The 43,596-nt window shown below is 44.6% G+C and carries 35 protein-coding genes and 1 pseudogene; 25 read left to right on the top strand and 11 right to left on the bottom strand.

Translation table 11 applies throughout. From position 1 onward, the window contains the following. Positions 1-209 precede the first annotated feature (209 nt). Positions 210-746, top strand: a complete 537-nt coding sequence (locus ACFI6L_RS18085) for a redoxin domain-containing protein (RefSeq protein WP_014975770.1) — start codon at positions 210-212, stop codon at positions 744-746. 130 nt (positions 747-876) lie between these two features. On the opposite strand, the gene ACFI6L_RS18080 is transcribed toward ACFI6L_RS18085, so the two are convergent. Continuing rightward, positions 877-1,479 carry a YigZ family protein gene (locus ACFI6L_RS18080; RefSeq protein ID WP_110288437.1) on the bottom strand — a complete coding sequence of 201 codons (603 nt, stop codon included), beginning with the start codon at positions 1,477-1,479 and terminating at the stop codon, positions 877-879. Between the two features lie 322 nt (positions 1,480-1,801). Between ACFI6L_RS18080 and ACFI6L_RS18075 the strand changes: the two genes are divergently transcribed. After that, positions 1,802-2,125 (top strand): DUF3718 domain-containing protein, encoded by a 324-nt coding sequence (locus tag ACFI6L_RS18075; RefSeq protein WP_014975772.1) that lies wholly within the window; start codon positions 1,802-1,804, stop codon positions 2,123-2,125. A gap of 130 nt (positions 2,126-2,255) precedes the next feature. On the opposite strand, the gene ACFI6L_RS18070 is transcribed toward ACFI6L_RS18075, so the two are convergent. The 3 genes and pseudogenes from ACFI6L_RS18070 to ACFI6L_RS18060 all read right to left on the bottom strand — a co-directional run bounded on the left by ACFI6L_RS18070 (position 2,256) and on the right by ACFI6L_RS18060 (position 3,554). After that, the gene (locus ACFI6L_RS18070) at positions 2,256-2,663 is read right to left on the bottom strand and encodes a methyl-accepting chemotaxis protein (protein ID WP_462574561.1); all 408 of its coding nucleotides are present in this window, start codon (positions 2,661-2,663) and stop codon (positions 2,256-2,258) included. Positions 2,664-2,786: 123 nt separating this feature from the next. Next, positions 2,787-3,098 (bottom strand): annotated as a pseudogene (locus ACFI6L_RS18065) (PAS domain-containing protein); the annotation flags it as partial. A gap of 129 nt (positions 3,099-3,227) precedes the next feature. Next, entirely contained in the window at positions 3,228-3,554 is a 327-nt protein-coding gene (locus ACFI6L_RS18060; RefSeq protein ID WP_462574559.1) for a hypothetical protein, read from the bottom strand. Positions 3,555-3,763: 209 nt separating this feature from the next. Here ACFI6L_RS18060 and ACFI6L_RS18055 point away from each other — a divergent pair, with 209 nt between their 5' ends. After that, positions 3,764-5,056, top strand: a complete 1,293-nt coding sequence (locus ACFI6L_RS18055; protein ID WP_039230753.1) for a TMEM143 family protein — start codon at positions 3,764-3,766, stop codon at positions 5,054-5,056. A gap of 122 nt (positions 5,057-5,178) precedes the next feature. Here ACFI6L_RS18055 and ACFI6L_RS18050 read toward each other — a convergent pair whose 3' ends face one another. Next, positions 5,179-6,096, bottom strand: coding sequence for a LysR family transcriptional regulator (locus tag ACFI6L_RS18050; protein ID WP_462574558.1), 918 nt, complete (start codon positions 6,094-6,096; stop codon positions 5,179-5,181). 238 nt (positions 6,097-6,334) lie between these two features. Between ACFI6L_RS18050 and ACFI6L_RS18045 the strand changes: the two genes are divergently transcribed. The 6 genes from ACFI6L_RS18045 to ACFI6L_RS18020 all read left to right on the top strand — a co-directional run bounded on the left by ACFI6L_RS18045 (position 6,335) and on the right by ACFI6L_RS18020 (position 16,494). After that, positions 6,335-7,303, top strand: coding sequence for an aldo/keto reductase (locus tag ACFI6L_RS18045; protein ID WP_039224623.1), 969 nt, complete (start codon positions 6,335-6,337; stop codon positions 7,301-7,303). Continuing rightward, complete coding sequence (locus ACFI6L_RS18040) at positions 7,300-7,701, top strand: GlcG/HbpS family heme-binding protein (protein WP_462574557.1); 402 nt, start codon at positions 7,300-7,302, stop codon at positions 7,699-7,701. The genes ACFI6L_RS18045 and ACFI6L_RS18040 overlap by 4 nt, the downstream gene beginning before the upstream one ends. A 19-nt stretch (positions 7,702-7,720) precedes the next feature. Further along, on the top strand, positions 7,721-9,538 hold the full coding sequence (locus ACFI6L_RS18035; protein WP_462574556.1) for an alpha-amylase family glycosyl hydrolase: 1,818 nt from the start codon (positions 7,721-7,723) through the stop codon (positions 9,536-9,538). Between the two features lie 216 nt (positions 9,539-9,754). Further along, on the top strand, positions 9,755-11,206 hold the full coding sequence (sbcD, locus tag ACFI6L_RS18030; protein ID WP_462574554.1) for an exonuclease subunit SbcD: 1,452 nt from the start codon (positions 9,755-9,757) through the stop codon (positions 11,204-11,206). A 4-nt stretch (positions 11,207-11,210) separates the two neighbouring features. Next, the gene (locus ACFI6L_RS18025; protein WP_462574553.1) at positions 11,211-14,948 is read left to right on the top strand and encodes an AAA family ATPase; all 3,738 of its coding nucleotides are present in this window, start codon (positions 11,211-11,213) and stop codon (positions 14,946-14,948) included. 124 nt (positions 14,949-15,072) lie between these two features. Then, complete coding sequence (locus tag ACFI6L_RS18020; protein ID WP_462574552.1) at positions 15,073-16,494, top strand: S41 family peptidase; 1,422 nt, start codon at positions 15,073-15,075, stop codon at positions 16,492-16,494. Between the two features lie 111 nt (positions 16,495-16,605). Here the strand turns inward: ACFI6L_RS18020 and ACFI6L_RS18015 are convergent, their stop codons facing one another. Then, positions 16,606-17,364, bottom strand: coding sequence for a DNA/RNA non-specific endonuclease (locus ACFI6L_RS18015; protein ID WP_462574551.1), 759 nt, complete (start codon positions 17,362-17,364; stop codon positions 16,606-16,608). 255 nt (positions 17,365-17,619) lie between these two features. Here ACFI6L_RS18015 and sstT point away from each other — a divergent pair, with 255 nt between their 5' ends. Beyond that, complete coding sequence (sstT, locus tag ACFI6L_RS18010; RefSeq protein ID WP_462574550.1) at positions 17,620-18,840, top strand: serine/threonine transporter SstT; 1,221 nt, start codon at positions 17,620-17,622, stop codon at positions 18,838-18,840. 35 nt (positions 18,841-18,875) lie between these two features. Here the strand turns inward: sstT and hutG are convergent, their stop codons facing one another. Both hutG and hutI read right to left on the bottom strand, forming a co-directional pair. Continuing rightward, positions 18,876-19,844 (bottom strand): formimidoylglutamase, encoded by a 969-nt coding sequence (gene hutG / locus ACFI6L_RS18005; protein ID WP_462574549.1) that lies wholly within the window; start codon positions 19,842-19,844, stop codon positions 18,876-18,878. Further along, positions 19,837-21,096, bottom strand: coding sequence for an imidazolonepropionase (gene hutI, locus ACFI6L_RS18000; protein ID WP_462574547.1), 1,260 nt, complete (start codon positions 21,094-21,096; stop codon positions 19,837-19,839). The genes hutG and hutI overlap by 8 nt, the downstream gene beginning before the upstream one ends. A gap of 192 nt (positions 21,097-21,288) precedes the next feature. Between hutI and ACFI6L_RS17995 the strand changes: the two genes are divergently transcribed. The 4 genes from ACFI6L_RS17995 (at position 21,289) to ACFI6L_RS17980 (ending at position 26,152) form a co-directional block, all read left to right on the top strand. Next, entirely contained in the window at positions 21,289-22,113 is an 825-nt protein-coding gene (locus ACFI6L_RS17995; RefSeq protein WP_370136101.1) for a UTRA domain-containing protein, read from the top strand. A 105-nt stretch (positions 22,114-22,218) separates the two neighbouring features. After that, positions 22,219-23,958 carry a urocanate hydratase gene (hutU, locus tag ACFI6L_RS17990; protein ID WP_462574546.1) on the top strand — a complete coding sequence of 580 codons (1,740 nt, stop codon included), beginning with the start codon at positions 22,219-22,221 and terminating at the stop codon, positions 23,956-23,958. Positions 23,959-23,960: 2 nt separating this feature from the next. Beyond that, a complete protein-coding gene (gene hutH / locus ACFI6L_RS17985; RefSeq protein ID WP_462574545.1) occupies positions 23,961-25,541 on the top strand; it encodes a histidine ammonia-lyase in 1,581 nt (526 codons plus the stop codon). A 68-nt stretch (positions 25,542-25,609) separates the two neighbouring features. Beyond that, entirely contained in the window at positions 25,610-26,152 is a 543-nt protein-coding gene (locus ACFI6L_RS17980; RefSeq protein WP_014948438.1) for a CreA family protein, read from the top strand. Between the two features lie 176 nt (positions 26,153-26,328). On the opposite strand, the gene ACFI6L_RS17975 is transcribed toward ACFI6L_RS17980, so the two are convergent. After that, positions 26,329-27,093, bottom strand: a complete 765-nt coding sequence (locus tag ACFI6L_RS17975) for a MipA/OmpV family protein (RefSeq protein WP_462574544.1) — start codon at positions 27,091-27,093, stop codon at positions 26,329-26,331. Between the two features lie 252 nt (positions 27,094-27,345). Between ACFI6L_RS17975 and ACFI6L_RS17970 the strand changes: the two genes are divergently transcribed. The 3 genes from ACFI6L_RS17970 to ACFI6L_RS17960 are packed head-to-tail and all read left to right on the top strand — an operon-like array spanning position 27,346 to position 30,331. After that, positions 27,346-28,221 (top strand): glucosamine kinase nucleotide-binding domain-containing protein, encoded by an 876-nt coding sequence (locus ACFI6L_RS17970; RefSeq protein WP_462574543.1) that lies wholly within the window; start codon positions 27,346-27,348, stop codon positions 28,219-28,221. Then, positions 28,218-29,360, top strand: coding sequence for an N-acetylglucosamine-6-phosphate deacetylase (gene nagA, locus ACFI6L_RS17965; protein ID WP_462574542.1), 1,143 nt, complete (start codon positions 28,218-28,220; stop codon positions 29,358-29,360). Before ACFI6L_RS17970 ends, nagA begins: the two co-directional genes overlap by 4 nt. A gap of 47 nt (positions 29,361-29,407) precedes the next feature. Further along, a complete protein-coding gene (locus tag ACFI6L_RS17960) occupies positions 29,408-30,331 on the top strand; it encodes a hypothetical protein (protein WP_462574540.1) in 924 nt (307 codons plus the stop codon). Between the two features lie 96 nt (positions 30,332-30,427). On the opposite strand, the gene ACFI6L_RS17955 is transcribed toward ACFI6L_RS17960, so the two are convergent. Beyond that, positions 30,428-32,020: an ABC-F family ATPase gene (locus ACFI6L_RS17955; protein WP_076011472.1), complete on the bottom strand. Its 1,593-nt coding sequence runs from the start codon at positions 32,018-32,020 to the stop codon at positions 30,428-30,430. A 515-nt stretch (positions 32,021-32,535) separates the two neighbouring features. Between ACFI6L_RS17955 and ACFI6L_RS17950 the strand changes: the two genes are divergently transcribed. The 5 genes from ACFI6L_RS17950 to ACFI6L_RS17930 all read left to right on the top strand — a co-directional run bounded on the left by ACFI6L_RS17950 (position 32,536) and on the right by ACFI6L_RS17930 (position 40,740). After that, complete coding sequence (locus ACFI6L_RS17950) at positions 32,536-32,916, top strand: PA2779 family protein (protein ID WP_014997475.1); 381 nt, start codon at positions 32,536-32,538, stop codon at positions 32,914-32,916. A 4-nt stretch (positions 32,917-32,920) separates the two neighbouring features. Continuing rightward, positions 32,921-33,847 carry a PA2778 family cysteine peptidase gene (locus ACFI6L_RS17945; RefSeq protein ID WP_462574539.1) on the top strand — a complete coding sequence of 309 codons (927 nt, stop codon included), beginning with the start codon at positions 32,921-32,923 and terminating at the stop codon, positions 33,845-33,847. A 232-nt stretch (positions 33,848-34,079) separates the two neighbouring features. Beyond that, positions 34,080-37,508: a M36 family metallopeptidase gene (locus ACFI6L_RS17940; RefSeq protein WP_462574538.1), complete on the top strand. Its 3,429-nt coding sequence runs from the start codon at positions 34,080-34,082 to the stop codon at positions 37,506-37,508. A 265-nt stretch (positions 37,509-37,773) separates the two neighbouring features. Next, positions 37,774-38,868, top strand: coding sequence for a mechanosensitive ion channel family protein (locus tag ACFI6L_RS17935; RefSeq protein ID WP_462574537.1), 1,095 nt, complete (start codon positions 37,774-37,776; stop codon positions 38,866-38,868). A 327-nt stretch (positions 38,869-39,195) separates the two neighbouring features. Further along, positions 39,196-40,740: a pectate lyase family protein gene (locus ACFI6L_RS17930; protein ID WP_462574536.1), complete on the top strand. Its 1,545-nt coding sequence runs from the start codon at positions 39,196-39,198 to the stop codon at positions 40,738-40,740. Positions 40,741-40,860: 120 nt separating this feature from the next. On the opposite strand, the gene ACFI6L_RS17925 is transcribed toward ACFI6L_RS17930, so the two are convergent. Beyond that, the gene (locus ACFI6L_RS17925; protein WP_462574535.1) at positions 40,861-41,436 is read right to left on the bottom strand and encodes an outer membrane beta-barrel protein; all 576 of its coding nucleotides are present in this window, start codon (positions 41,434-41,436) and stop codon (positions 40,861-40,863) included. Between the two features lie 374 nt (positions 41,437-41,810). Here ACFI6L_RS17925 and ACFI6L_RS17920 point away from each other — a divergent pair, with 374 nt between their 5' ends. The 3 genes from ACFI6L_RS17920 to ACFI6L_RS17910 all read left to right on the top strand — a co-directional run bounded on the left by ACFI6L_RS17920 (position 41,811) and on the right by ACFI6L_RS17910 (position 43,505). After that, the gene (locus tag ACFI6L_RS17920) at positions 41,811-42,341 is read left to right on the top strand and encodes a DUF305 domain-containing protein (RefSeq protein ID WP_462574534.1); all 531 of its coding nucleotides are present in this window, start codon (positions 41,811-41,813) and stop codon (positions 42,339-42,341) included. A 632-nt stretch (positions 42,342-42,973) separates the two neighbouring features. After that, positions 42,974-43,231, top strand: coding sequence for a type II toxin-antitoxin system ParD family antitoxin (locus ACFI6L_RS17915; protein ID WP_462574533.1), 258 nt, complete (start codon positions 42,974-42,976; stop codon positions 43,229-43,231). After that, a complete protein-coding gene (locus ACFI6L_RS17910; RefSeq protein WP_462574532.1) occupies positions 43,218-43,505 on the top strand; it encodes a type II toxin-antitoxin system RelE/ParE family toxin in 288 nt (95 codons plus the stop codon). Before ACFI6L_RS17915 ends, ACFI6L_RS17910 begins: the two co-directional genes overlap by 14 nt. The last annotated feature ends 91 nt before the right edge of the window (positions 43,506-43,596 follow it).

Raw genomic sequence — 43,596 nt, 5'->3', positions numbered from 1 at the left:
GCAGCTCAATTGAGCTGCTTTTTTTGTGTCTGTTACTGGTATAGAAAACGCGAGAGGAAAAACAATAATAATTTGAACAATTGTTCAAATAAACGATCTGAAAGTTGGGTACAACGTATAGAATTTTACTTTGATGTGTATCTGTACAAAGCAGCTTATCGCGATCTTGCTTGTACTTTGAAGGATTAAACCGACTTTAAGGAGTTTTTATGTATACGCAAAAAATGCATCCAGCAACGACATTTCCCGATGTCTCAGCAACCCTATCCACAGGGGAAACGGTGTCGCTTACCAATAAAGAAGAGGGATGTGATTGGAAAATGGTGGTTGTTTATCGCGGTAAACACTGCCCAATATGTACTAAATTCCTGAACAAATTAGAAGATTATAAAGGTCGTCTACGCGAGCTCAATATTGATTTGGTGGCTGTAAGTGGTGACAGCAAAGCACAGCTCGATGAGCATCTAGACGACCTGTCGATTACGTTCCCTATCGCTTACGGTCTTTCGCAAGAAGATATGGAAAAACTTGGGCTATACATCTCCAAGCCGCGCTCAGATAAAGAAACCGACCACAATTTTGCTGAACCTGCGCTATTTGTAGTGAATGAAAAAAACGACATTCATATTGCTGAAATAGCAAACGCGCCGTTTGTGCGCCCTGACTTAGAGCAACTCGTATCAGGCTTGGAGTTTATACGTAACCCAGATAACAACTACCCCATTCGAGGCACCTTTAAAGGATAAGGTTAACAGGCCCTAGTTATGTGTGATTAAAAGGTAAGGCTCTGGTGGTTTTCAGAGCCTTTTTTATTTACATATAGAAACCGTCAAAAGCTAGTCTTAATTTTATCGCTTGCTTGTTGTTTTCTATTGCTTACTCGTTTTCAACTGACACTGAAAAAGCAATGGGGGCCATCTGCTTTTTAAAGTCTTCCAGTGCATCTAAAGGTAGCTCAACATTTATTACCACACTGCTTCCATAGTTACAGTTCGCAATTTTACCTTGAGCTTGCTCTACCAAGTGACGTACAAACTGCTCGTGTTTGAAATCGATGTCTACGCTAAGCGGTTCCAGCTTTATCTCTTGTCTTACCTCAAGAGCATCTACGGCTTGCTGTGCTGCAGCCGAGTAAGCCCTTACCAATCCCCCCGCACCTAATTTAATTCCGCCAAAATAACGCGTGACAATAATCATTATGTCGCCGATATCTTTGTGCTGGAGTACATTTAATATGGGTTTACCGGCAGTGCCGCTAGGCTCGCCGTCATCAGCCATCGCCGCGCTACTTGGCGAGTTAGGGTTGCCAAAAACATAAGCCCAACAATGGTGTCTGGCGTCGGGATACCGTTGTTTCACACTATCTAAAAGCGCCATTGCACTTTCACGAGAATTTGCAAAGCCGGCACAAGCAATGAATTTGCTTTTCTTAATTTCGTACAGGGTTTCAACCTGTTTAGCTGGAACGGGATAAGTCATCAGCGCATTGTAAGCTAAGACAATTTTTTATTTAAGCCAAATAAGGTAAGCAGTGTGTTTTATCGCTTAATAAAACGAAATTTTAGACGACGATAGGCTCAGATAGAACGCAGTGGTCAAAAATACTACTATTTGGCGAATTATCTTGAAAGGTCGTATTTCGTTTACCGTTCTAGCGGGGGCTTATTTCTTAATTTGAAGTTAAGTTTATGAATTTAAATAGTTTTATAAAGTTGGCGCAGTGATTGTAATAGTGAATATGAGTGTGGCCAAGGCGTAACGCCACAACAACGTAACTTCGTCCCAATAAGGAAATCATGCTATGAAATCACGTATTACTGCTATCGCTATTGTTGCTCTTACTACTGTGTTCACCGGAAGTGCTTTAGCTTCTGTAGAATTTAAGCCTACCGACGATTCGGTCACCTCTAACCTTTGCGTTGCTGCCGCTACCGGGAACAAGTGGAAGCTACATGAACAAATTAAAGAATCTGCGCTAGATAAAAAGTACGTAGCACAGGACATGACGTGTAACGGACTATCTGTCGCTGCGTTTGTTGATCAATATGGCAAGAACGGGGAAAGCATCAAGAAGTACCTGAATATTCAACAGCAGCAGATTGCTAGCGTGGTGCACGCAAAATAACCCCCCCACAATTAAACGGTGCTAGGCTTGTACGTATGCGTACGCGAAAAATCGGCTGTGTGAAAAAGCGGGTTTAAAAAAAAGGGCTGTTGATGATACAACAGCCCTTTTTACTAATTTAACATGACTGCTAGCGTAGAATACCTGATACAGTTTCAGATACATTCAATGCGTCTTTTTGAATTTCATCAATAATGCTTTGCACTTGCGCAATCTGTTGACTATTTTGGTCAACACTGTCTTTAACGCCTGCCATTTTCTTCGTGGATTTGTCAGCAAGCTTTCTGTTCTCTGCCACTACACTTTCAATTTCCACAGTCGAATCGCTGGTACGTTGCGCTAGCTGCCTCACTTCATCTGCTACTACAGCAAATCCTCTACCTTGATCGCCTGCACGTGCAGCTTCAATAGCGGCATTTAGTGCTAAAAGGTTGGTTTGCTCAGCAATGCCACTAATCGTTGTCACAATGGTTTCAATTTTTAGCGATTGCTCACTCAGTTCGTGCATAAGTTGATTGGTTTGCTCAACTTCTAACATGGCTGTATTGAAAATCTCAACGCTTCGTTGAAGTGACGAGGCTCCTTCATGGGCAATTTGAGACGTCTCTTCTGCCGTTGATACTGCGAGTTCCGCCGCCTGTGCGATTGCATTCTTTTCGTTAATTGCATCGGTAATGTTAGATGCAAATTTAATAACTTTTACCACTCGGCCCGAAGCGTCAAACACGGGGTTGTACGTTGCTTCCAACCACAATGCGTTACCGTGCGCATCTACGCGCTCAAACTGGCCTGAAGAGAAATTACCGCGGGCAAGGTTATCCCAAAAATTAGGATTTTCTTGATAAAACTTATCGCGACAGAACATGCGATGGTGTTTACCTTGAATGTTGGCCAAACTGTATTTCACTGTTGCAGTAAAATTCTCATTTGCCGTGATAATTGTTCCATCAGGATGAAACTCAATCACCGCCATCGACTTGTTTAGTGCGTCAGTCACTGCTTTACCGGCAAAATAGGCGTTTTCATGTTCAGTGATATCGTGGTAAATGGCATGAATTTCTGTAACGCCATGCTTATTCACCGCTACGTAGCTTGCCTTAAGTCACTTCGTTTCACCTAACGCCGATTTTCTTGCAACCGTGTCGCTAAAGCTGCCGCCATTGACCAAGTGTTGCCAAAACGATTTGTACTGTGACTCAGGTTCAACACCTTCAACGCGCATTGCCGCATGGGAAAACGACGTTGCGGTTGAATTTGGGTAATCCAAAATGGAAAGTAATACGGGAGAGGCAAATGTGCACTGTCCATCGGTACTATAAATGGCATAGGCCATTGTGTTTTTGAACGCATCCAGCGTACCAAGCAAGCCTTGGCTCTCGTCCCTAAGAGCCGAAATGTCATTATTGTATCGAGAACTTGATACGAACATAACGTCTCCGAAAATTACAAGTATAATTAAGAATTAGTGTAGTCTATGTTAACTATATTTAACATTTATGTCGTTTAGACATTAGGCGAAGCCTATGTCTAAGGCATTATCAATTAGGCTTAATTTATTTATAAGTGGTTGTTTTCATTGTTACAGTACGGTAACTATTTCCATCTAACAAGAAACACTCGAACTAATAAGACCACTCGATGCCATTAGAACGCTTTATCCCATTTCGCAAACATGATGTTAGTAGATTGTGTGAAAACGTAATTGTGCAAGAGAGGACTCTTTTTCGCACGTTCTCAACGTTGCTCGTTAATCGCATACACTATCAATATCATGAGCAACTTGAGGGTCTAAAAGATAGCTATAACGATTTTGACCCAAACAAAGACACCCGCGATCTTACACCTTCAAGTGGAGCTACTAGGAAGCAAAGCCAAAAGGCGTTTTCGAGTGCGTTTGCCAATCTATTAAACGCGGCCAATTTTGAAAAAGTCACAAACGAAGATTTAGAAGCAGCATTAAACGAAGAGTCGCTGTTTAAAGTGCGCCTTGCGGTTAGCTTCGAAGACTTTGAAGATGTGGTGTTTTATCGACGGGGCGAGTCGGTAAAAACTGAAACGCTGCGTACTTTTTTCGGGTTGCGAAAAAAGCAGGTGTCATTTACCAACTACGACAAAGTGGCTGTTTATATCACTTTTAAAGATGAAGCCTACTTCAAAGAGAAAGGGCAAACGCCAGTTACCTTTAAACCTGGTTCCACCATAGTAAAGCTTTTCCAAAACGTACCTAAAGCAGACTTGGAGATGCTGTTTCCCAATAGCGAAGTCAAAATGCGTCCGCTAGATAAGTTGATCATTAGTGCATCGGCGGCAATAGGTGGCACCGTGGTACTAGTGACTAAGTTAGGCGCGTCGTTACTTCTCATGGCATCTTTTCTGGCCTTTTGGCTAGGCTTTAAAGACGATGAAGTGGAATTGACTAAGCAAAGCCTAATCACTTTTGGTATTGGCATGGGTGTATTCGGCAGCTTTATCTTTAAGGAATGGACAAAGTTTAAAAACAGAAAAATCAGGTTTATGAAAGCCTTGTCTGACAACCTCTATTTTAAAAATTTAGACAATAATGCAGGCGTGTTTCATACGTTAATTGATGCAGCAGAGGAAGAGGACTGCAAAGAAGCTTTGTTGGCTTATACATTTTTGCTGAAATGTAGTGAAGTGTCTGTAGAAGGTGGTGCTGCATTCTGCGCGGTGCGTGCAGAGCGCGAGATTGCCGCTGGTGGAATGACATTAGCAACGCTCGATAGTGTAATAGAAAGTTACTTTTCAGAAGAGCTTGATTGTGCGCTCGATTTCGACGTTACTGACGCTATTAATAAGCTGGTGGACATGGAGCTAGTCGAACAATATGGCGATATTTTTGTGGCGCGGGCGCTTAACGATGCTGTGAAGATACTTGATGACTACTGGGATAATATTTATCAGCCTGTTTGATTTACCCTTTAACGTCGATAATAGTACGCCAAGGAATGAAAAGCCTAAGCGAAGCTTTCAAGTCTTATTGCTACTCACTACGCACGTGAATAGCGGCAGGTAAGCGCTGACAGTTTGAGTACTTATCCGCTAAAATAACCTTCGTGTTGTGCTTGTTTAACTGTGTCTAAAAAGGCTTTTATTCTTAGCGATTGATGGGGACGCTGTGGGTGCACAACAAACAGCTGACTGGGGCTTTTTATTGGAGGCTCACTCGGTGTCGACCCCAGCTTAATTTCTTCAAAAAGTGCGACCAGTTCACCCGCCTTACTATGCTTTTTCGCCACATAGCTTGGCAGTCTTGCAATGCCGCGGCCTTCCAGCACATGCTGAATGAGCGCCAGATTATCATTAAGTTTTAACCAGCCTTTAACCGCTGTGCGCTTACCGTTTATGAGCCAGTTATCTTGGTCGGGGCCGCAAAAGCACTGGTGCGCATCTAAATCGCTCAACACTTTGGGTGTGCCGGCTTGCTTAAGGTATTGCGGTGCTGCAACTATTGTGTGGCTATAAGTAAATAATGGCTTGGCCACCATATCTTGCGGCGGGTTGTTAGTAGAGCGAAACGCCAAGTCGAAATGACCTCGGTTTAAGTCGTGCCTTTGATAGCTGGTATCTAAATGGAACGAAACATCAGGATGCTGCTGCGAGAAGGAAAAACACAGTTCGCTTAACAAGTAGTGCGCAAACATATTCGGCGCCGTAATGGCGATAATTCCTTCTAGCTGCGTTTGCTCACGTACTAAATTTTGCTCTAGCTCTACCACGCTGCGATTAATCTTCTGTGTATCGGCGTACACTTGTTTACCTTCGTTGGTAAGACTTACTTGGCGTGTTGAGCGCTGCAGCAACTTTACGCCTAACGCAAGTTCAAGCTCCCTTATTTGCTCCGACAGGTAGCCCCTCGATATCTGCATTTTCTCTGCCGCAGCACCAAAGCTTAAGGTTTCTGCTACCGCACTAAACAGCATCAATCGCTCGACTTTTTTATGTGGTTTCATTGGCTTGTTACTTTTTACACGAGATTAAATCGGAGATAAATATTCACAACATGCTCGAAAAACTGCGTCTTGAGCAACGTCACATCAGAAAATGTAGAGTTAGTGATTATATATGGAATACAGCTATTCGCTATAAAGAATAATGATTTCGCTATTGTGCGCTGAAAGGTGGTAACTGCAAGCGTAAACTTGAGCTATCCGAAAGGCCTTTATTAATTCTTTTTTGCGAGCGGTGTATATGAAAAACCTTCCTCTAAATCAGTACATTTCACACGCCAGTCAGCTGGTTTACGGCTGTATGGCTATTGGTGGAGAGTGGGACTTTAACCCATTAACCAAAGATCAAACCCAGCATGCGTTTGCGGCGGTCGATGCTGCGCTAGAAGCCGGTATTACCGTGTTCGATCATGCTGATATATACCGAATGGGTAAAGCAGAACAAGCATTTGGTGAAGTGTTAAAAGCACGCCCTAACTTACGGGAAGAGATAGTGCTTCAGTCTAAATGTGGGATTCGTTTTGAAGATGAACACGGGCCCAAACGTTACGATTTTTCGAAAGACTGGATTGTCACTTCTGTTGAAAACACGCTTTCGCGATTAAATACGGAATATCTCGACCTGCTTTTGCTGCACCGCCCAGACCCATTGATGGAAGAAGAGGAGGTTGCCGCTGCATTTGATGCCTTGTTTGATAGCGGTAAGGTTAAGCACTTTGGCGTGTCGAATATGAGCGGCGTACAAATGCAGCATCTTAATCACTATATTAATCAGCCGCTTATTGCGAATCAGGTTGAGATGAGTCTTACTAACTTAGGCTTTGTGGATGAAGGTATTTATGTCGGTAACCCAGATGGGCAGCATGTGAACTTTACAGCGGGCACACTTCAATACGCAAAGCAAAACAACATTCAAATGCAGTCGTGGGGGCCAGCAAGCCAGGGTAAATATACCGGAGCACCCGCCACGCTAACTGCGCAAGAAGAAGCGACTAAAAAACTCGTTGCGACCTTAGCGCAAAAATATGGTGTATCGCCCGACGCAATCGTGTTGGCTTGGTTAATGCGCCACCCCAGCAACATTCAGCCAATTGTTGGTTCGGCAAACCCCAAGCGTATTAAAGCAAGTGCAGAAGCCGTTACAGTGACGCTTACTCGGGAAGACTGGTACGCATTGTACGTAAGTGCAAAAGGGGTGGAGTTACCATGATGGGTTCTATTTCTTTAGCGCAAGCTCAATCAATGATTACAGATAGCATTCATTGGGCGCAAGAAAACAATCAACACATTGCCGTTGCTGTTGTAGACAGCGTGGGTGAACTTATCGCGTTTTCTCGTATGGATGAAACTAGCCCGCAAACCTGTCTACTAGCGCAGAACAAGGCTTATACGGCAGCCAGAGACAGGCAAAAAACCAGTCAGCTTGCTGCGTGGGCAAAAGAAACGAGCAAAACCATTAACTTTTGGACCGACCCTCGCATCACAGGTATGGCGGGTGGTGTATCTGTAAAAGATAAGGCAGGCAAAGTAGTGGGTGCAATAGGAATTAGCGGTATGGCCGAGTTTGATGACGAAGCGCTAGCTCAAAATATTATTGCTCAGTTTTAACCTACTAAGGAGCAGGTTAATGATTCAAAAAACATCTAAAATGACAATGTCCTTTACCGCAATATTGCTTGCGTTAACTGCTTGCAGCCCATCTCTTAACAATAGAGACCCTAACAGCGGTGCGACGAACAGTGGCGAGAGCAACAATGCGGCACAGCCACAAAGTAGTTACCTAAAGCGCGACGTGCGCGAAGACGTCTTCTATTTCGTTATGCCAGACAGATTTAACAATGGCGATGTAAGTAACGACAGCGGGGCACCAAAAGGATCGATCTCTCACGGAGGTCTCGACACAACGTCTAAATGGGCGTTTCATGGTGGCGACATGGCGGGCATCGAACAAAAACTGGATTACCTAAAATCTATGGGGATCACCGCTATCTGGATGACACCTATTTTGCGTAATAAAGCTGTGCAGAAAGGTGGTTTTGCCCACCATGGATATTGGATAGTCGACTTCACCGAAATTGACCCTCACTTTGGCAGTAACGCCGATTTAAAGCGCTTGATTGACACTGCGCATAAAAAAGATATTAAAGTATTTTTCGATATCATTACTAACCATACGGCAGACGTGATTAAGTATGAAGAGTGTCACAACGCCGACGGTTCGTTTAAAAGTGGACTAGACCAGTGCACTTATCGCAGCTTGCAGGAAGTGAAAGAGCAAGGGACTTACCGTGCTTTTGTTCCAGAAAAAGAGCAGGGTGAGAAATTTCCAGAATGGCTAAACGACCCGCGCTTTTACCACAATCAAGGTGATACAACTTTTGAAGGTGAAAATAGTTTATATGGCGATTTTAATGGGTTAGATGATTTCAATACTTCAGACCCTGAAGTGGTTAAAGGGATGATTGATATTTACACCAAGCTTATCAGTGAATTTAAACCTGACGGCTTTAGAATTGATACGGTAAGGCACGTCCAGTTGCCATTTTGGCAAGCATTCTCACCGGCAATTATGGCGCACGCTAAAGCTGAGGGAATTAAGAACTTTCATGTATTTGGTGAAGTGTATGACCCAAACCCTGAAGCGCTAAGTTCATTCACTACCGAGGGTAAACTTCCTGCCGTGCTTGATTTTGGATTTCAAAGTGCGGTGGGAGGCGTGTTCTTTGAAGACAAGCCAGTGTCGACCATTGAAACTCTGATAGCACAAGATCACCTTTACAATGACGAAGACAGCAACGTTAATCAACTGCTTACTTTTTTAGGCAATCACGATATGGGTCGCCCGGGCTTCTTCTTAAATAAGCATTTACCCAATGCGTCTAACGAAGAAAAGCTGCAGCGCAGTATGCTGGCACATGCCATGATGTTTTTCTCTCGCGGCGTACCCGTCGTTTACTATGGCGATGAGCAAGGCTTTACCGGTGATGGTAACGATGTGGATGCCAGAGAAGATATGATGCCATCTAAGGTAGCTAGCTATAACGACAATACGTTGTTAGGTACTGAGCAAACCACCAAAAATGACAACTTCAACCCTCAGCACCCGCTGTACAAATCAATTGCAGAGTACGCTGCCATTCGCAAGCAGCAGGCGTTACTTCAATATGGAGTGCAAGAAAATAAGTTCTTTGATGATAATAAGCAGGTGTTTGCCTTCGCCCGCGTAGCGAATGACACAATGCCAAACGGGGGCGTGGCGCAACAAAATGACGAAGCACTTTTAGTTGTGTTTAACGTGTCAGCCGAGCAGCAAACGGTAACGGTTTCTCAGCAGTATGAAAGCTACTTAGTTGTTTCAGGAGCCGCTAAAATTTCCGCTTCTGACAACGGTGAAACACAGATTACTGTGCCAGCTTTTAGCTTTGGGTTGTTTTCATCAAAATAATATCCTGAGCACCAGACGTTTATTAAAGCGTGTGGTGCCTCTTTTTTTACCTGCTCCCTGTGAACATGCATCACAGACAAACCATTGTCATAAAACCACAAAATCTCTATAGTTGCTGTACGGTGCGTTGATCAACATCGACACTCCATAGCAGCAGCGCCATTGCGCCGAATGCGTTTCTCTATCTCCAATGCAACAAGCCTGGTTCACTTCTACATGAAAATATTGCATACGTCTGACTGGCATTTAGGTCAGAGTTTTTTTACGAAAAGTCGAAAAAATGAACATGCCGCTTTCCTTAAATGGCTTCTTCAACAAGTAGAAGTGCATCAAATAGATGCGATTATTGTCGCGGGCGATGTGTTCGACACGGGCACGCCGCCTAGCTACGCCAGAGAGCTCTACCATGCGTTTATCGGTGAACTTCAGGGGATGCAGTGTACATTGGTGGTGCTGGGGGGAAATCACGATTCAGTATCGGTATTGAACGAAAGTAAGGCGCTACTTAAATACTTAAATAGCCACGTAATTGCCAGTACATACGGCGAATTGCGTGAACAAGTCATTACGCTTAACGATCGCAAGGGGCAGCCCAGTGCCGTACTGTGTGCCGTACCCTTTATTCGCCCGCGTGATGTGCTTGTCAGTGAGGCAGGGCAAAGCGGCACTGACAAGCGTCAAGCGCTGGGCGATGCGATAAAGCAGCATTATGGGGCGCTTTATAATGAAGCCTTGTCACTGCGCGCTTCAATTGAAGAAAAACAAGGAGAGGAGGGCAGTAAAAATAGCGCTGCCATTCCTATTATTGCTACAGGGCACTTAACCGCTTTAGGCGTGAGTCAGTCAGAAAGTGTACGCGATATCTACATAGGCACCCTTGAAGGCTTTGACGCCAAAGGGTTTCCGCCCGCCGATTACATTGCACTTGGGCATATTCACAGGCCACAAAAAGTGGCTAAAACCGAACACATTCGCTACTCAGGCTCGCCCATACCGCTAAGTTTTGATGAACTAAACACACAAAAGCAAGTAGTGTTGATAACGTTTGAATCTGAAAGCACAACGCCTACTATCTCAACGCTTCCGGTACCGTGCTTTCAGGTCATGGAAGTAATAAAAGGAGACTTAAAAGCGATTGAGGCGGCCATTAATAAGAGCGATGCCATCACGTTAGCTTCTCAAACAGATGATGCCGTTAGCGAAGTGGATAAAGCCATTAGCTCTAAAGACCCAGTGTGGTTATGCATTGAAGTTGAAACAGAAGACTATCTGACTGATCTACAGCAGCGTATTCAGGGCTTGTTAGAAGGGAAAAACGCTGAGATTTTACAGTTGAAACGCAAGCGTAAGCGCACAATAAATAGCTTAACGGAAAAGCAAAACGTCCAGCTTAGCGAACTATCGGTAAACGATGTATTTGAAGCGCGTTTGGCATTGGAGAGCATAGAAGATAATTCAACAACTGAGTCGGCACAAGAAACCCTGCTAGATGACGACCAAAGCGCCAGAGAAACAAAAGAAGCAGGTTCAGAGAAAAGCGCTTCACGCATAAACCGGATAAGGCGGTTGTTTAATGAAGCAGTAGAGCAAGTGCATACCAATGATGAAGATGCTGAAGTATCAGTAGAGGCAACATTGGCAAACACAACAGAAAACAAAGGCGAGTAATACAATGAGAATATTGACCTTACGCCTTAAAAACTTAAACGCCCTAAAAGGGGAGTGGAAGATAGATTTCACCCATTCGCCGTTTATCGACAATGGCCTGTTTGCCATAACTGGCCCAACAGGGGCAGGTAAAACCACGCTACTTGATGCTATTTGTTTAGCGCTTTATCACCAAACCCCTCGCTTGGGACCAATTTCAACGTCTAACAACGACATCATGACCCGCGGCACGGCGGAGTGTTTGGCGGAGGTTGAGTTTGATATTAAGGGAAAAGCATACCGTGCGTTTTGGAGTATGCGTCGGGCCAGAGGGAAAGTTGACGGTAACCTGCAAAGTGCTGATGTTGAGCTGGCCGAAGTTGAAAGCGGCGAGGTATTGGCTACCCAAGTTAGGCCGAAAAGCGAAGAGATTGAAAAGCTGACTGGCCTTAATTTTGCCCGTTTCACCAAGTCTATGATGTTGTCGCAAGGGGATTTTGCTGCGTTTTTAAATGCTAACGAGGCCGACCGAGCCGAACTGCTTGAAGAGTTAACTGGCACCGAAATTTACGGGCAGATATCACAGGCAGTACATCAGCAATTTAGTGACGCTAAACAAAAGAAAAAAGAGTTTGCGATAAAGCTAGACGGCGTAACCTTACTTAGCGACGAACAAATCACCCAGCTTGAAGAAGAGCAAGCACAAACCAAGAGCCAAGTCGCCGCGTTTAATCAAACACTCGTTGAGCTACAAAAGCAACAGCAGTGGCAACATGCGTTTAACGCTAACGAACTCGCCATTAAAGAAGCCAGTGAAGCACAGCAGAGCGCGAATAACGCCATCAATGAGGCGAAACAAAAACTTGATCTTCTCGCTCAAAGTGAGCCAGCTGAAAAGCTTCGCCTGCCATTTTTGCAAAGAAACGGGCTTCAGCAAGACGTAACCCGTTATAAAGAAAGGCTTGAAGAGAAAGCAGCTCAGTTGCCAGACTTAAAATCGCAAAAGGCACAGCTCAGTTTGGAAGTGACCAACGCTGAACAAGCGCTAGCGCTTACAAAGCAACAAAGCAGTGAGCTTGAAAAGCGCATAAATGAGCAGGTGATTCCGTTAGATAACCAAATAGCGCAGCTCACTACTGAACAGCAAAAAGCAAACGAAAACAAGGCACGTTTAAGGCAATCAATAAACGCGTTAACACTAAAGCGCACAGAAATCGAAAACGCTTCGGCAGATAACAAAACAAAGCTAGGTGAACTGGAAGCTTACTTGAGTGAACACCACACACTTAGCGGCATAGCGGAATTTATAAGTGGTTGGAGTGAAACGGCGCGCCATATTGAACATGATAAAAAGCAGTTAGAAACACTGACACAAAGCGTAAATAATCATCGTCAGGCGCTTTCATCCCTAGATGACGCTATCGCAAAAACAAATGAGTCGTTAAGCGCGTTAAGGCAGACCTTCGATGACAAAAACGCGCAAGTAGCCAAGTGCGAAAAGGCACTTCAGGCCGCGCTATCTGACAAACCAAGTGATACTAATAGTGCTAATGCAACCAGTAAAGCAAGTCTTCAGCAAGAGCGTGATACCAAGCTTCATCATTGGGATAACGTATTACAGATAGGGCATATTCAACAGCAATATTTGGCACTAGAACAAGAGAAAGTATCGCTGGGTGCGCAAAAGGAAGACTTAGCGAAGCAACTAGCTCAGCAGCAATCTGACCGCCAAGCCTTGGTTGATGCTTACAAGCAAACTCGTAGTAATTTAAAAGACATAGAGGCGCTTATCGCCCTGGATGCTGAAGTGGCGCACCTTCGCGCACGGTTAAAAAGTGGCGAGCCATGCCCTGTTTGTGGAGCTAACGAACACACCACGTCTAGCGTGGTTATTGATGTACCTGAAACTATCCAAAAGCGAGATAGTTTAAAGCAGCAGTTAGATGATATTGAGCAGCAAGGGGCGCGGGCAAAAGAAAGCGTTACACACACTGAATTCACTCTTGCTCAGGTTAATAAGAAGCTAGAACAGGCAAGCGGGCAACGAGATACGCTGCTAGAAAAGTGGCAGCAGATTTCAAGCGTACTTAGTGCTGATATACCGAGCTTTGAAAAGATCGACATTAATACTTCGCAAAGCGTCGCTCAATTTACCCAGCAGTTTAAAACTCGTCTCGATGATATTAGTGCCCAATTAACCCGTTTAGAAGAGTGCGAGCAAGCTCTAAATGCTGCATTGCAGGCTAAAAATGAAGCGCAACAGTTGCTACAAGCCAAACAGTCAGAACTTGCAGTTTCTCTGCAGCAGCGCGAAACCTTTGAAAAGCAATTTAACGAACGCAATGTAGAGCTAGAGAACAAAACACAAGGGATTAATAATAGTATTTTAGCGCTTAGCGAAACTATGACGGCGCACGGTGCTGATATTCACAACTTGGCTATTGATGGAATTGCCACGTGGTTAAATGAAAAAGCCGAAGCGCTTAAAACCTATAAACACAATCATCAGCTACACGCCAAACTTAAAGATGAGTTGCAAGGGGTAAGTAGCGCCTTGCTTGTGGTTAATCGTGATATCGAGAGCGCCGAGAATCAGCTAAAGGATGTATCTGAAGAGCTTGTGCAGCTAGATAATAGTTTAAAGGCGCTGCGAGACTCGCGCACAACCGTATTCCCTGAAGGGAATATTGCTGAAACAAGGAATAAGGCAAACGCCGCCCAAGAAATGGCTGAGCGAAATGTAAATGAATGCAAATCTCGTCTACAACAAACGGACACTATATTGTCTCGTTTAGAAGCCGAAATTGCCCAGCTTAATGAGCAAATGCGCGAAAAAGAGCAGGCACTTACAGAGGCAACAGAGCACTTTAGTCGTCAGTTGGCGAGCAGCCCATTTGACGATGAGCAAGCGTTTAGTAATGCGCTTTTAGACGAAGATACCCGCAACACCTTGCTTGAACTGCAAAAGCGATTAACCCAGCAAAAACAACAAGCGGACTTAAAGCTAGAAAACGCGATAGCTACCGAACAATCGCTAAAAGCTCATGCTAACGCAGCACAGTGGCAGAGCGAGTTAGAAGAGCACGGTGCACAGTGGCTCGATACGAAAATTACCCAGCAAGCTCAGCATCGTGACACGCTGTTATCTTCCTTAGGGCAAATTGAACAGCAGCTAAGCGCTAACAATCAAGCCCGTGAAAAGCAGCAGCAGCTTGTGGATGAGATGGCCGCGTTTGAAGCCTATTACGACGATATTACTTACCTGCACTCGTTAATTGGTTCGGCCAGCGGCGACAAATTCAGACGTTTTGCCCAAGGACTTACTTTGGACAACTTGGTGCAGCTTGCAAATCAGCAGCTTGATAAATTACACGGTCGCTACCAGCTAATTCGAAAAGAAAACGAAGGGTTGGGTTTAAGTGTATTAGACACCTGGCAAGGTGATGTGGTGCGAGACACCAAAACCCTGTCTGGCGGAGAAAGTTTCTTAGTGAGCCTTGCACTGGCATTGGCTTTATCTGACTTGGTCAGTCACAAGACCAGTATCGATTCGCTGTTTTTAGATGAAGGCTTTGGCACCCTTGATGCTGAAACTTTGGATGTGGCGCTTGATGCACTAGACAACTTAAATGCCAGCGGAAAAATGATTGGTGTAATAAGCCATATTGAAGCCATGAAAGAGCGTATTCCTACTCAGCTTAAAGTGATCAAACGCAACGGTGTGGGGTTAAGTGCACTAGAAAAACCTTATGCGGTGAGGTGAACTCACCGCTTAGGGATTAGTAGCTAAAACGTTTGCTTACAAGTATGTGCGAGGTAAATGCTCGCAAGATCATAGTTTTATGATACTTTATCGTTATTAAAAGTAGATATGGACATCATAAACAGTGAAACGATTTGCGATACTCCCTCTTTTTGCCTCTTTCTGTTCGTTTGGTAGTACCTTTCAATGTGAAAGTGAGTTTGAATGGCTAAAGAGCACGTTTGAAAACAACGATGCCGGTTTTCAATATAGCGTAGAGAAAAAAGGGCAGGACCTTTATTCCGCCCACAATAATGCCATCTTGGCTCGGGTGCAAAGCGCGAAGAACGAAGCGCAATGCCAAACTGTGCTTAGCGACTGGCTCGCGTTTTTTCGCAAGGGGCATATTGGTCTTGCGCTAAATACAAATAATTCAAACGAAACGGTAACCGAATCGAAAGTACATGATTTCGACTTATCAGCATTTAAACAGCATTTAGAAACTAAAAGTGATGAGTCTCTTGAGGGGATTTGGCAATTTTCCAGCTATACGGTTGCGTTAAAAAAAGAAGGCAATGTCCATAAAGGCTATATCGTTGAAAGTACCAATCCGTCATGGAAGGCAGGGCAAGTAAAGTTCATTGTTAACGACCCTGAAGACGACAATGCCGCAAAAGTAACGTTTTTTATGGGCGATCACTCCGCCCGACAAATAAATAACATGATGTTCTTGGGTAACAATCATGTGGTACTGGGAAACAGCTTTATCGTTATGTCCCGTCAGGAACCGCGACAAGAATCATCGCCTGAAGTAAAGCGTTATGTACGCCTACTTAGTGCAAAAGCCCCGCTATTTGAGAAAATTTCTGAGAACACAGTGCTAGTTCGCATACCGTCTTTCAACCATGCCTTCAAAAAAGATATCGACGCGCTAATTGCTAAGCACCTGGACAAGATTTTAAAAACCGAAAACCTCATTATCGACATCCGAGGAAACGGTGGTGGTAGTGATGCAAGCTATGCTTCTTTGCTACCAATTTTATACACCAACCCTATTCGCACTGTAGGCGTGGAATACTTATCAACCGAGCTTAACAACTCTAGAATGCTCGGCTTTTTGCAAAACCCTCATTTCAGTGAAGAAGAAAAGCAGTGGGCTAAAGACGGATATGACATTCTTCAGCAACACATTGGTAGCTACATCAATATTGGTGAAGATGTAACGGTAGAGAAATTTGATAAAATTGAACCCTTGCCAAAAAGTATAGGCGTATTTGTTGATTCAAGTAATGGCAGCACCGCGGAGCAGTTTTTGCTGGCGGCTAAACAAAGCAAGAAAGTAAAGTTGTTTGGGCAAACCACCGCAGGTGTACTCGACATCTCAAACATGTATCAAACTGATTCGCCGAGCGGTACTTTTACCTTGCATTACAGTTTAACCAAAAGTTTGCGTATTCCCCACATGGCCATCGATGGGGTAGGCATTCAGCCAGACTATTATATTGACGAAGAGATCCCTATTTACGCGTGGACCTCGTTCACTAGAAATGTTTTGGAGACGCTTTAGAACAGTAGGATGAAATGACTAAAGTTGAAAGTTACTTGCAAATTCAATAACCAGTTACAAACTTACATAAAATGATAGGGTAGGCGTCCCTGCCTAAGTGCTAATCGCTCTTTAGCAACCAAGGTCGCTAGATAAGCCGCCTAACTGACCTTCGACAGCGCTTTCTTTATAGCTTGGTAATGAAGGCATAATATTTAACCCCGTGCGGCTTTCTACTTCGTTCACGGTTACTTCAGTAGAGCAAAAGTTATCGCTACGGGACGCATTTTGCTCCATGATAAATGCTGACGCTTCTACCCATCCGTTAACGTCAGTTATAACCACTTTAAAATAGCCGCTCGGGATAGTATGAGATTCGTCGGCTTCAGGTAGGGACCCAAAATACCACTCATATAGAGGTCCTGAGACCACGTATACATCTCGTCCAGAACGCACAACGTTACGAACAGCGTTTTCTAAATCAACCCATGGGCCTTGGTTCAAATCTGAGTCTTGGGGAGTAATGTTTGATAAGTAGTTCAAAGTACTCCAGTCAGCAGTATTACTAAATGATGCAAGAGGAACTTGGTGTCCACGATCCGTACCAATAGTGGCCCATGCACTTGTATAATCGTTTGGCTCCAAAGTATTTGCAGAGTTTAACGAGGGATCAGCCTTCCAGTTTCTACTACGAGATGGCCCGTCAATAGTACTTGGGGTAACGTGATAAGCAACCCAGTTGGCGAATTTAGTTTGAGAGTTATTGTGAAGCGTGTAAATAGAGCGAGTAATTGTTTGGCCCGACACACCCGTCGGGCAGTTGTAAACACAGTTATCTGCAGCTGAACTAAAAGCTACAAAAGCCATTATCGATATAAAGTATTTTTTCATTTTATTTCCTTTGTAAGTGTTTCCTGCTTTAGGGCAGGCTGTACCAAAGTACAGGTATAAGATGTCAGGAAATAGAAATAAATATGACATTACTCAGTGACTTAGTTGAATAGAGCTAAGGCTGCAGTTGTAAAGTGGAAATGTTGGTAAACGGCAAGCATACGGTAATTTGCGAGTAACTAAGGCTAAACAGGTTCATTTGTGTGACGTTATCCTTTATGGTGCGTCGTCAAAAATAATAATGGACCAACATTTATGGATTCAACGTCACGCCCTAGCCTGTTTCAGCGCTACATCAATGGCAGTTTGGTACTGCAAATTATCATTGGTATTGTATGTGGTATTGCGGTAGCGAGTTTTTCACCTTCAGCTGCTCAATCAGCAGGGCTATTGGGCAACTTATTTGTAAAAGCCCTAAAAGCAATTGCTCCTTTATTAGTTTTTGTTTTGGTCATGGCATCCATTGCCAACCATAAGCAAAACGAGCAAACCTTTATCAAACCCGTGCTTGTGCTTTATTTGTTGGGCACACTACTGGCCGCGCTCACCGCCGTGTTGGCAAGCTTTGCTTTTCCTACCAGCTTAAGCTTAGTGACTTCAGAAGTTAGCCAAGCTGCGCCGAAAGGTGTATCGGAAGTCCTTACTACTTTGCTTTATAACATGGTAGATAATCCGGTAAATGCATTAGTAAATGGAAATTACATTGGTATTCTCACGTGGGCTGTAGGTCTAGGTTTAGGTCTACGTCATGCTAGCGAGGCAACGAAAGCGCTACTTCAAAATATGGCAGATAGCGTAACAACCGTGGTGGGTTTTGTTATTAAACTCGCGCCCTTCGGTATTTTCGGCTTGGTAGCTAATACCATTGCTACAACGGGCTTTGAAGCATTGCTTGGCTACTCTCATTTATTAACGGTACTGATTGGCGCGATGCTATTTATCGCACTAGTGACCAACCCCTTGTTAGTATTTCTGGCAACCAAAAAGAACCCTTATCCTTTGGTATTCAAATGCCTTAAAGAAAGTGGCATTACGGCATTCTTCACTCGTAGTTCGGCGGCGAATATCCCGGTAAACATGGCGCTGTGTAAACGTTTAAAGCTTGATGAGGACACCTATTCGGTATCTATTCCGTTAGGTGCCACCATTAATATGGCTGGGGCTGCGATCACAATAACCGTGTTGACGCTAGCTGCGGTTAATACCTTGGGAATTTCTGTAGATTTCCCTACTGCTGTATTGTTAAGCGTTATCGCTGCGGTATCAGCATGTGGAAGTTCAGGTGTTGCAGGCGGTTCGCTACTGCTTATTCCGCTGGCCTGTAGCCTGTTTAATATACCCAATGAAGTCGCTATGCAGGTGGTTGCGGTGGGCTTTATTGTTGGCGTACTGCAAGACTCTGCTGAAACAGCATTAAATAGCTCTACCGATGTCTTGTTTACCGCCGCTGCGTGTGAAAGGGCAGGCGGCCAGTAAACATAAAAGCGTCAAACATAAAAGCGTTAAACAGTTTAAGTGTGCGAACTTACTGCATCTACCGCTTCAAAAATTAGCCGTGCAGCCAGCTTTGCTGTGCGGCTATCAATATCATAATTGGGGTTCATTTCCGCAACGTCACACAATCTCCATTGATACCCGTAAGTACTTTGGTGCTGTGCTAAAAAGTGTAGCGTGTTGATAACAAGTGTGGGGGATATTCCCAATGCACTGGGCGCGCTAACGCCAGGTGCTTGTGCTGCTGGAAATGCATCTAAACATACGGTGACGTAAAGCTCATCGGTGTCTTTTAGCATCGGAGATAGCAGCTCATCTATTCGTTGCATGCACAGCGATTCATCATTTAATGCCACGTCGGTTAAATAACGGGTCTTGGACGTATTCGCAAAGTTAAACAGCGCTGGTGTATTGGCCGCTTTCGATACGCCCAAACAAGCATAATGAAACGGTGTGTCGTGTAACTGGCAGTGATCATACACTTGCCTGAACGGCGTACCTGAACTGGTGTTTGGTGAAGGCTTTCTTAAATCAAAATGGGCGTCGAAATTAATAATTCCAATGCGGGACGTTTTCGACTTAGCATTGAAAACCCCTTGATAGCTACCCCATGCAATTTCATGTCCCCCTCCCAGCCCAATGACCAATCCATCATTTTGCTTGAGCGCATAACAAATGGCGTCGGCATATTGGGTTTGCGCTTGGGCTAAGTTCTCTTTAGCGGTAACATTCCCTAAATCAGCCAATGCTGCGCTTGGCCAGTGCCAAGGTAAGTTTGCAAGTGCTTGGCGAATAGCGTTTGGACCAGCAGCTGCACCTACGCGGCCTTTGTTAAATGCCACACCTAAATCACTCTCAAAACCAACAAGGGTAACTGAGTTGGCTAATGAATTATTATCGCCCACTTCAAGTTCGTTAACTTTTTGATGCCAACGTAGGCCCTCAATCCCGTCTTCACTGTCTATTCTGCCTTGCCACTTAAACATGTTTACCTTCCTTAAACACCGCAACGGGGCGGTGGCCATTAATACTATAGGCAAGCTCTGCCGGCGTTTCGATATCCCACAGCGTTAAGTCAGCAAGCTTGCCTGCTTCAATAACACCTCGGTCGTGCAGCCCGAGTGCGCTAGCCGCGTGAGCAGTAGCACCGCGTAGCGCTTCTTCTGGCGTAAGTTGAAACAGCACACACCCCATATTTAACGCGGTAAGGATTGAGGCTAACGGCGAACTACCTGGATTAAAGTCTGTCGCTAATGCCATGGGCACATTGTGCGCCCTTAGGGCGTCTACTGGCGGCTTTTGAACTTCACTTAAGTAATAAAATGCGCCTGGTAAAAGCACGGCAACGGTGCCACTTTGGGCAAGTAATGGAATATCGCTGTCAGCTAAATATTCAATGTGATCTACCGACAGTGCGCCGTACTTAGCTGCTAGCACTGCGCCTTTGCTGTCGCTAAGCTGTTCTACATGAGCTTTAATGGGTAAACCGTGCTGCTGTGCGCTGCTAAACACCCGTTCTGTTTGTGAAGTTGAAAAGCCGATGGTTTCACAAAATACATCAACGGCGTCGGCTAAGTTTTGCGAAGCAATGTGAGGAAGTGCCTCGTTGCAAATGAAATCGATATATCCTTCTGAGTCGTCAGCAAATTCATTGGGCAGGGCGTGAGCGCCTAAATAGGTAGTTTGAATACTCACAGGAAGATGCTGCTCAAGAGATTTAGCCACGCGTAACATGCGCACTTCAGTGTCTAAATCCAGCCCGTAACCTGATTTGACTTCAATGGTGGTAACACCTTCTTCGCACAGTCGCTTTGCGCGTTTTATCGCAGTGTGAAGAAGGGTGTTTTCGTCAGAGCGTCGAGTTTTTTCAACCGTTCCTTTAATGCCACCGCCGCGCTGCGCAATGTCTACATAACTTGCGCCCTGCAATCGCATTTCAAATTCTTCGGCGCGATTGCCGCCATACACCAGATGCGTATGACAATCGATGAAACCAGGCAATAGCCACGGGTGTTTGGGCGCTGAACCTTCATTTTGCGGAATTAGGGTAGTGGCATCTATTACGCTTTTGGCCTGCTTATACACGTCGTCTAGTGAGTCATCGCAAGGAATTAACGCAGCAATTTTGCCGTCTTTTACGGCAATGGCGTGTGGCGGTAATTCGCCATAAGGCAACTCGTTGTCTTGCATAGACGCAATGCGAACATTGTAAATAAGCGTGTCGTACTGATAACCCATAACGTGCTCCACTCTAAGCCACCTCTTGTCTGGTTTTTTCGTCTAACTGGTCGTCTTGTTCTTTGTCTGGCTTTGACCAGAATCTTTACTGAAACGCAGTGTAAATTTTGAGTTCAGTGTACTTGTGCATACTTGTATATACAAGTATGCTGTTAGCATATTATTAACAATTTAGTTGTGAATGGCCACGATATGCAACCTCGGTACAGAGTAATTAAGACAGCAATTTTGGATGCCATCGAAAGTGGTGAGATGAAGCCGGGTAGCCAAGTGCCTTCAGAAAACCAACTTGCCCAGCAGCACGGTGTAAGCCGGATGACTGCGCGAAGAGCGTTAAGTGAAATGGTGGACGAGGGCATTTTAATGCGCAGCCAGGGGATAGGCACCTTTGTGTCAGATAGTCGCCCTATGAGCTCAATGCTTGAGATCAAAAGCATTCGCGATGAAATAGAGCAGCGGGGGCATAGATACACTAACGAGATATTGGTGTTGGAAACCTCGCCAGCCAGTGACGCTATTGCTCAACGACTGGGTATCGATGTGGGAGAACCAGTATTTCATAGCATTATCGTACACTGCGAGAACAATCTACCTGTGCAGTATGAAGACAGGTGGGTTAACCCAGCGTGGATTAACGACTATTTAGATAAAGATTTTAAAGCTCAAACTGCAAACTTTTATTTGAATCAGGTCGCGCCCCTTTCACAAGCCGACCACAGCGTAGAAGCTGTAGTTGTTGAAAAAGATATTGCACAAGCACTTTTGATTAAGCCTAAAGAGCCGTGCCTGAAAATTACTCGACGAACCTTTTCTCGAGTGCCCAGCGCAATAACCAGCGATGAGAGCAATATTGGCGAGTCGTCAAAGGCGAATGCCAAGTTAAAGAACGGTTTAAAGGCTACGTCAGATACATCCTTAAATAATAGTCCAAAAGCGAGTTCAAGCGCAGTGGTAAGCCACGCGGTGCTGTATCACCCAGGCAGTCGATACCGCTTGGGAGGACACTTGGAGTTCTAAGTGTCATCGCGCCAAAGGCGCTAGCAACTCACTACTTTCTAAAAAGATGACACTTCCTAATAAAAAACAAATCGGCAAACGTAAGAATATGCCTAGGAGAAGCTTATGAAACGCCTCGACCCTACAAGAGAAATACGTGCCCCAAGAGGCAGTACACTAAATGCTAAGAGCTGGCAAACCGAAGCGCCGCTTCGCATGTTGATGAATAACCTGGATCCAGACGTGGCGGAACATCCGCAAAACTTGGTAGTTTACGGCGGCATTGGGCGCGCGGCCCGTGACTGGGCGTCTTACGACAAAATAGTAGAAGTACTCAAGCGTTTAAATACTGATGAGACGTTGCTGGTTCAATCAGGCAAACCTGTTGGGGTATTTCCCACTCACGAAAATGCACCTCGTGTGTTAATTGCTAACTCTAACCTTGTACCGCATTGGGCAAACTGGGAGCACTTTAATGCTCTGGATAAAGAAGGTTTGATGATGTACGGGCAAATGACGGCAGGGTCATGGATATACATAGGCTCGCAAGGCATTGTTCAGGGGACTTATGAAACGTTTGTGAGCGTGGCTAAAACGCATTTTGAAGGCAGTGCTGAAGGGCGCTGGATTTTAACTGGTGGCTTGGGCGGTATGGGCGGAGCACAGCCTTTAGCTGCAACCATGGCTGGTTTTTCAATGGTAGCTGTGGAGGTGGATGAAACCCGCATAGATTTCAGAATTCGCACGGGCTATTTGGACAAAAAAGCGCAATCGTTAGAAGAAGCCATGCAACTCCTAGAAGAAGCCAAAAAAGCTGGGAAGCCTGTATCAATTGGCCTATTAGGCAATGCTGCTGAAGTCTTTCCCGATATGCTAGCGAAAGGGATTATTCCCGACGTTGTGACCGACCAAACCAGTGCGCACGATCCGCTAAACGGCTATCTACCAGTGGGCTGGACTTTAGACCAAGCTGAAGCGCAGCGTAAGAAAGACGAAGCCTGCGTGGTAAAAAGCGCTAAACAATCAATGGCATTACAAGTTAAGGCAATGCTAGGTTTTCAGCAATCTGGTGCCGCCACCCTCGATTACGGCAACAACATTAGACAAATGGCACTAGAAGAAGGTGTTGCAAATGCCTTTGACTTCCCGGGCTTTGTTCCTGCGTATATTCGACCGCTTTTTTGTCAGGGCATAGGGCCTTTCAGATGGGCTGCGCTGTCGGGCGATCCGGAAGATATATATAAAACGGACGCCAAGGTCAAAGAACTTATACCCGACAACCCCCATCTACATAACTGGCTAGATATGGCTAAAGAACGTATTCAGTTCCAGGGCCTGCCCGCGCGTATTTGCTGGGTGGGGCTGGGTGAAAGACAAAAGCTGGGGCTTGCCTTTAATGAAATGGTTCGCAGTGGCGAGTTAAGCGCGCCAATTGTGATTGGACGGGATCATCTCGACTCTGGTTCGGTAGCATCACCTAATAGAGAAACCGAGGCCATGCTCGATGGTTCAGATGCCGTATCAGACTGGCCGTTACTAAACGCCCTATTAAACACAGCGGGGGGCGCTACCTGGGTAAGCCTTCACCATGGCGGCGGTGTAGGAATGGGCTTTAGCCAACACTCGGGTGTAGTGATTGTTTGTGACGGTACGGATGAAGCGGCTGACCGTATTGCTCGGGTTCTTCATAACGACCCTGCCACAGGTGTAATGCGTCACGCCGATGCAGGCTACGACATAGCAAAAGACTGTGCTGCCAAGCATAACCTCGATCTTCCCATGATAAATAGCGGGGCTAATAATCAAAGCACCCATGGAGCAAACACACAGTCAAGCTCGAACAAGGGCTTAGGCGGGGAGAAATAGTCATGTTGCAATCATCTTTCACTGAAAGCAGTGGTGTTAAGCAACTTAATCTTGTGCCAGGTACATTGACGTTAGATCAGTTACGGGAAGTACATCGAAGCCACGTTCATTTATCGTTAGATGAAAGTGCAGTACCCGCTATAAACGCCGCCGAGCAAGTAGTACTGAACGTCATTAAAGAAAACCGGACTGTCTATGGCATCAATACCGGCTTTGGCTTGTTGGCTAATACCCGTATTAATGTTGATGAGTTAGAGTTGTTACAGCGCAGTATTGTGTTATCGCACGCAGCCGGTACGGGCGACTTTATGCAGGAAGATACTGTGCGCCTGCTCATGCTGTTAAAAATTAACTCCTTGGCCCGTGGTTATTCTGGCATTCGCCTCAGCGTAATAGAAGCGCTCATTACCTTGTTTAATGCACAAGTTTACCCCGCCATTCCTGAAAAAGGCTCGGTAGGCGCCAGCGGCGATTTAGCGCCTTTAGCACACATGAGTGTGGTGCTGTTAGGGGAAGGGGAAGCTTTTTATAAAGGAGAGAGAATTAGTGCAGCCCAAGCCCTTGAAATAGCCGGCATGCAGCCAATTGCGCTGGCACCCAAAGAAGGCTTAGCACTGTTAAACGGCACGCAAGCCTCGACAGCGTTTGCACTTCAGGGGTTGTTTTATACTGAAAATGCGCTTCATAGTGCTATAGGTATTGGTGCGCTTACTGTTGAGGCCGCGTTAGGTTCCCGCGTGCCGTTCGACGCGCGGATCCACGAAGTGCGTGGCCACAAAAGCCAAAGCGATGTGGCGACTGCGTTTAGAACATTGCTAGACACCTCAGAGATTGGTCATTCACATCAACGGTGTGAAAAAGTACAAGACCCGTACTCTCTGCGTTGCCAGCCACAGGTGATGGGAGCGTGTTTACAGCAAATGCGTTATGCCCAAGAGATTTTGGTGGTTGAAGCTAATGGGGTAAGCGACAACCCGTTGGTTTTTGTTGAAAATAATGATGACGCTGATACGCCAACTGGCGATATTCTATCTGGCGGAAACTTTCATGCGGAAACAGTGGCAATGGCGGCAGATATGCTGGCTATTGCACTATCTGAAATTGGCGCGCTGTCGGAGCGCAGAATGTCGCTAATGATTGATACGCATTTAAGTGGTTTGCCACCGTTCCTTGTTGAAAATGGTGGGGTAAACTCGGGCTTCATGATTGCGCAGGTTACCTGTGCGGCGCTTGCTAGTGAAAACAAAACCCTGGCGCACCCCGCATCTATCGACTCGTTGCCTACGTCTGCTAACCAAGAAGACCACGTGTCTATGGCTACCTTCGCCGCGAGGCGTTTACGAGATATTTTCGATAACGTGGCAGGTATATTGGCCATTGAGTGGTTAGCGGCCTGCCAAGGGTTAGATTTTAGGAAGCCGTTTAAAACCAGCGAAAAGCTCCAAGCGTTGATGCAGCTACTAAGAGACCAAGTGCCGTTTTACGACAAAGACCGTTATTTTGCGCCAGATATTGAAAAGGCAAAGCAACTTATTAAGCAGCACGACCTTATGGAGAAGACACAGTTAAACCTGTTAGGCTAAAATGATCACAGGCTCGGTATTTCGAGTAAACAAATAAAGATCATGAATAGAGCAGAGGTGGGAATGATATGAAAACAAATGGACGTTGGTTAAGTTCATACGAGGCTCGTACTTCTATGAAAGGCACTTTTAAGAGCGGCTCTTTTGTGAAAAGCACTGTGTTGGGTTTGCTCGCCGCGTCGGTGTTTACGTTGGCAGGCTGTAGCGACAGCGAAGTGGGCGATGTGTCTCTTGGTCTTTTTACCACAAAAGACATTAAAATTGATGCGCTTCAAGACCCCATAGTGACAGGTGTAACCTGCCATATTTCAAGTATTGAAGCGAACCTTGATTTGTCGGATCCATCAGACAGTTCAATCGCGTGCAGACAAACCGGCCCTATTACGGCTGAGATGTTAAACGCCATTGATAAGTCAGATTCAGGGGAAGTAATATTCAAAAAATCGAAGAGCGTGTTTTTCAAGAACATGAAGCTTCGAAGAATTTATGATGCCGACTCAAAAACACTGATTTATTTGTCTTACAGTACTAAAGAGACGTCTGGCAGTTACAAACATAGTTTGTCTACTGTACCACTGTGGGAAACGCTAGCGTTTAAAAAGCCTGCGTAGACGCTAAAGCTTGCGCAGATGCTAAACCAAGAAAACGAAAATGCCCTCGAATGTGAGGGCATTTTTATGCTTTGTGCCAGCGTTGGTTACACTTAGTACCCACCTTTATTGCGCACATTATGTTTAGTAGCAAAGCTTCGCTCTTTTGTGCTTGAGCATATCACTCACCCAAACCTTTAGAAAAAGCGAGTATAAACCAGCATGGCGTTAAGCGCGGTATCATCGTCTGTCAGCGGGCTATCGCTGATGCTATCGTCAAAGAAAGTTGCGCCAACTTCTAAACGGGTCATGCCGCCCAGAAACTGACGGGTCGAGATGGCAACGCGTACTTCCGTATTGAGCGCGCTATCGCCGTTATATGCACTTCGGAACGCTGTGGCTTCTTCAGGGCGTACGCCGTAGTAATAGTCGACGTAATTGCTGTCTTGGTAGTTTACGCCTATAGACGGCTCGATCATGAAGTTATTTATTCTAAACCTTTTCCCGATACGGGCGGACGCTTGGTAGCCGTCAAACTTACCAAGAATATCGGCATTGGTTGACAATGAATAAACCCAGCTACCCGTGTTGTAGTTAAGCCCAACTCCGGCCGCGTAGCTAAAATCTCTGTCGTCCATACCTGTAAATACAGCGCTGTCATCTTCTTCATAACCTGCAAATATCGGGACAAGCTGAGCGTCAAAAGTAAAGCCACTTTCGCGAAAAAGTTCATAGCCAATAAATGGTCCGTAAACGCGTAATTTTTCACCGGTGTAGCCGATAATAGGAATAGGAACAACGCGATTATCAAAGTCGGTATATACATCTTGCGATGCTGCGACGCCAAACCCCCACATCCAACCCTGAGGTTGTTGAGCGCCAGCTTGTTGTGCAAAAGCGGGAGTAGAACTAACACCTACGCAAGCTAGAGTTATTGCGCCAATAACGGTTTTTAAATTCATAGGTAAATTTCCTTTTTAATCAAGATACTGCTCTGCTGTGTTCTTCGATCATATTCGCTTGTGCCTATTGAGCTAAGCTGTACGTTTTGTCAGCTGTTTACCCTACATAAAATTCATTACAGACTAATGTTAGGATTTTGAGGAAACGTGAAAGGCTGCTTTACTGGCAAGAAAGCAAGTTATTCTGTGAAATCGGTGTGGTAAAGTGCATACAACAAGTTGTATTGAATAGTTTAGAGAAGCAGGTAACCCGTGAGTTACAAATATGTAGTGGGTATTGACGGTGGTGGCACCCGATGCCGGGCACTGTTGCAAGATATTGACGGTAATGTATTAGGTGAAGGGGCTGCAGGCCCTGCAAATATAATGACCAACCCCGAACAAGCAATGGGGTCGATAATAGACGCAACGTTAGACGCAATAGAAAGTGCTGCGTTGCCGATTACATGCGAAGAAGTGTTGCTAGCGGCTGGACTGGCGGGGGCGAATATTCCGCAAGCAAAGCAGACATTTTTAGCGTTAGACAACCCATTTGCCGATACCGTGTTAATGAGTGATTTACACGCTGCTTGTTTGGGCGCGCACGATAACCAGCCTGGAGCCCTTATTATTTGCGGTACAGGTTCAGCGGCAACCCGTTACGACAAAGGCGTATTTACTGACAAAGGTGGTTACGGCCTGCAAGTCGGCGATGATGCGAGTGGTGCGTGGCTGGGCTTATCGGCCATTAAGCATGTACTGCTTTCATATGATGGAGTAGAGCCCGCCAGTGAATTAAACGACAGAATTTGTGAACACCTTAATTTAGCGTCACCTCAGCAATTAGTGGCTTTGGTAGCCAATTACAATGCTGCAGATTTTGGCAATATTGCACCAGTGGTGATACAGGCTTATCGCGACCAGTGTGCCGCCGCAACATCTCTTATCCAAAGGGGAGCAGATTATCTCAATCAGTTGGGTGAAGCGTTGATCAATCAGGCTTCGACATTGCCGCTATGTTTAGTTGGTGGCCTCGCTGATGTTTACGCGCCTTTACTTTTACCTTCTATCTCTTCTAATTTAACAGCGCCCCTAAAAAGTGCTGAACATGGCGCTATCAGCTTTGCCAAAAGAGTAAAAAGCGAATGAGAGAATCGATTACTGTCGAGCAGGTTTTAACGCCAAAAGGATGGCTTGAAAACCAAACCATTACTGCTGATAGCGGCAAGATAGTCAGTATTAGCGATGCTAGCCCATCAGAACTCAGCGGTATTTATAAAGGAAAGCTCATCCCGGGTTATTTCGACACGCAAGTGAACGGCGGTGGTGGTGTACTTTTTAATCACAACCCTTCAGCGGCTAATGTAGAAACCATGGCGCTGGCTCATCTGCGTTTCGGCACAACGTCTATGTTGCCAACTATCATTACCGATAATGCTTCAACAATGGCTCAGGCGGCGGATGCCATTGCCGAAGTAATGGCGGGCGGCCCAGAGTGCATTAAAGCGTTAATAAAAGGGGTTCACTTTGAAGGGCCTTTTTTGAGCAAAGCTAAAAAGGGCGTACACGAAGCGCAATTTATTAGAACGCCTTCTGACGCAGAGCTTGCAACCTTGTGTCGCAAAGACATTGGTAAAGTTTTACTTACTGTCGCACCAGAAACGGTAAGTACCAGCTTCATAAAAGAAATGGTTGCTGAAGGAGTAGTGGTTGCAATTGGACACACCAACGCCCGTTATGAGCAAGTTCAGGCCGCTATCGATGCGGGAGCCACGGGCTTTACTCATTTGTACAACGCAATGTCTGCATTAACGTCGCGCGAGCCGGGTGCCGTTGGTGCAGCGTTACTTAACGACTCTGTGTATTGTGGTTTCATTATCGATCATCATCATTTACACCGTAAAAGTGCTGAGTTGGCATTAAAAGTGAAAAGTGCAACTCGCGCCATGTTGGTTACCGATGCCATGGCGCACGTGGGCAGTGACATTGAGCGCCTTCATTTTTTCAATACCGAAATTGTACGACATGGCGATAAACTTACTACACCAGACGGAAAAACACTGGCTGGTTCTTGCTTGGATATGCATAGCGCAGTTTTGAACACCCATAATGATTGCAGTGTAACGTTAGAAGATGCGAGCAAAATGGCGAGTGCCACACCAGCGCAATTTATGGGGTTGGAAAGTGATATAGGCTGTATTGCTGAAGGTCAACGCGCAGACTTTTTGCTGCTTAATTCGGCCAATGCGCTGAACCACGTTTTCAGTAATATGAGAATGGTCTTTTAGGTAAAAATTTAGTATTAACTTAAATGGCTTTGAAATAAGGAAGTGTAATGAAGTTTGTGACAAAGTTAACTGTTCTGTTAGCCGTTTTAATGTTGGCATCAGGGTGTGTGACTCAACGAGGTATGGACTCTGGTGAAAGTACTCCATCTCAACCTAATGGCGAAGAAGCCACGCCAACCGAAAGTGCAGAGCAAGAAGATGCGGTGCGAGATAGCGACAGCGAAAATGAAGAAACCACTAAAAGCGAACCGTCTAAAGGGCCTGATAGTAAGTCTGTTACGCCGGTAAAGCCCGCAAAGCCAGTAAAGCAGAAAGTTGGGGTATTGGTGAGCGCTAAAAAGTTTCCAACTCACACGCATATCGGTACCACTAAATTCAATAATTTTACGAAAGAATATGGCTACGACTGGCAATTGAACAACGCGCTGTATAGCACGTTCAAAAAAGCCATTGAACAAAACAGTCGTTTCACTACTGTAGATATTTCGTCGATGGTGGACGATGCAGGCGCCCTTGATTTTGTGATGGGTGAAGGCGAGAACGGGTCTTTTAATGAAAAACAAAACACGTTAAGAAAATCATTGTTAGACAAAGGCATTGCCACCGTGATTATCATTGAAGAAGCACCAACGGTGGCTATAACCGAGTGCGGTACTTATGGCTGTTCTGAGCATCAAAGCAAAGGGTTCGGACTATTCACGCGTAGCTTTTTGGGTACCGATCACTATATTGCTTCGGCAAGCTTTAACGTTAGTGTTGAGCGTTTAGACAAGCCAGTTGATATCTTAACGCTGCCAGCGTTTACCGAATTTCAAGATGATGCGCTAAAAAATGAGCGTGTTGAAGATTTCACACCGCCAGATAACTTTGATGAAATAACGGAACAAGAGTTAGCGCCAATTAAAAATACGATTGTTAACTACTTTGACCGCTTAGCGACAGCGGTTGGTAAGTATTTATCTGGTCAGTAAGCGTTTAATATACTTAAACAAAAAACGGGCACTTAAATAAGTGCCCGTTTTGTTATGTGGCTCACTTCATCTATTGATGAAGGCATAGATATATAATTACGCGTTTTCTTTATGCGCCAAAAACTCTTCGTAGTTTCCATCGAAGTGATTCAGTTTCTTGTCTTTAATTTCGATGATTTGCGTCGCCAGTGACGAAACGAATTCACGGTCGTGACTTACAAAAATAACTGTACCATCAAACTTGTACAGTGCGTTGTTCAAGGCTTCAATCGACTCCATGTCCATGTGGTTAGTGGGTTCATCCATTACCAATACGTTGATGTCTTGAAGCATTAGCTTTCCAAACAACAAACGGTTTTTCTCACCACCAGAACATACCTGCACGCGTTTGTTGAAGTCGTCAGACGTAAATAGCAAACGTCCTAACATACCTTTTATTTGCAGGTCATCGTGTTTTGGACTGCGCCATTGGCTCATCCACTCAAACATAGTGATATCTTCGGCAAAGTATTTGGCGTTGTCCTGCGGAATGTAGCCAATCGCAGCGTTTTCAGCCCACTTATAGCTACCTGCGGTAGGTTCAATGTCATTAACCAAACACTTCAAAAGCGTGGTTTTGCCGGCCCCGTTCTCACCAATAATCGCCAAGCGCTGACCTGCTTCTAATAGCAAGTTCGCGTTATCGAATAACGGAAGATCTGGGTAGCTATGGCCTAAGTCTTCAAGCGTGATGGCAAGGCGGTGAAGTTTCTTATGCTGGTTAAACACAATGTAAGGCTTACGACGGCTAGACGCTTTTACCTCAGCCAATTCAATTTTCTCAAGACGGCGGGCACGAGAGGTGGCCTGTTTCGCTTTCGATGCGTTGGCAGAGAATCGCGCTACGAAGCTCTGTAGCTCTTCAATTTCCGCTGACTTCTTAGCATTCTCTGCATGAAGCTGTTCTTGAACCAGCATGGCAGCTTGAATGTAGTCGTCGTAGTTACCCGGATAAACGCGCAGTTCACCGTAGTCGATATCGGCCATGTGCGTGCATACAGAGTTTAAGAAGTGTCTGTCGTGCGAAATAATAAGCATGGTCGACTTACGCTTGTTAAGCTCTTCAGCAAGCCAACTGATGGTGTAGATATCCAGGTTGTTGGTTGGTTCGTCTAGAAGCAGAATGTCAGGCTCGGCAAATAATGCCTGCGCCAAAAGCACACGTACTTTTTTACCGGGTGCGACTTCCTTCATTAGACCAAAATGATAGCTTTCGTCGATGCCAGCTGAGTTTAAGATATCGCCAGCGCGTGCTTCAGCAGTGTAACCGTCCATCTCGGCGAATTGGGTTTCCAAGTCTGCCACGCGCATGCCGTCTTCTTCGCTCATTTCAGCCTTGCTGTAAATGGCGTCGCGCTCTTGCTTAACTTCCCACAGCTCACGGTCACCCATGATCACGGTATCGACTACGCTAAACTCTTCAAACGCAAATTGATCCTGACTCAAGATACCTAGCTTTGTGCCTGGCGACATAGAAACGTTGCCCGACGATGGGGTAAGTTTACCGCTTAGAATTTTCATAAAGGTAGACTTGCCGCAACCGTTAGCGCCAATCAGGCCGTATCGGTTGCCGTTGCCGAATTTTGCGGAAATATTTTCAAATAATGGCTTAGAGCCAAACTGCATTGTGATATTTGCGGTGGTAATCAAAACAGGTATCCAGGGGTAAAACGATGAGAAGAGATAATAGTGAAAGCGGTTGTCACTTCACTAATATATAAAAGCGCGCGCACTATAAGGAATTGAGGGCTACATGTCGAGGGAATTTTGAACAGTTTTCAGTGTGCGATTAAGTAGCAAGGTGACTTAGGCAATGTAAAAGTAGTGGGTAAATAATTCCTTTAAGGGTAAATATTACCTGTTATTAATATTTGGTGATGCAATTTAGTTTAACTATATTTCACAGAGAGTGATTTCTGTTTCTTCGCTTCAAAGCACTATTTTCGCATGCTTCACGCAGCTTTCAGGGCTCGAAGTATGTGAAAGGCATGCAAGAACAATATGGCTTTAAGCTTGCTAGATGTAAAAGTTCAAACAGTTGAAAATAAACCGCAGTACGCAAATGTGTCTGCTAAGTCAGTGCGAAGTTTTATGCGACTTAGGTTACCTTCAAACGGGTAATTCGATAGAAGAATAAAACTGTGCATTTAAAAGAGGGAAACATCATGAAAATTTTGAAAAAAATTGCGATTGGTTGCTTTTCGGCAACGGTTTTAATGTCTGGGAGTGTGCACGCAGAAGCGATTAGCTCAGATTCCGTAATGCAAACTCAGGCTGCTCACTACAACAAGCAGCAGTTGATTGACATGGTCAATCGCGCAGATGTGCAAAGCAAGTTAGTAAGCTTAGGCGTAGATAGCAATCAAGCTATTGCAAGAATCAACGGTATGACTGATAGCGAAATTGCACAGTTAAATGACGAAATTAATCAAGCTCCAGCGGGTGGTGTTGTAGGCGCAGTGCTTACCGTACTTGCTATTATCGCAATTTTGGACCTAATTGGTGTAACTGACGTTTACCCATTTATTCGTCCAGTAAACAGCTAATTGGATGATAAATGCAGTTAAGAAGGCCTGCGCCCTAGCAGGCCTTTCACTTTTACTTTTGCTCTCTGGCTGTCAATCTACACCTCAGGCCGACAAACTGAGGCAAGAGGGACTTACCTCTTTGCCTGAATCTCACACTATTCAATCTGTACCATTTTTTCCCCAAGAACAGTTTTATTGCGGACCTACCACACTATCTGAAGTGTTTGGTTATTATGGTGAAAGCACCTCTCCAAACGACATTGCGCCTAAGTTATTCATCCCCAATAAAGAAGGGAGTTTGCAGCTGGAAATGGTTAGCGCTACCCGACAGTTTGGTTTCTTGCCTTATACTGAGCGCGGGACACTTTCGTCAATTATGTCATTGGTCAAAGATGATATCCCGGTGGTTGTTTTTCAAAATCTTTCCATCCAGCTTTTCCCTCAGTGGCACTATGCCGTGGTAATTGGGTTTGATAGCGACAAAGGTACGGTGACGCTACATACTGGTCTCACACCCAATCATGAAATGTCGTTAGAGCTTTTCGAGAGAACTTGGGGAAGAGGGAATTACTGGTATTTAGCGCCGGTGCCACCCAACGTAACCTCGTCTGAAATGAAGCCCTTCACCTACATAAGTGCCGCCTACGATATGCTCAAAGTGGGGGATAAATCACGCGCACTGGCGTTTTTAGAGACGGCATCACAAACCTGGCCGTCATACTGGTTAAGCTATTTCCTAATTGGCAATCATTATTTAGAGCAAGATGACGACCGAGCGGTCACTTGGTTTAAAAAAGGGTATGAAGTAGGGCAGCATCAACACGCTTATGTGCACAACTATGTCTTGGCCTTACGCAAAAACAACAAGCCCAAAGAAGCCAGCACGATTTTAAAGCAGGGGCTGGAACATTTTCCAAATAATGAAGCGCTGTTATCACTAAAAAATTAATGCACGCGCTGTATCTTCACCTTGCGATACTTAGATTGTGAATAGGAAAATCAAATAGCGGCGCGCTTAATTTTTACATGATATTCATCTGGTTGGTGCAGTTGACTCTAGTGGTTAACCCCTATGGTGGATGAACGTTTTTTGCTCGATCCTAATTTGGTTAACGCTATCAAGTCGTTGTTCAGTATTAACGCTGAACGCATTGATAGCTCCAAATTTTAAGGATTGAATAATGAAAAAAAGAACCCTTATTTATGCTGCGGTAGCAGCTGCTTTACCTTTCGTAGCAAGTGCCTCTACAATACACGCGCCTTTAGATGCTTCGTTGCACCGTATTGCCGAAATAAACTTAACAGACAACGTCGTAAACCCGCCAGCGAACAGTTTATTTCAAATGGCGATAGACCAGCTACAAACCCAATTTCCATCTTCTACGTTAAGAACTGCTAACGGCCACTTAAACAGTGTTTTCGGCATTGCTATTGAGGTATCAGGAGCGTCACCGGAACAAATGGGGTATGACTTTATCAGTCGTCATTCTGCTCTATTAGGTGGCTTAACCGAATCGAACTTTGTTTTTAACCCTCACCGCAGCAAGGCAGCGTTGGGTGGTCACTTAATTAGATTTGACCAAGTTATTGATGGTGTGAAAATCAAAGACAGAGGCGTTGGACTTCTAATCGATGAGTCGCAGGTGGTAAGGGCACTGTTTGTTGATACTGCGATAAGCACGCCTGTCGCCAACACTCAGGTACTTTCAGCAAGCAGTGCTATTAGCGTGGCGACTGCCGATTTAGCGTCTTACAAGCGAGCACTGCCGATAGAAGCGTTAGACGTTTTGAACCCTGCGTTCTCTCAAATAGAGAAAAGTCTAGGTGTATTTGCTAAACCTATTCCGCAGCAAATTGTTGTACAAGATAACAACAAGCTTAAATTGGCTTGGAAATTTTTCTATTATTCGTCAAGCCCCTTTGGTGTTTTTGAATACGTAATTGACGCGCAGTCTGGAGAAATTCTGGCTCGAAATGATAGGGTCAAAACCATCCTTCCTACGGGGGAAAATGAGGCTACGCAGACCGCTCAAGTTGGTGTCGTGCAGCAGACAGCTGATTATTTCCCAACCTTTCCGCCTATTACGCAATCTATGCAAAGCGAATGTTTAATTGAGGATGACGCGGGTGGGTACACCGGCAAACCCAAGGGGATGGAACGCATCAACTTGCGTAAATTTGACGATACAAACTTAGTAACGGGCGTTGAGGGGTTACTCACCGGCAAGCACGCACTAATCGAAAGTGCGATGCTAACGAAAGGGCCGTTTCCACAAGCGGCAACGGGCACGTATCACTTCAGTGAAGATGCAGCCATTGAGGCAAGGCCTGTAGAAGATGATCATGTAACGCCTTCTACGGCACATCACATTGACGGCATTAGTCAGTTTATTTACATCACCACATTACTCGAATATTTAGATTACCTTCATAAGGATGGCGATGCTGTGCATAGTCGTGGCGTGGGCGATGGATCGTTTCCCAATAGCTACCCTAACGAAGCCGTACCGTTAACTGGTGTGGTACATATTCCGAATGTACTCGATCCACCAGACAACCCGGCAGATCCTGAGTTCATGGCTAAGCTTTTGGGGTTAGACAATGCATTCGCAGTGCCGCTGTCACAGGAGATTGCAGGAGAAGAAGTGGTAGTTAACCCAACTGCTTATGGTCATGGTTACCTATTTAACAACTTAGCAATGGATTTCTCAGTACCTATACATGAAGGTACTCATGCAACTATAACGCCCATCGCAGGTTTTGAAGGGGAGCCAGAAGGCGGCGCGCTAAATGAAGGGCAAGCCGATTTGTGGGCATACTCTGTGGGTGAAACACCTGACCTAGGTACTTACCCGGTCAATTCGTGTGATTTGCGAAAATACTTGAGAGAGCAGGGAGTTAATCCAGACTCTTTTGAGTTTATTCGTTCAGCCCAGAGCCAAATTCGTTATTCGCAATTAGGTACCAGAGACAATGCGTTTGAAGAGCATCGCGATGGCGAAATATATGCGGGTGCAATGTGGGATTTGCGTGAACTCATGGTGGCGCTACAGCCCAAGCAAGACTTCGTACGCCCCGATCCTGTAACAGGCGACCCTACCCAAGAAACTAGTTTAGGGAAAGAAACCTGGGAGCGTATATTCTTAGGCTCAATGTATGTGCTGGGGGTATCTGCACCTGACACCTTCGTGCGAGCAAGAGATGCGGTACTTATCGCCGATGCTGCTTTGTATCCAACCGACCCGTTAGATTTAACCTCACCGGGTCGCCATCATGCTTTGATAGAGCGCGTTTTTGCTGCTAGAGAGCTAGGAGCCAATGCCAAAGCACCCATTGGCGGTCGCCAGACCATTTCAACAGCTGTGAGCGAGTTTACGGCTAATCAGGCTAAACCAGCAGCACCGGAAACTGTAGACGCGCATATCATATCAGACGACGCGATTGAAATTACGTGGGAAACCGTACCTGACGCTTTTGCTTATCAAGTGTTAAAACGCAAAAAAGGGTCGAGTGCGCGTTTGTTTACGGGTGTACCGACCCGAGAGTATTTTGAAGGCGATCTCACATTCTCAGGTTTTACCCACGTTGAGTTTGTAGTAGGTGATAGTTACTACATCGACAAGGGGCAAGGGTTAGGACGCGGAGCAGGTCAAGGTATAGACTCGTTTGATTATGAATACGTAGTACGTGCAATTAGTCTTAATACCAGTCAGCAAGTTGGCTTTTCCAACATGTCAGGAATTGCTTCAACCGGTTTGAACTCGGTTGATGTGAGCAATCAGGTTGACTACAAAGTGGGAAATGTTAACTACAATAATGGCATTTTTGCATTCGATATTGCGCTGATAAATACGGGTGATGAGAGAATTTACGGCCCTGTAGATTTCGATATTACCCATATTAGTAACGGGAGTATTACCGTGTTGAACGCAGACAATGGTGGTACAGGTAAAAACGGGGACATAGCCAGGTTCCGTTTCGACCAGCCGCTAGATGTTGATCGAACATCAGCACTGCGTTACATAAAATTCGACAATCCAAATGGAAAACTTTTTACGTTCCAAGCGCGGATCAGCGGCTATGAAGCTGGCGCTTCTTCAACAGGAAGAGGAGAAACGCCTACCATTGATACCTCTGAGCCAAAAGAGCAGTCTGTGGTTTACCATAATATAGAAGAGCACACGGGTGTTGTCTTAATTGGCGCAGCGGATGAAGCGTTAATTGATGGGGTTGACTATGTTGATATTCCATTTACTGCACTGCCTAGTGCTTCAAGTGTAGTGGCAACACTGAGCGCTGATGTAGAGGTAGTCGCGGTGCCAGATCTTGACTTTGAACTGCTAGACGCCGAGGGTAATATTATGGCGAGTTCGGGAAATCTGGGCTCTAACGAGCAAGTAGGCGGTGGCATTGTCCCTGGTGATACGTATCGTGTTCGCGTGAATGGTTGGGCTAACGGGCCTACATCTTATCGCGTTGTCATCGATCAGTTTGTTAGTGATATCAACGACGCAAACGTAGATCAAAACGGCAATGCGACTACAGGAACAGTAACATTTGAGTTTAACCCAGTAACAGGGAAAGTGTCGCCTTTGGACATACTTAATTAGTCATTGGCAAAAGCATTTAAGCTTAAGGTCATTTTTGGCAAAGGTGACCGACTCATAAAAGCTTAAACAGGCGATTATTGAACTACTCAAGGCCCCGTGTTGTGTAAACGATACGGGGCTTTTTTATTGCCTTTGATAAACGGTTCAAACAATACGCTTTGCGTAATGAGCAAACAGTTGGTGCATCTTTTGCGTCATTTTTCACGTAATGAGGTTTAGCGAATAAATAAGAAAGTCACTACTTTACGCAGGAGCCCCGTCAATCGTGGACACCACTCAACTACTTGAAAATCAGCAGGCAATTGCAATAGCCGGGTTAGTGGGCGCTGTAATTGTGCTTTTCATTATCAAACGACTTATATTGGTGCGTTTGAAAGCTAAAGCGCGCTCAGAAAACAGCAGTATGTCGGATATCTATCGCGTGCTTGTGTTGTCGCTCAATGCTCCACTTAATTTACTTATTTGGGTTATCTTCCTGCTTTTAGTTAAAAGTATTGTTTCAGTTTTTCAGATTGAAAACGAAGGGGCTATTAAGGCGTTAACCATTGTTATTGAAGCTGGTCTTATCATTACTTTGTTTCTCTTCTTCGAGCGTTTTGTCACTTACTCGTTGAGTCGTTATCGCGACCAGTCAACCATAGTTAAAAATACCAGCGCTATTGCCGGTGGAGCAGTTAGAGCTCTTTTTGCCGTGTTAGCAATTCTTATTATTCTAAGTACCATGGGAGTGTCAGTAACGCCTGTTGTAGCGTCGCTAGGTATTACTTCGCTCGCAGTAGCATTAGCGCTACAGCCAACGCTCGAGAACTTCTTTTCGGGTATTCAGTTGGTAATGGATAAGCCCATTCGTATAGGTGATTTCATCGAGCTGGATTCGGGAGAGCAAGGGTTTGTAGAGAAAATAGGGTGGCGCTCTACTTGGGTTAGAATGCTACCTAACAACATCGTTATCATGCCTAACAGCAAGCTTTCTAATTCAAAGCTAATTAACTATTACTATCCTGAACGCGAGCTGTCGGTGCCTGTTGACGTCGGTGTCCACTACAACTCTGATCTGGAGCATGTTGAAAAAGTCTGTTTAGACGTTGCCAATACAATTCTTCAGCAGCACGAATACGGCGTTAAAACCTACCAACCCTTTGTTCTGTTTCACACCTTTGACAACTCTAGTATCAACTTAACAGTGATGCTGAGAACCCGTGAATACTTTAACCGCTTCTTCATAAAAAGCGCCTTTATAAAAATGCTTAAAAAGCGTTTTGATGAAGAAGGGATTGTCATTCCATTTCCAATTACTGCGCTTAACCTTGAGCAGGAAGGGGCAATTCAGACAACAGATAGTGACACGCCTAAATCTTAAGTTAATTTCTCACCAACAAACTAACCCCTCCCCTTTGGGATACCGGTAGCATTTGTGGGTATGTTCTCCAGCGTTCGGCATAATTTAAGTATATGATTAATAGTGCTATATTTTCGATTGTTCATTTTTTGTTATATTTATTAATAATTTGTTATCAATGCGATTGTTAACTATTTTCATTTGGTTACTATTATTGTCTTGCCACCGGTGGCAATTTGGGCGGTGATTAAGTTCGTTTAGTTCACACAGAAAGCTGAACTAATTGATGTTGTCTTGTTGAGTAATTGAAGCAGTACGCCCTTCTAATTATTAATCTAAGGACAAAAAATGAAAAAGAACTTACCTATATTTCAATCGACGATAATTGCATCATCAATAGCCTTTGCCGTCTCTACGTCTGCAGTTGCTTCAGGTTTTCACACACAGAACGGAGGCACGACAGGCGGTCAAGGTGGACAAGTAGTACAAGCTTCTACGGGTAAACAAATTCACGAAGCATTGTGTAATAGAAACACCTCAGAAACGCCAATCATTATTCAAGTCTCGGGTACAATCAATCATGGTAATACTGAAAAAGTGTCTGGAGACAGCTGTAATACCGCAGAAGACAAAATTGAGTTAAAAGACATCGCGAATGTGACACTTATTGGTGTAGGCGGTGGCGCTACATTCGACCAGCTGGGTATACATATAAGGAATTCCCAAAACATCATTATAAGAAATGTTCATGTTAAGAATGTCAAAAAATCGGGTTCACCCACGTCAAATGGTGGCGATGCAATAGGGATAGAAAAAGACGTTCGCAACGTATGGGTTGACCACGTAACCTTAGAGGCTAGTGGTGGCGAAAGTGATGGTTATGACGGTTTGTTCGATGTTAAAGATAATTCGAAATACATCACCTTATCTTACAGCATTTTACGTAACTCAGATCGAGGTGGTTTGGTAGGTTCAAGCGAATCACAAGTCAATAACGGTCCGATCACCTATCATCACAATATCTTTGATAATTTGAACTCACGCGTTCCCCTTGTAAGGGGCGCTACAGCTCACATCTACAATAACTACTATGACGGCGTTCGCTCTTCGGGGATCAATTCCCGCGCAGGAGCCGAAGTCAAAGTAGAAAACAACTATTTCGAGAATAGTAAAGATCCTCTGGGTACGTTTTATACAACAACTGATGGTTATTGGCAGGTTGCGGGAAACACTTTCGGAAGTGGTGTTACGTGGAGCGGCTCAGACAGTGACTATGAACCTGCAGGGCCAAACGTTCAATCTACAGCATCAATATCTATTCCCTATAGTTACTCGCTAGATGGGGCATCTTGTATACGAGATATTCTTGAGAACACCGCTGGTGCCAACAAAAATCTTGCAGTATCAGACGGTAGCTGCGGTTCAACTGGTGGCGGTGGCGATACCGGAGGTGGTGACAACGGCGGCGGTGATACAGGAGGTGGCGATACTGGGGGAGGTGATAACTCAGGAGGCAATCCGCCAAGCAGCACCAACTTAGCGTTAAATGCTCAATCTGACGGTAGCTCAAAATACAGTGGAACAAGTTACGGGAACGTTAGGGATGGGGATGTATCTACTTACTGGTCTCCGAGCGGAACGACGGGAAGAATTAGCATTAAACGCTTGAATACGACAGTAAATACTGTACGGATAATTGAGACCTCTTCTACTCAGGGTGCGGTAACTTCATGGCAACTTGTGAACAATGACACAGGCAGCGTATTGGCATCAGGAAACTCAATTCCAAGTACGATTTCGTTTTCAAATACCAATTTGGATAAAATCAACTTTGTCATCGATTCTGCGACACAACGACCACAAATTGCAGAGTTTGAGGTGTATTTAGATTAAGTCGGTTGCTCTTGTACTAAACCTTTTTAGGTGACTCTCGGTGAGAGTTTATTTAATTTAATAAAAAAGCCACGTTGTGTAACGTGGCTTTGTTGCGAGTACGTTAACCCATTAAAGGTGTTAGAAAGTGTAACGTGCAGATACGCCTAGTAGGTCAACATCATCTGCTATCACGTAAGTCGCACCAAATGAAAACTGTGGCGTAAAGAAATAATCTGCACCAATTTCAAAAGCTGTTTCATCTTGTTCAATGTCGATATAGCGAATAGCACCGCGAAGCTCAAATTGCTCTGACAGCATTGAACGAATACCGGCAGTAATGCCATAGCCGTTGTCGTCTTCACCCGAAATAGAGTCTAGTTCGATATCGAGATTTACATATTCGTAAGTAACTTCACCAAAAAAGTCCGTATTCTGAGTTAGACCATATCTATAACCGACACCTGCAGACACGTAGTCCAAATCAATATCAACTCCAGATGCATCTTCACTTAACTGACCATAACGACCTGTCAGGTATACATTTTCGTTAAGTGATTTAAAGCCTTGAATTTGAAAGCCCGTTGGCTCGAAGTCACCAGCGTTTTCAATATCTGCTTGTACGTATCCAGCTTTAACGAAGTCATATGAAGGCGAAGCTGCGAAAGCATTTAAAGAAAGCGCGCCAAAGATACTGGCGAGAATAGTACGTTTCATTGTTTCTAATATCCTTTTAACAATAATTACTTCCAACCACTTCGGAAGCCTCATCATTATGGGGATGGATTTTAGAAATTAAACGAGGCTAATGAAGTTGAGAGCAAGGAAAGTATTCCGCAGTTTGCCTGTCAAAAGCGTCGGTACTTCTGTTGCGTATAGCATTTATCTGGTTCGAAACAAGTTCGCTAGCGATTGCCACCATTGGACAAGAGGTTTAAAGAAAGCTTCCTCACGACCTATTTGTGCTGCTTGCTTCATCGATGAACCACTACTGGTTGGTATGGTTCTTGAACAATCTAATACTCATTAACTTTTCCTCGTATGGTGAAAAGATATTACACAGAGTGGTTTTTCTTAAGTAAGGATTACAAATGAAATACACTAAATTTGCTGCAATGATTATTGCTTCCACAGCAACAATGTTTTTTATGATGTACCTTAATACGTACGCTATCTCACATGTCTGGTTTAGTGAAACACGGACCTATATGGCGCTTTACATGGGAGCAGGTATGGCGATCATAATGTTAGCTTTCATGTTAGGCATGTATAGCAACAAGAAACTCAATGCAGCAATTTTCATAATTGCAGCGTTAATTTTCGCTGGGTGTCTTTATCTGGTTCGCTCACAAAGTACTATTTCAGACACTGCCTATATGAAAGCAATGATTCCTCATCACTCAATAGCCATCTTAACCAGTGAGCGCTCGGACCTTGAAGACAGTCGCGTGCGAGAGTTAGCAAATGGCATCATCAAAGCTCAGCGAAAGGAAATAAAGGAGATGGAGTGGTTAATAAAGGATATTGAAAAAAACGGTAAGGTAACAACGCAAAAACAAGCTGAACAGCGTCCAATTCCGGAATTTGAAGGTGAATTAATTAAAGGCCAAAGCAATAAGTAAGAAAGCTATCTGACTTGTGTGTGGATAAAGGTATTCAAAACAATTGGCAAACTTCAGAAAGGAACAGCGACTCGAACTGATGTCAGCTTTATTAGCATAAATGAGACAAAACAATAGAGGGAGTTTCTGACTCCCTCGAATATCAGCGAGTTTGTAGTAGCTCAGCCAGCTTCACTACTGAGTCTTGAGATTCTGCAGCTCTATCAATGACACGGCTGTATACTTTTTCTTATTAGACGAGTCGGCGTTGCGAACGAACTCAGACAAGCTGGAGTTGTAATTAGTTGTCTGACCGTTTTTAAATATGGCAAACATCATCATTCTCCTATTTGATTGCCCAATTAATGAGCGGTTTGCGATTGTGTCAGGGTAGTAAGCGTCTCGCGAGTAAATTCTTGCTTAACATCATGTTCTACAGCCTCAATGTTGGCGTGGTGCATAAGACCGCGCCCCTCGTTGCCCTTTAAAAATAGATCTATTTTTATTTGGCTACCAAATTGCCGCTTCAGTTACCAACTAAGGGTTGTAAGGTGCAACTCATATTGATTCATACCAGTTCTGCGCTAAACTTTACTGTGGTAGTATAAAGTAGGATTTTATCCTTACTGAATTTCTTGCATTGGAGGTAAATTATGGCAATGGTAAAGAAAAGTATCACAGTAACAGATCAACAAGAACAATGGATGCAAGCTCAACTAGCAACTGGTAATTATGCTAGTGACAGTGAATTATTACGAGATTTGATCAGAAAAGAGCAAGTACGAGCAGCCGAGATTGAAGCTCTTCGCTTGAAGTTAATAGAAGCAGAGCAAAGTGGTTTTGTTGAAAGGTCACCGAGTGAAATGCTAGCTAGCTTTAAAGAAGAAGCACGAAATAATGGGAAACTATAAACTCAGTGCAACGGCTGAGTCTGATTTAAAGCGTATTTGGTTTCGTGGTCTTGATGAATTTGGTGAAGCGCAAGCTGACGCATATTATTATAAATTTTTAGAACGCTTCGAGCAGTTAGCAAATCAGCCTTATAATTCACCTGCTGTTGATGATATCAGGCTAGGCTATCGTCGAGCAGTTTGTGGAGTTGATAGTATCTACTATCGCATTCATGATGGTAATATTGAAATTATGCGGGTACTAGGAAGGCAAGATGCTCAACTCAACCTGTAATGAGTTTCCAATGAGATAAAAATAAGCAATAGTTTCAGAATAAGAGTGATGACCCATTGCGGATGGGATGGTGTTATTAACAGGGTAAGAT

It is taken from the genome of Alteromonas sp. G4i35 (genome assembly GCF_054960375.1).
The sequence above is the reverse complement of the archived record's forward strand: the minus strand, read 5'-3'. Positions and strand labels throughout refer to the sequence as shown.

Bases quoted from the DNA above. Each gene is read 5' to 3' on its own strand.
- hutH (WP_462574545.1), top strand. From the start codon at position 23,961: ATGTTGCAATCATCTTTCACTGAAAGCAGTGGTGTTAAGCAACTTAAT.
- ACFI6L_RS18050 (WP_462574558.1), bottom strand. From the start codon at position 6,096: ATGAAACCACATAAAAAAGTCGAGCGATTGATGCTGTTTAGTGCGGTA.
- ACFI6L_RS18085 (WP_014975770.1), top strand. From the start codon at position 210: ATGTATACGCAAAAAATGCATCCAGCAACGACATTTCCCGATGTCTCA.
- ACFI6L_RS17960 (WP_462574540.1), top strand. From the start codon at position 29,408: ATGAAGTTTGTGACAAAGTTAACTGTTCTGTTAGCCGTTTTAATGTTG.
- ACFI6L_RS17995 (WP_370136101.1), top strand. From the start codon at position 21,289: ATGCAACCTCGGTACAGAGTAATTAAGACAGCAATTTTGGATGCCATC.
- hutG (WP_462574549.1), bottom strand. From the start codon at position 19,844: ATGTTTAAGTGGCAAGGCAGAATAGACAGTGAAGACGGGATTGAGGGC.
- ACFI6L_RS18040 (WP_462574557.1), top strand. From the start codon at position 7,300: ATGATGGGTTCTATTTCTTTAGCGCAAGCTCAATCAATGATTACAGAT.
- ACFI6L_RS18035 (WP_462574556.1), top strand. From the start codon at position 7,721: ATGATTCAAAAAACATCTAAAATGACAATGTCCTTTACCGCAATATTG.
- hutI (WP_462574547.1), bottom strand. From the start codon at position 21,096: ATGGGTTATCAGTACGACACGCTTATTTACAATGTTCGCATTGCGTCT.
- ACFI6L_RS18060 (WP_462574559.1), bottom strand. From the start codon at position 3,554: ATGTTCGTATCAAGTTCTCGATACAATAATGACATTTCGGCTCTTAGG.
- ACFI6L_RS17930 (WP_462574536.1), top strand. From the start codon at position 39,196: ATGAAAAAGAACTTACCTATATTTCAATCGACGATAATTGCATCATCA.
- ACFI6L_RS18080 (WP_110288437.1), bottom strand. From the start codon at position 1,479: ATGACTTATCCCGTTCCAGCTAAACAGGTTGAAACCCTGTACGAAATT.
- ACFI6L_RS17980 (WP_014948438.1), top strand. From the start codon at position 25,610: ATGAAAACAAATGGACGTTGGTTAAGTTCATACGAGGCTCGTACTTCT.
- ACFI6L_RS17950 (WP_014997475.1), top strand. From the start codon at position 32,536: ATGAAAATTTTGAAAAAAATTGCGATTGGTTGCTTTTCGGCAACGGTT.
- ACFI6L_RS17915 (WP_462574533.1), top strand. From the start codon at position 42,974: ATGGCAATGGTAAAGAAAAGTATCACAGTAACAGATCAACAAGAACAA.
- sstT (WP_462574550.1), top strand. From the start codon at position 17,620: ATGGATTCAACGTCACGCCCTAGCCTGTTTCAGCGCTACATCAATGGC.
- ACFI6L_RS18045 (WP_039224623.1), top strand. From the start codon at position 6,335: ATGAAAAACCTTCCTCTAAATCAGTACATTTCACACGCCAGTCAGCTG.
- ACFI6L_RS18015 (WP_462574551.1), bottom strand. From the start codon at position 17,364: ATGAAAAAATACTTTATATCGATAATGGCTTTTGTAGCTTTTAGTTCA.
- ACFI6L_RS18070 (WP_462574561.1), bottom strand. From the start codon at position 2,663: ATGTTAGAAGTTGAGCAAACCAATCAACTTATGCACGAACTGAGTGAG.
- ACFI6L_RS18075 (WP_014975772.1), top strand. From the start codon at position 1,802: ATGAAATCACGTATTACTGCTATCGCTATTGTTGCTCTTACTACTGTG.
- sbcD (WP_462574554.1), top strand. From the start codon at position 9,755: ATGAAAATATTGCATACGTCTGACTGGCATTTAGGTCAGAGTTTTTTT.
- nagA (WP_462574542.1), top strand. From the start codon at position 28,218: ATGAGAGAATCGATTACTGTCGAGCAGGTTTTAACGCCAAAAGGATGG.
- ACFI6L_RS17945 (WP_462574539.1), top strand. From the start codon at position 32,921: ATGATAAATGCAGTTAAGAAGGCCTGCGCCCTAGCAGGCCTTTCACTT.
- ACFI6L_RS17975 (WP_462574544.1), bottom strand. From the start codon at position 27,093: ATGAATTTAAAAACCGTTATTGGCGCAATAACTCTAGCTTGCGTAGGT.
- ACFI6L_RS17925 (WP_462574535.1), bottom strand. From the start codon at position 41,436: ATGAAACGTACTATTCTCGCCAGTATCTTTGGCGCGCTTTCTTTAAAT.
- ACFI6L_RS17920 (WP_462574534.1), top strand. From the start codon at position 41,811: ATGAAATACACTAAATTTGCTGCAATGATTATTGCTTCCACAGCAACA.
- hutU (WP_462574546.1), top strand. From the start codon at position 22,219: ATGAAACGCCTCGACCCTACAAGAGAAATACGTGCCCCAAGAGGCAGT.
- ACFI6L_RS17940 (WP_462574538.1), top strand. From the start codon at position 34,080: ATGAAAAAAAGAACCCTTATTTATGCTGCGGTAGCAGCTGCTTTACCT.
- ACFI6L_RS18055 (WP_039230753.1), top strand. From the start codon at position 3,764: ATGCCATTAGAACGCTTTATCCCATTTCGCAAACATGATGTTAGTAGA.
- ACFI6L_RS18025 (WP_462574553.1), top strand. From the start codon at position 11,211: ATGAGAATATTGACCTTACGCCTTAAAAACTTAAACGCCCTAAAAGGG.
- ACFI6L_RS17910 (WP_462574532.1), top strand. From the start codon at position 43,218: ATGGGAAACTATAAACTCAGTGCAACGGCTGAGTCTGATTTAAAGCGT.